Annotated in this window: 50 protein-coding genes (1 of these 50 cut by a window edge); 29 read left to right on the forward strand and 21 right to left on the reverse strand. The window is 67.5% G+C overall.

Annotation, left to right across the window (positions count from 1 at the left end):
* Nucleotides 1-201 (reverse strand): leucine zipper domain-containing protein (locus H289_RS32355; RefSeq protein WP_196810024.1); only part of this gene is annotated, 201 nt, incomplete at its 3' end.
* A gap of 172 nt (nt 202-373) precedes the next feature.
* On the opposite strand from H289_RS32355, the gene H289_RS0110250 reads away from it, so the two are divergent.
* Nucleotides 374-811: a VOC family protein gene (locus H289_RS0110250; RefSeq protein ID WP_020100695.1), complete on the forward strand. Its 438-nt coding sequence runs from the start codon at nt 374-376 to the stop codon at nt 809-811.
* On the opposite strand, the gene H289_RS0110255 is transcribed toward H289_RS0110250, so the two are convergent.
* The 3 genes from H289_RS0110255 to gabT form a co-directional block, all read right to left on the reverse strand.
* On the reverse strand, nt 798-3365 hold the full coding sequence (locus H289_RS0110255; protein ID WP_020100696.1) for an NAD-glutamate dehydrogenase domain-containing protein: 2568 nt from the start codon (nt 3363-3365) through the stop codon (nt 798-800). The genes H289_RS0110250 and H289_RS0110255 overlap by 14 nt on opposite strands.
* A 77-nt stretch (nt 3366-3442) precedes the next feature.
* Complete coding sequence (locus H289_RS0110260; protein WP_020100697.1) at nt 3443-4897, reverse strand: NAD-dependent succinate-semialdehyde dehydrogenase; 1455 nt, start codon at nt 4895-4897, stop codon at nt 3443-3445.
* The gene (gene gabT / locus H289_RS0110265; RefSeq protein ID WP_020100698.1) at nt 4894-6234 is read right to left on the reverse strand and encodes a 4-aminobutyrate--2-oxoglutarate transaminase; all 1341 of its coding nucleotides are present in this window, start codon (nt 6232-6234) and stop codon (nt 4894-4896) included. The genes H289_RS0110260 and gabT overlap by 4 nt, the downstream gene beginning before the upstream one ends.
* A 385-nt stretch (nt 6235-6619) precedes the next feature.
* Here gabT and H289_RS0110275 point away from each other — a divergent pair, with 385 nt between their 5' ends.
* Both H289_RS0110275 and H289_RS0110280 read left to right on the forward strand, forming a co-directional pair.
* On the forward strand, nt 6620-8140 hold the full coding sequence (locus tag H289_RS0110275; RefSeq protein WP_502685700.1) for a biotin carboxylase: 1521 nt from the start codon (nt 6620-6622) through the stop codon (nt 8138-8140).
* A gap of 47 nt (nt 8141-8187) precedes the next feature.
* Nucleotides 8188-9372, forward strand: coding sequence for a serine hydrolase domain-containing protein (locus tag H289_RS0110280; protein WP_020100701.1), 1185 nt, complete (start codon nt 8188-8190; stop codon nt 9370-9372).
* 13 nt (nt 9373-9385) lie between these two features.
* Here H289_RS0110280 and H289_RS0110285 read toward each other — a convergent pair whose 3' ends face one another.
* Complete coding sequence (locus tag H289_RS0110285; RefSeq protein ID WP_020100702.1) at nt 9386-10402, reverse strand: AraC family transcriptional regulator; 1017 nt, start codon at nt 10400-10402, stop codon at nt 9386-9388.
* A 120-nt stretch (nt 10403-10522) separates the two neighbouring features.
* On the opposite strand from H289_RS0110285, the gene H289_RS0110290 reads away from it, so the two are divergent.
* Nucleotides 10523-12544, forward strand: a complete 2022-nt coding sequence (locus H289_RS0110290; RefSeq protein ID WP_029105054.1) for a fatty acid desaturase — start codon at nt 10523-10525, stop codon at nt 12542-12544.
* A gap of 372 nt (nt 12545-12916) precedes the next feature.
* Here H289_RS0110290 and H289_RS0110295 read toward each other — a convergent pair whose 3' ends face one another.
* Genes H289_RS0110295 through H289_RS0110310 form a run of 4 tightly spaced genes read right to left on the reverse strand, consistent with a single transcriptional unit; the run spans nt 12917 to nt 18735 of the window.
* Nucleotides 12917-14458, reverse strand: a complete 1542-nt coding sequence (locus H289_RS0110295; RefSeq protein ID WP_020100704.1) for an APC family permease — start codon at nt 14456-14458, stop codon at nt 12917-12919.
* Complete coding sequence (locus H289_RS0110300; RefSeq protein ID WP_020100705.1) at nt 14451-15302, reverse strand: universal stress protein; 852 nt, start codon at nt 15300-15302, stop codon at nt 14451-14453. The genes H289_RS0110295 and H289_RS0110300 overlap by 8 nt, the downstream gene beginning before the upstream one ends.
* 3 nt (nt 15303-15305) lie before the next feature.
* A complete protein-coding gene (locus H289_RS0110305; protein ID WP_020100706.1) occupies nt 15306-17249 on the reverse strand; it encodes a primary-amine oxidase in 1944 nt (647 codons plus the stop codon).
* Nucleotides 17250-17304: 55 nt separating this feature from the next.
* On the reverse strand, nt 17305-18735 hold the full coding sequence (locus H289_RS0110310; RefSeq protein ID WP_020100707.1) for a gamma-aminobutyraldehyde dehydrogenase: 1431 nt from the start codon (nt 18733-18735) through the stop codon (nt 17305-17307).
* 139 nt (nt 18736-18874) lie between these two features.
* On the opposite strand from H289_RS0110310, the gene H289_RS0110315 reads away from it, so the two are divergent.
* Complete coding sequence (locus tag H289_RS0110315; RefSeq protein WP_029105055.1) at nt 18875-20404, forward strand: PucR family transcriptional regulator; 1530 nt, start codon at nt 18875-18877, stop codon at nt 20402-20404.
* Between the two features lie 9 nt (nt 20405-20413).
* Here H289_RS0110315 and H289_RS0110320 read toward each other — a convergent pair whose 3' ends face one another.
* Nucleotides 20414-23275, reverse strand: a complete 2862-nt coding sequence (locus H289_RS0110320) for an MMPL/RND family transporter (RefSeq protein ID WP_155944100.1) — start codon at nt 23273-23275, stop codon at nt 20414-20416.
* Complete coding sequence (locus H289_RS0110325; RefSeq protein ID WP_020100710.1) at nt 23254-23685, reverse strand: MmpS family transport accessory protein; 432 nt, start codon at nt 23683-23685, stop codon at nt 23254-23256. Before H289_RS0110325 ends, H289_RS0110320 begins: the two co-directional genes overlap by 22 nt.
* A 298-nt stretch (nt 23686-23983) precedes the next feature.
* Between H289_RS0110325 and H289_RS34065 the strand changes: the two genes are divergently transcribed.
* Genes H289_RS34065 through H289_RS0110335 form a run of 3 tightly spaced genes read left to right on the forward strand, consistent with a single transcriptional unit; the run spans nt 23984 to nt 25649 of the window.
* On the forward strand, nt 23984-24139 hold the full coding sequence (locus tag H289_RS34065; RefSeq protein ID WP_090562312.1) for a DUF8730 family Cys-rich protein: 156 nt from the start codon (nt 23984-23986) through the stop codon (nt 24137-24139).
* A 4-nt stretch (nt 24140-24143) separates the two neighbouring features.
* A complete protein-coding gene (locus H289_RS0110330; RefSeq protein WP_020100711.1) occupies nt 24144-25325 on the forward strand; it encodes an NAD(P)/FAD-dependent oxidoreductase in 1182 nt (393 codons plus the stop codon).
* 54 nt (nt 25326-25379) lie between these two features.
* Complete coding sequence (locus H289_RS0110335; RefSeq protein ID WP_020100712.1) at nt 25380-25649, forward strand: metal-sensitive transcriptional regulator; 270 nt, start codon at nt 25380-25382, stop codon at nt 25647-25649.
* 6 nt (nt 25650-25655) lie between these two features.
* Here H289_RS0110335 and H289_RS0110340 read toward each other — a convergent pair whose 3' ends face one another.
* Nucleotides 25656-26348: a cupin domain-containing protein gene (locus H289_RS0110340; protein ID WP_036420445.1), complete on the reverse strand. Its 693-nt coding sequence runs from the start codon at nt 26346-26348 to the stop codon at nt 25656-25658.
* Nucleotides 26349-26520: 172 nt separating this feature from the next.
* Between H289_RS0110340 and H289_RS0110345 the strand changes: the two genes are divergently transcribed.
* The gene (locus H289_RS0110345) at nt 26521-26727 is read left to right on the forward strand and encodes a hypothetical protein (protein ID WP_020100714.1); all 207 of its coding nucleotides are present in this window, start codon (nt 26521-26523) and stop codon (nt 26725-26727) included.
* Nucleotides 26728-26800: 73 nt separating this feature from the next.
* Here H289_RS0110345 and H289_RS0110350 read toward each other — a convergent pair whose 3' ends face one another.
* Entirely contained in the window at nt 26801-27637 is an 837-nt protein-coding gene (locus tag H289_RS0110350) for an alpha/beta hydrolase (protein WP_020100715.1), read from the reverse strand.
* 112 nt (nt 27638-27749) lie between these two features.
* On the opposite strand from H289_RS0110350, the gene H289_RS0110355 reads away from it, so the two are divergent.
* The 7 genes from H289_RS0110355 (at nt 27750) to H289_RS0110385 (ending at nt 35840) form a co-directional block, all read left to right on the forward strand.
* Nucleotides 27750-28316 carry a TetR/AcrR family transcriptional regulator gene (locus H289_RS0110355; protein ID WP_020100716.1) on the forward strand — a complete coding sequence of 189 codons (567 nt, stop codon included), beginning with the start codon at nt 27750-27752 and terminating at the stop codon, nt 28314-28316.
* A gap of 53 nt (nt 28317-28369) precedes the next feature.
* Nucleotides 28370-29728 carry a Pup--protein ligase gene (gene pafA, locus H289_RS0110360; RefSeq protein ID WP_029105057.1) on the forward strand — a complete coding sequence of 453 codons (1359 nt, stop codon included), beginning with the start codon at nt 28370-28372 and terminating at the stop codon, nt 29726-29728.
* A 69-nt stretch (nt 29729-29797) separates the two neighbouring features.
* Nucleotides 29798-30793, forward strand: a complete 996-nt coding sequence (locus H289_RS0110365) for a helix-turn-helix transcriptional regulator (protein WP_020100718.1) — start codon at nt 29798-29800, stop codon at nt 30791-30793.
* The gene (locus tag H289_RS0110370; RefSeq protein WP_020100719.1) at nt 30790-31770 is read left to right on the forward strand and encodes a helix-turn-helix transcriptional regulator; all 981 of its coding nucleotides are present in this window, start codon (nt 30790-30792) and stop codon (nt 31768-31770) included. The genes H289_RS0110365 and H289_RS0110370 overlap by 4 nt, the downstream gene beginning before the upstream one ends.
* Before the next feature lie 31 nt (nt 31771-31801).
* Complete coding sequence (gene tatA / locus H289_RS0110375) at nt 31802-32059, forward strand: Sec-independent protein translocase subunit TatA (RefSeq protein WP_020100720.1); 258 nt, start codon at nt 31802-31804, stop codon at nt 32057-32059.
* Nucleotides 32060-32119: 60 nt separating this feature from the next.
* The gene (tatC, locus tag H289_RS0110380) at nt 32120-33067 is read left to right on the forward strand and encodes a twin-arginine translocase subunit TatC (protein ID WP_029105058.1); all 948 of its coding nucleotides are present in this window, start codon (nt 32120-32122) and stop codon (nt 33065-33067) included.
* Nucleotides 33051-35840: a DEAD/DEAH box helicase gene (locus tag H289_RS0110385; protein WP_020100722.1), complete on the forward strand. Its 2790-nt coding sequence runs from the start codon at nt 33051-33053 to the stop codon at nt 35838-35840. Before tatC ends, H289_RS0110385 begins: the two co-directional genes overlap by 17 nt.
* Nucleotides 35841-35852: 12 nt before the next feature.
* On the opposite strand, the gene H289_RS0110390 is transcribed toward H289_RS0110385, so the two are convergent.
* Nucleotides 35853-36731: an MBL fold metallo-hydrolase gene (locus H289_RS0110390; protein WP_020100723.1), complete on the reverse strand. Its 879-nt coding sequence runs from the start codon at nt 36729-36731 to the stop codon at nt 35853-35855.
* 142 nt (nt 36732-36873) lie between these two features.
* On the opposite strand from H289_RS0110390, the gene H289_RS0110395 reads away from it, so the two are divergent.
* Nucleotides 36874-37617, forward strand: a complete 744-nt coding sequence (locus H289_RS0110395; RefSeq protein WP_020100724.1) for a DUF4333 domain-containing protein — start codon at nt 36874-36876, stop codon at nt 37615-37617.
* A gap of 158 nt (nt 37618-37775) precedes the next feature.
* On the opposite strand, the gene H289_RS0110400 is transcribed toward H289_RS0110395, so the two are convergent.
* Entirely contained in the window at nt 37776-38726 is a 951-nt protein-coding gene (locus tag H289_RS0110400) for a 5'-3' exonuclease (RefSeq protein WP_020100725.1), read from the reverse strand.
* Nucleotides 38727-38778: 52 nt separating this feature from the next.
* On the opposite strand from H289_RS0110400, the gene H289_RS0110405 reads away from it, so the two are divergent.
* From H289_RS0110405 to H289_RS0110415, 3 genes are all read left to right on the forward strand, one after another.
* Complete coding sequence (locus H289_RS0110405; RefSeq protein WP_020100726.1) at nt 38779-39930, forward strand: M24 family metallopeptidase; 1152 nt, start codon at nt 38779-38781, stop codon at nt 39928-39930.
* A 43-nt stretch (nt 39931-39973) separates the two neighbouring features.
* Nucleotides 39974-41299, forward strand: a complete 1326-nt coding sequence (locus tag H289_RS0110410) for an ABC1 kinase family protein (protein ID WP_020100727.1) — start codon at nt 39974-39976, stop codon at nt 41297-41299.
* Nucleotides 41300-41440: 141 nt separating this feature from the next.
* Nucleotides 41441-42844, forward strand: coding sequence for an HNH endonuclease signature motif containing protein (locus tag H289_RS0110415; protein WP_020100728.1), 1404 nt, complete (start codon nt 41441-41443; stop codon nt 42842-42844).
* Between the two features lie 100 nt (nt 42845-42944).
* On the opposite strand, the gene H289_RS0110420 is transcribed toward H289_RS0110415, so the two are convergent.
* Together H289_RS0110420 and H289_RS0110425 are read right to left on the reverse strand one after the other, a co-directional pair.
* Complete coding sequence (locus H289_RS0110420; RefSeq protein ID WP_029105061.1) at nt 42945-43844, reverse strand: LLM class F420-dependent oxidoreductase; 900 nt, start codon at nt 43842-43844, stop codon at nt 42945-42947.
* A gap of 42 nt (nt 43845-43886) precedes the next feature.
* On the reverse strand, nt 43887-44642 hold the full coding sequence (locus tag H289_RS0110425) for an IclR family transcriptional regulator (protein WP_036420446.1): 756 nt from the start codon (nt 44640-44642) through the stop codon (nt 43887-43889).
* Between the two features lie 148 nt (nt 44643-44790).
* Here H289_RS0110425 and H289_RS0110430 point away from each other — a divergent pair, with 148 nt between their 5' ends.
* The 4 genes from H289_RS0110430 (at nt 44791) to H289_RS0110445 (ending at nt 48151) form a co-directional block, all read left to right on the forward strand.
* Entirely contained in the window at nt 44791-45549 is a 759-nt protein-coding gene (locus tag H289_RS0110430; RefSeq protein WP_020100731.1) for a CoA transferase subunit A, read from the forward strand.
* Entirely contained in the window at nt 45546-46190 is a 645-nt protein-coding gene (locus tag H289_RS0110435) for a 3-oxoacid CoA-transferase subunit B (protein ID WP_020100732.1), read from the forward strand. The genes H289_RS0110430 and H289_RS0110435 overlap by 4 nt, the downstream gene beginning before the upstream one ends.
* 82 nt (nt 46191-46272) lie before the next feature.
* The gene (locus tag H289_RS0110440) at nt 46273-47505 is read left to right on the forward strand and encodes a cytochrome P450 (RefSeq protein ID WP_020100733.1); all 1233 of its coding nucleotides are present in this window, start codon (nt 46273-46275) and stop codon (nt 47503-47505) included.
* A 97-nt stretch (nt 47506-47602) separates the two neighbouring features.
* Complete coding sequence (locus tag H289_RS0110445) at nt 47603-48151, forward strand: NADPH-dependent FMN reductase (protein ID WP_020100734.1); 549 nt, start codon at nt 47603-47605, stop codon at nt 48149-48151.
* Nucleotides 48152-48153: 2 nt separating this feature from the next.
* On the opposite strand, the gene H289_RS0110450 is transcribed toward H289_RS0110445, so the two are convergent.
* Nucleotides 48154-51072 carry an MMPL/RND family transporter gene (locus H289_RS0110450; RefSeq protein ID WP_020100735.1) on the reverse strand — a complete coding sequence of 973 codons (2919 nt, stop codon included), beginning with the start codon at nt 51070-51072 and terminating at the stop codon, nt 48154-48156.
* A 134-nt stretch (nt 51073-51206) separates the two neighbouring features.
* On the opposite strand from H289_RS0110450, the gene H289_RS0110455 reads away from it, so the two are divergent.
* Both H289_RS0110455 and H289_RS0110460 read left to right on the forward strand, forming a co-directional pair.
* Nucleotides 51207-52430 (forward strand): sensor histidine kinase, encoded by a 1224-nt coding sequence (locus tag H289_RS0110455; protein ID WP_020100736.1) that lies wholly within the window; start codon nt 51207-51209, stop codon nt 52428-52430.
* Entirely contained in the window at nt 52423-53100 is a 678-nt protein-coding gene (locus tag H289_RS0110460) for a response regulator (protein ID WP_020100737.1), read from the forward strand. Before H289_RS0110455 ends, H289_RS0110460 begins: the two co-directional genes overlap by 8 nt.
* Nucleotides 53101-53103: 3 nt before the next feature.
* Here the strand turns inward: H289_RS0110460 and H289_RS0110465 are convergent, their stop codons facing one another.
* Nucleotides 53104-53955 (reverse strand): SDR family oxidoreductase, encoded by an 852-nt coding sequence (locus H289_RS0110465; protein WP_029105063.1) that lies wholly within the window; start codon nt 53953-53955, stop codon nt 53104-53106.
* A 151-nt stretch (nt 53956-54106) separates the two neighbouring features.
* On the opposite strand from H289_RS0110465, the gene H289_RS0110470 reads away from it, so the two are divergent.
* From H289_RS0110470 to H289_RS0110480, 3 genes are read left to right on the forward strand one after another with little or no spacing between them, the layout of a single operon-like run.
* Entirely contained in the window at nt 54107-54442 is a 336-nt protein-coding gene (locus tag H289_RS0110470) for a hypothetical protein (protein ID WP_020100739.1), read from the forward strand.
* A 23-nt stretch (nt 54443-54465) separates the two neighbouring features.
* Nucleotides 54466-54630 carry a hypothetical protein gene (locus H289_RS32945; protein ID WP_090562895.1) on the forward strand — a complete coding sequence of 55 codons (165 nt, stop codon included), beginning with the start codon at nt 54466-54468 and terminating at the stop codon, nt 54628-54630.
* Nucleotides 54627-56132: an alpha,alpha-trehalose-phosphate synthase (UDP-forming) gene (locus tag H289_RS0110480; RefSeq protein ID WP_020100741.1), complete on the forward strand. Its 1506-nt coding sequence runs from the start codon at nt 54627-54629 to the stop codon at nt 56130-56132. Before H289_RS32945 ends, H289_RS0110480 begins: the two co-directional genes overlap by 4 nt.
* 64 nt (nt 56133-56196) lie before the next feature.
* Here the strand turns inward: H289_RS0110480 and H289_RS0110485 are convergent, their stop codons facing one another.
* Nucleotides 56197-56685 (reverse strand): hypothetical protein, encoded by a 489-nt coding sequence (locus H289_RS0110485; RefSeq protein ID WP_020100742.1) that lies wholly within the window; start codon nt 56683-56685, stop codon nt 56197-56199.
* Nucleotides 56685-57365: the 3' portion of an Rv1363c family protein gene (locus tag H289_RS0110490; RefSeq protein ID WP_020100743.1), read on the reverse strand. It continues 48 nt past the right edge of the window; 681 of the gene's 729 nt are visible here — the last part of the coding sequence; its start codon lies off the right edge, out of view; the stop codon is at nt 56685-56687. Before H289_RS0110490 ends, H289_RS0110485 begins: the two co-directional genes overlap by 1 nt.

Here is a 57365-nt window from a genome sequence, read left to right on the forward strand (position 1 = left end):
GGGGCTGTGGTGCGGTCGTGAGCTGCGATCGCTCATGCCGGCAGCGCCGAGTTCGCGGTAGCGGCCGGCCCAGCGAGCCGCCGTGCTCACCGCGACCTGGAATCGCTCGGCAGCTCGCCGCAGCGGCCAACCGTCCTCCACGACGCAGCGAGCCAGGCGCAGACGCCCGGTATCGGACAAAGGAGCATTACGGTGGGACATGAAGACCTCCGAGATGAGTTGGTGCGTTCCTCGACAGCTCGCACTTCACTCGGAGGTCTTCTTCATGTCACCACGCCACGCCGTACCTAACGTCCGTGGTCAGTACAGCTAGTCGGCAGGGACCGGCGCGGGCATCGTTTGGTGCCGGCCCCTGCTGGGTAGCATCCGAGCTATGGCCATCAAACTCGAGAACGTCGGCATCGCCGTGCGCGATCTCGACGCGACCATCGCGTTCTTCACCGACCTCGGGCTCACGGTGGTCGGCCGTGCCACGGTCAGTGGCGAATGGACCGAAACCGCGGTGGGTCTCGACGGCAACCACGCCAACATCGCAATGCTCGAGACACCGGACGGTCACGGCCGCATCGAGCTCTTCGAGTACATCCATCCCGAGGCGAACGAGTCTGAACCCACCCGCCCCAACGATATTGGGATGCACCGCGTCGCGTTCTCGGTCGACGACATCGATGCGGCCCTCGAGATCGCCGCCCGCCACGGGTGTCACCCACTGCGTGGCGTGGCGACCTACGAGGACATCTACAAACTGACGTACGTCCGCGGTCCCAGCGGCATCATCGTGATGTTCGCCGAGGAGCTCAAGAAGAGCTGACGGCCATCAACCGGCTGACCGCGGCGCTCACCCGGTCGCGGTTGCCCGCGCCGTTACGCACCACCCACGACGTCAGGTGCTCGAGCAGTTCCCGGATCTCCAGCAGCGCCTGGATGCGCTGGGTCTCATCGGACTTACCGGTCAGCACCTCGGACCACAGGTTGTCGAGATCGAGGATGTCGCGCACCGTCGCGTACGCCATCGCCACGTCGGCCGTACTCACCGACAGCCGCTCCTGCATACGGTAGATGGTGCCGGGCCCGACGCGGTTGATCAGCTCACCGGCGACCGAGGTCGCGACGATCTCGCGCCGCAGCGGGTGGTTCGCGATCTCGGCCCGGGCGTGCTCGGCGATGCCGGCCGGGAAGTACTGCGCCAGGCGGCCGACGAACATCTCGTGATCCGGTACGTCGGAGGCCAACAGCTCCTGCGACACCAGATTCTTGGATTGTGCCAGCAGCACGGCGATTTCGGGACGGGTGAGTCCGAGTCCGACGAGACGGCGGCGATCCAGTTCCTGCTTCGACGGCAGTCCCTCGACATCGGGATCGACGCCGGCCACGTCCTGCAGGTTGCTGATGAGCCGGACGTGCCGCTCCAACAGCGAGCCTGCTTCAGCGGCCGCCATGCTGATCGCGAGAATCTGGTCGGCGTTGTCGGCCAGCACCCGCGCGGCGACATCGTCGGTGGCGTCGGCGAGCAGCTTATTGCGTTGTGCGGTGGCGATATTGCCGGAGTCCAGTGCGATCTTGAGGTTGACCTCGAGGTCGGAGGTGGCGACGCCGGCGGCGTTGTCGATGAAGTCGGCGTTGACACGGCCGCCGTTCAGCGCGAACGCGATACGGGCCTGCTGAGTCAGGCCGAGGTTGCCGCCCTCGCCGATCACCTTGCAGCGCAACTGCGATGCGGTGACGCGGACCCGGTCGTTCGCCTTGTCCTGTGCGTCGGCATCGGTCTCGTCGTCGGCGCGGACGTAGGTGCCGACGCCGCCGTTCCACAGCAGATCGACCGGTGCCCGCAGCACTGCGCTGATCAGCTCGTCGGGCGTGCATTCGGTGGCCTGGACGCCGAGGCTCGCCCTGGCCTGCTCCGACAGCGGGATCGACTTGGCGGTGCGCGGCCACACGCCACCGCCGGCGGAGATCAGCGCCGGGTCATAGTCCTGCCAGCTGGAGCGGGGGAGGCGGAAGAGACGCTCGCGCTCGACGTACGAGGTCTCGGGGTCCGGATTCGGGTCGAGAAAGATGTGCCGGTGGTCGAATGCCGCGACCAGTTTGATGTTGTGGGACAACAGCATTCCGTTGCCGAACACGTCACCCGACATGTCGCCGATGCCGGCGACCGTGAACGGGTCGACGTCGATGTCATGACCGGCCTCGGCGAAGTGCCGCCGCACCGACAGCCAGGCGCCGCGGGCAGTGATGCCCATGGCCTTGTGGTCGTATCCGGCCGACCCGCCCGAGGCGAAGGCGTCGCCCAGCCAGAAGTCGTACTCGGCGGCAATGGAATTGGCCAGGTCGGAGAAGGTGGCCGTGCCCTTGTCGGCGGCGACCACGAGGTAGGCGTCATCGCCGTCGGGGCACACCGTGCGGTCGGGGTGACGGACGGTGCCGTCGACGATGTTGTCGGTGACATCGAGCAGGCCGCGGATGAACGTGCGGTAACCGTCAGCGGGATCGACAGTGGCAGAACGCAGGACGAAGGCACCCTTGGCGCCGGTCGGCACGATCGGGGCGTTCTTCACGGCCTGTGTCTTCATCAGACCCAGCACCTCGGTGCGGAAGTCCTCGGCACGGTTGGACCAGCGCAGGCCGCCGCGGGCGATGGCGCCGCTGCGCAGGTGCACGCCCTCGACGGTGTCGGAGTGCACGAAGATCTCGCGATAAGGCACGACGGGTCCGGTGATCGACAGGCGTGACGAGTCGATCTTGAACGACACGTAGTCCTTGGGCTGACCATCGGCGCCGACCTGGAACCAGTTGGTGCGCAACGTCGCGGTGACGAAGGCGTGCAGCGCCCGGCGGATCCGGTCGTCGTCCAGTGAGGTGGCGGCTTCCACGAGGCCTGCGACGTCGCGATCCGCCTGCTCGATGTCGGCGTCGGTGCCCGGGTTGAACCGGGCATCGAACAGGGTCAGCAGCGCGTTCACGAAATCGGGCGCGGCCACGAGGGATTCGACGATGTAGTCCTCGGAGAACCCCAGCCCCGTCTGCCGGAGGAACCGGCACGCGGCGCGGATAAGCACCGCCCGGCGCCAATCGATGCCTGCCGCGGCGATGAGCATCGCATACCGGTCGACGTTCCAGCGGCCCGCGATGGCGGCCTCGCAGGCCTGCGCGACCAGGTCACGTGTCGCGTCGGAGAGCGAGAGGTCGCCGAACTCGTAGCAGTGCCCGGCGTCATCGGAATGGTGGTAGGAGGCGACGCGCAGGCCGAAGGACTCGAACATCGCGCAGACGTCGGCGAGCAGCGGCGGCTGTGCGGGCCACTGGATTTGGGCGTGGTTGTTCAGCCCGTCGGCGTCGAAAGACACCCGGGCAGCGGAATTCTGCATGGGGAGGACTACTCCGGTCTATTTACTTGGATGTCTGTGTGGTTGCAGGGGGTAGAAGGAAAGGTGTTGCGGCGCAACTACTGAAGGGCGATGTACTTGGTCTCGAGGTACTCCTCGATGCCCTCGCTGCCGGCTTCCCGACCGATGCCGGATTCCTTGATGCCGCCGAACGGCGCGGCCACGTCGGAGATGACGCCGCGGTTGACGCCCACCATTCCGGCCTCGACTGCTTCGGCGACGCGCAGCGCCCGGTCCAGGCCCTGCGTGTAGACGTAGGCGGCCAGGCCGTACTCGGTGTCGTTGGCGGCATCGATGCCGGCCTGCTCGCCGTCGAATCCGATGATCGCGGCGACCGGTCCGAAGATCTCCTCGCGCAGGAGGCGGGCGTCGGTCGACACGTCGGCGAGCACGGTCGGCGGGTAGAAGAAGCCTTCGCCTTCAACGGGTTTGCCGCCAGTGGCCACCGTGGCGCCCTTGTTGACGGCGTCCTGCACCAGTTCGTCGACGGTCGCCCGCTGCTTGGCGGTGATCAGCGGACCGACCTGGCTGCCGGCCTGGTCGCCCGGGCCGGTGGCCAGTGCGGCCATGCGGGCGGCGAGCTTCTCGGTGAACTCGGCGCGCACGGCGTTGTCGACGTGAATGCGGTTGGCGGCGGTACAGGCCTCACCCATGTTGCGCATCTTGGCGGCCATCGCGCCGTCGACCGCGGCGTCCAGATCGGCGTCGTCGAACACCACGAACGGGGCGTTGCCGCCGAGTTCCATCGAGGTACGCAACACCCGATCTGCGGACTGCGCCAACAGCTTCCGGCCGACACCGGTGGAACCGGTGAAGGTCAGCTTGCGCAGGCGCGGGTCGGCCAGCAGCGGGCCGGTCAGGCCGGCGGCATCGGTGGTCGGCAGGATCGACAGCACGCCGGCGGGCAGGCCCGCGTCGGCGAACACCTGGCCCAGCAGCAGCATGGTCAGCGGGGTTTCGGCTGCGGGCTTGACGATCATGGTGCAACCTGCCGCCAGCGCCGGGCCGATCTTGCGGGTGCCCATGGCCAGCGGGAAGTTCCACGGCGTGATCGCCAGGGTCGGCCCGACGGGCTGCTTGGTGACCAGGATGCGGCCGGTGCCGGTGGGGGACTGCGTGTAGCGGCCGTTGATCCGGACCGCCTCTTCGGCGAACCAGCGCAGGAACTCGCCGCCGTAGTTCACCTCGCCCTGGCTCTCCGCCAAGGGCTTGCCCATCTCGAGGGTCATGGTCAAGGCGAAGTCGTCGCGGCGTTCCATGACCAGTTCCCAGGCGCGGCGCAGGATTTCGGCGCGTTCGCGGGCCGGGGTGGCGGCCCACGATGCCTGCGCGGCGACCGCGTCGTCGAGGGCGCGGGCGCCGTCGGCGGGCGAGGCGTCGGCGACCTCGATGAGCACGGCGTCCGTGGCCGGGTCGTGCACGGCGAACCGGGCTCCGGTGGACGCGGGGACCTGCAGGCCGCCGAGCCACAGCTCGGTGGGCATGGACTCCAGCAGTGTGGTGCGGTCGATCATCGGGCCGCCGCCATTTCGCGCACGATGTCGCTCAGGACGGCGATGCCCTCGTCGAGCAGTTCGTCGCTGATCACCAGCGGCGGGAGCAGGCGGATGATGTTGCCGTACGAGCCACAGGTCAGCAGGATGACGCCGCGCTTGAACGCCTCTGCCGCAATGGCTTTCGTGAGCACCGGATCGGGATCGCTGGTGCCGGGTTTGACGATCTCGATGGCCAGCATGCCGCCGCGGCCACGGACGTCGCCGATGACCCCGGTGTCGGTGAGGGCCTGCAGCTTCGGCAGGACCGACGCTTCGATGGCGCGGGCGCGGGCCGGCAGGTCCATGTCGGCCATGGCGTCGAGCGTGGCGAGTGCCGCGGCGCAGGCAACCGGGTTACCGCCGTAGGTACCGCCCAGGCCGCCGGGGTGCACGGCGTCCAGCAGGTCGGCACGGCCGGTGATGGCGGCCAGCGGCATGCCGCCGGCGATGCCCTTGGCCATGGTGATGATGTCGGGGACGATGCCCTCGTGGTCGGAGGCGAACCACGAACCGGTGCGGGCGAAGCCCGTCTGCACCTCGTCGGCGATGAACACGACGCCGTTGGCCTTGCACCAATCAACAATGGTGGCAAGGAATCCCGGCGCGGGCACGATGAAGCCGCCCTCGCCCTGGATGGGCTCGATGATGACGGCGGCGAGCGACGCGGCGCCGATCTGGGTCTCGATGCGGCTGATGGCGGCCTTGGCGGCGGCCTCGCCGGTCAGGCCATCGCGGTACGGGTACGACGCAGGCATCCGGTAGATCTCGGGCGCGAACGGACCGAACTGCGTCTTGTAGGGCATGGCCTTGGCGGTCAGCGCCATCGTCATGTTGGTGCGGCCGTGGTAGGCGTGGTCGAAGGCGACGACGGCCTGCCGGCCGGTGGCCAGGCGCGCGACCTTGACGGCGTTCTCGACGGCCTCGGAGCCCGAGTTGAAGAATGCGGTGCGCTTCTCATGATCGCCGGGGGTCATGGCGTTGAGCCGCTCGGCGAGTTCCACGTAGCCCTCGTACGGGGTGATCATGAAACAGGTGTGGGTGAAGCGGGCTGCCTGCTGCGCCACCGCCGCGGCGACACCGGGATGCGATGCGCCGACGCTGGTGACGGCGATGCCCGAACCCAGGTCGATGAGCGAGTTGCCGTCGATGTCGACGATGACGCCGCCGTCGGCGTCCGCGGCGTAGACCGGAGCCGAGGAGCTGACGCCGCCGGCCACGGCGGCCTGGCGGCGCGCCGACACCTCGGCCGATCGCGGACCGGGCAGCGCGGTGACGATGTTGCGCTTCTGCGCCAGTCGATAGGTGATGTCGGTCATCGGTTGCTCCTGGTGATCGAACGGCTTGTGTACTGCTGATTCTGTGCCGTCCAGAGCCCGATGACCATGTCCATGTTGTCGATTTGGTTGGAGGAGTGCACGCCATTTTGTCGTGTGTGCGGCGGTCGCTCCGAAACCACACTGTGAACACCGCCAACATCACAACGAGGGGTGAACTGTGACCGAACCAACTCGCCGCACCACAGCCCGCGGCACCCGTGCCGCGAAGGCCACGACATCGGCGAAGGCGCCGGCCAAGAGCCCCGCCAGGACCCCGACGAAGGCTGCGGCCAAGACTCCGGCGAAGGCGCCGGCCAAGCGCGTGGCCGCGCAGGCCAGGGCAGTCCCCGTCGTGCCGTCGCCCGCGCCGGCGCCCGAGGTGAGCGTGGGGACGGACGCCGCGTTCGCGTCGTCGCCGGCCCCGACACCGCATCTGCGGAACTTGCGCAACATGTCCGAGGTCCGGCACTTCTTCCGCACCAACGACGTGCCCATCTACTTCGTCGGCGCCACCCCGTTCAACCTGCTGGGCCTGGACCGGTGGGTGCGCAGGTTCTCGTTCGTCACCTATTACGACGGCTGGGACGGCTCGCACCCGCACGTGTTCAGCCCCAGGCACAAGCCCTACCGCGAGTTCGAGAGCGGTGAGGAGATCAACAACTGGCTGCTGCGCAATCCCGAGGTGCGGGCGCACATGCAGCGCGGCCTGGCGCCGGGTGTCCGGCCGAAGGTGGCCATGGTGTTCTTCGACGCCGAGACCGAGGCGATCTGCGCCGAACTCGGCTACGACCTGATCCTGCCGCCGGCCGCGCTGCGCGAGCACCTGGACTCCAAGCTCGTCACGACCCGGCTGGGCAACGAGGCCGGTGCGCCGAGCGTCCCCAACGTACTGACCAACGTCGACAGCTACGAGCAGCTCACCGCGGCCGCCGAAAAGGCCGCCCTCGGCAGTGAACTCGTGATCCAGACGCCGTATGGCGACTCGGGCAAGACCACGTTCTTCATCTCGTCGGAGGCCGACTGGCGCAAGCACGCCCAGCACATCGTCGGGCAGGACATCAAGGTGATGCGCCGCATCAACAACCGGCCCGTTGCCGTCGAGGCGGTGCTGACCCGGTGCGGCACCGTCGTCGGCCCGTTCATGAGCGAGCTGACAGGCTATGCCGAGCTGACGCCGTACCGCGGCGGATGGTGCGGCAACGAGATGTACGCAGATGTCCTGACCCCCGAACGCCGCGCCGCGGCAACACAATTGGTGCGACGGCTCGGAGACCGGCTGGCGGCCGAGGGTTACCGCGGCTACTTCGAGGTCGACGTCCTCGTCGACACCGATGACGGCGAGGTGTACCTGGGTGAGCTCAATCCCCGCATCAGCGGCGCCACGTCGATCACCAATGTGACGGCCGGTGCCTACGCCGACGTCCCGCTGTTCCTGTTCCACCTGCTGGAGTACATGGACGTCGACTTCGACCTCGATGTCGACGAGATCAACGAACGCTGGGAGCAGCTGGCGTCCGCTGACGTCTGGAGTCAGATGGTCATCAAGGAGACCAGCGACACCGTCGAGCAGTTGGTCGGCACGCCGGCGACCGGGCACTACGCCCTGGATGCCGACGGCGCGTTGGTGTTCCGGCGGGCCGCGCTCGACTGGCATCAGCTGCAGGACGAGTCCGAGGCCTTCTTCCTGCGGATCTATCCCGCCGGTGACTACCGGTGGAAGGGGGCTGATCTGGGCGTGCTGGTGACCAAAGGCCGGTTGCAGTGGGATGCCGCGCAGGGCGGCACGGCGCTGACCATCCGAGCCCGGCACCTGATCGATTCGATCCGTGCGCTGTACCGCGGCGTTCCGCTGGCGCAGTCCGCGGCGTCGCCGGCCGTCGTGGGCGGGAGTGTGAAGTCTCTATGATGAGGTCATCGCGCCGGCTCACTCGGCGTCGTGCGACAGGAGCGGCCGTGCTTGGTTCAGACCCGGGCCGCACGCCGTCCGTCATTTCACTGGCGAACTGGCAGTCCGCGCCACACTTGCACTGGTCGTTCCAGCACGTCGCTGAATTCCTGCCCACCGCAACCATTTCCCGCGGTGCGGGTCCGGTGGCGCCGCTGCCGTCGGCCCATTCCGACGTCTCGGCTACTGGGGTGATGCTGCCCGACGGCACGCCCTCGACGGTCGGGCAGGTCATGGCGGCGACCGCCACCGACGGCTGGATCGTGACGCATCGCGGCCGGGTTTTCGCCGAGCAGTACTACGGCGGCATGCAGCCCGAAACGGCGCACCTGCTGATGTCGGTGAGCAAGACCCTGATCGCCGCGGTGGCCGGTGCGCTGGCCGGTTCCGGAGCACTCAACGTCGACGCCCTGGCGTCCGATTACGTTCCGGCGCTGGCCAACTCGGGCTACTACGGCGCGACGGTCCGGCACCTGCTGGACATGCGCTCGGGCATCGCGTTCTCCGAGGATTACCTGGACCCGGCCGCCGAGGTGCGGGTACTGGAGCAGGCCATCGGCTGGTCGCCGCGGACCCATCCCGACGTCCCGGCCACGATGTACGACTTCCTGCTCACGCTGCGGCAGAAGAGGCCGCACGGCGGGCCGTTCGAATACCGTTCGTGCGAAACCGATGTGCTCGGCTGGGTCTGCGAGGCCGCGGCCGGCGCCCGGATGCCGGAGTTGATGTCGCAGTTGGTGTGGAGCCGGCTCGGCGCCGCCCACGATGCCAACATCGGCATCGACTCGATGGGCAGCGGCATGTTCGACGGCGGCATCAGCGCGTGCCTGAGCGACCTGGTGCGCTTCGGTTCGCTGTATCTGAACGACGGGGTGTCGCTGCTCGGCGAGCAGGTGCTGCCCGCGGCGTGGATCGCCGATACCGTTGTGGGAGGCGCAGATTCGCGTGAAGCGTTCGCCTACAGCCCCGGCGACAACCGGATGCCCGGCGGTATGTACCGCAACCAGGTCTGGTTCCCGTACCCGGGCAACGACGTGCTGCTGTGTCTGGGCATCCACGGCCAGATGATCTACGTCAACCGGCCGGCGGGTGTGGTGGCCGCCAAGCTGTCGAGCTGGCCGCTGCCGCAACACGCGCACATGCTGTTCTCCACGCTGCGCGCGTTCGACGCGGTGGCGGCCGCTCTGGTGTGAGCCTGGCGCCGAGCTACGACCGCGGCCTGCGGAAGTAGCTCGGCGCGGTGCCTTCCCAGCGCTTGAAAGCGTGGGTGAAGTTGGCTGTTTCGGCGTACCCCAGGTGCCGGGAGATCTCTTCCACGGACAGGTCTTGCTGGAGCAGCTCGACGGCCAGGTGACGGCGGACCTCGTCGAGCAATGCGCGGTAGGACGTGCCTTCGGCGGCGAGCCGACGGCGCAGGGTGCGCTGATCGATGTGCAGTTCGTCGGCGATGGTCGGCATCGCCGGCAGCTCACCGGGGTTGTGCAGTAGCCGGCTGCGGACCTGGCCCGCCACGCCGACGCGAGACAGCCTGCGTTCGAGCAAGTCCCGGCACTGCTGTTCGATCTTGCGCGCCGTGTTGGCGTCGGCGAGCGGCGACGGCATCTCCAGCACTTCATGGGTGACGGCGAGGCGGTTGGTGCGCCGGCCGGAACGTACGCCGGACGCGGGAAGCCGCCACAGCTCGGCGAGCTTTGCGGCGCGCTCGGCGTCGAGCGTCGTCTCTGCCCACGACGGTGTGAGTGCCAGGTTCGCGCCCTGCGTCGCGGCGACGAATCCGGCCAGGTCCCGCTCGACGATGAATGACCTGACATCCGTGGGTAATTCACTGTCATCGGCGACGAGGTACCCGTACTCGTCGTCGGTCTCCACCGAGAAGCGGAGGTGGGTGGGGGAGAGTGCAAGATAGGGCAGGATCAGTTCCACGCCCTGCCGCAGATTGGGGCTCGCCAGGATCAGGAAACCGAGCAGGCCGGCCCGACCCAGGGTGGAGTGCACTCCCACCTCGATGCCGACGCCCGGGCTGTCGCCAAGCCCGGCAATGAGATTGCGGATGACGTCGAATTCCTGGTGCGCCCAGATCTCCGCGTTCTCGTCGTCCAGGTCGGCTTCGGTCAGCCCGCTGCCCGCCAGACATTCGGCGGCCGTCATCCCATGCGCGATGGCGCCCTGCACCATGATGCGGACGCCTTCGGTGCCCCGCGGCACCGCCCAGACCGGGGTCATACCCACTGTCCGAAAATACCAAATCGGCGTCCCGTTGAAACATTCAATCGCATCGGCCCTGTCCGTAGCGTTTTTCGGCAGACGCAACCAACGCGGGTTGCCTGACAGACGGAGTGTCGAATGGCGTCAGTGGAAGTGGCCGATCGGGCGGACAGCCAAGCCGCCGTGCGAGCGGCCTTGCCGGATCCCGGTGAGCAGGTACCGAAGTTGGCGTGGCCGACCGTGGCGCTGTTTCTGGCGGGACTGGTGGCATTCGTCGCGTCAACAGTCGCTTATCTGGACGGTGCTGCTCCGATGTGGGTGCCCATCGTGGTCAACGCGGTGGTGACCTTCACGATGTTCACCGTCGTCCACGACGCCGTGCACTATGCGATCAGTTCCACCCGTTGGGTCAACGGCTTGTTCGGACGGTTGGCGGTGCTGTTCGTCCAGCCCCTGATCTCGTTTCCGTCGTTCGGGTTCATTCACATTGAGCACCATCGGCATTCGAACGACGACGAGAACGATCCGGACACCTTCGCCTCGCATGGACCGGCGTGGCAACTGCCGTTCCGCTGGGCTGTTCTCGACGTGTCCTACGGCAACTATCTGATCCGCAAGATCCGCAGCCGCCCCAAGGCCGAGGTCGCCGAAACCCTGGCGTGCGTGGCCCTTTCGGTGACGGGGTTGATCGCCGCCATCATGTCGGGCCACTTCTGGACGCTCGCCGTCGTCTTCATCATCCCGCAGCGCATCGCAGTGGTGGTCTTGGCGTGGTGGTTCGACTGGATGCCGCACCACGGTCTGGAGGACACCCAGCGCAGTGACCGCTACCGGGCGACCAGAACCCGCGTCGGCATGGAGTGGCTCTACACGCCCTTGATGCTGTCGCAGAACTACCATCTGGTGCACCACCTGCACCCGTCGGTGCCGTTCTATCGGTACACCAAGACCTGGCGCCGCAACGAGGAGGCATACCTGGACCGAAACGCCGCGATTTCCACGGTGTTCGGACAGTCGCTCGAGTCCGGCGAGTTCCGGGAATGGAAGCAACTCAACGGCAAGCTCGGTCGGCTGCTGCCGGTGCGGATGCCGGTGCGCTCGAGTTCGCCGCACGCGGTGTTCCACCGGATTCCGGTGGCTGCCGTCGATCCGATCACCGCCGACAGCACATTGGTGACTTTCGCCGTTCCAGAGGCACTTCAGGATCAGTTCCGATTCGAACCAGGCCAGCACGTCTCGGTGCGCACGGATCTGGGTGGCGAGGGCGTGCGCCGCAGCTACTCCATCTGCGCGCCGGCCACGCGGGCTCAGCTGCGGATCGCGGTGAAACACATTCCGGGAGGGACGTTCTCGGGTTTTGTCGCCGATCAGCTCAAGGCCGGCGACGTCCTGGAGGTGATGACCCCGGCCGGCAGCTTCAGTTCGGCGCTGCATCCGTTGCACCGCAAGCACTACGTCGGTCTGGTGGCCGGCAGCGGCATCACCCCGGTGCTGTCGATTCTTGCCACCGTCATGGAGCTCGAAACCGAGAGCCGCTTCACCCTCGTCTACGGCAACCGAACCAAAGAGACCACGATGTTCCGCACCGAACTCGACCGTCTCGAATCCCGGTACGCCGACCGCCTCGAAATCCGGCACGTGTTGTCGGCCGAGCCGCGACACACCCCTGAGTTGTCCGGCCACATCGATACGGAGCGACTGACCGGCTGGCTCACGGCGGATCTTCGTCCGGATACCGTCGACGAGTGGTTCCTGTGCGGCCCTGCCGCGATGTCCACCGGCGCGCGCGAGACGTTGATCGAGGGTGGCGTCGATCCCGAGCGGATCCATCTGGAGTTGTTCACCGGGTTCGACCGCGGCGACGCGCCCGCCCGCGATTATCAGGCCGCCGCCGTCACCGTCCAATTGTCCGGGAAGCGGCAGACTTTCGGCCTCGCGGCCGGCGACACGATCCTGGAAGGTGCATTGCAAGCCGGGAGCAACGCGCCCTACTCGTGCATGGGCGGTGCGTGCGGTACCTGCCGGGCCAAATTGCTCGAGGGCACAGTCGACATGGAGCAGAACTTCGCCCTCGGGCGGGGTGATCTCGATGCCGGCTACATCCTCACCTGCCAGTCGCATCCGACCAGCCCGGCGGTGTCGATCGACTACGACGCCTGACGGCGCAACGAGGTCCCTGAGGTCAATCATGCGGCGATCTGCGGGTGGTCATTGACGTCAGGGACGTCCAGCCGCCGAATCAGGTACCTCGCTTCGGTCAGGATGGCTTGCAGTGCATCGTGATTGAAGTGAGGTACTTGTCTGGTGCACCCGGGTATTCACCCTGCAGCCAGGCACACCGCTACTCGGCTTTTTGCGCCCAGGTTGCAGGGTGAACGCGGGAATGCCTGGTTTGGGCGTTGATCCTGTGCCTGCGCACACCGCTACTCGGTCTTTTGCGCCCAGGTTGCAGGGTGAACGGGCACAAGCGAACTGCCTCACAAAGAACGCGCCCCGCCACGCCGAAGCGTGACGGGGCGCGTCGACCCCCGTTCAGGGCAGCGGGGGAGTATCCATCGTCAGCGTCTCGCCGCGGAAGTACGCCGGCTGTGACGCGCGCATCACGAGCATCAGCACCGCGCCGAAGAGCAGGATGCCGAAGCCCAGGTAGAACACCAGCCCGATGCCGCCGATCTCCGCGCCACTGCCGCTGGCTGTCGGATCCATGCTGACGAGCACCGATTTGACGAATACCGACAGCAGCATGATGCCGCCGAGTAGCGGGAACACCAGCTTGTAGATGACGTTGTGCGCGTTGAGGAACAGTTCCTTGCGGAAGAACCAGACGCAGGCGAACGCCGTGATGCCGTAGTACCAGCAGATCATGATGCCAAGGGCGGCAATGGTATCCAGCAGTGTGCGCTCGGACAGCAGCGTCACGATGGTGTAGAACGCGGCGGTGACGACACCCGCGACCACGGTGCTGAACACCGGCGACAGCGTGCGGGGGCTGACGTTGGCGAACCGCTTGGGGAAGGCGCCGTAGGTGCCCATCGCGAGCATGGTGCGGGCGGCCGGCAGCACGGTGGTCTGCAGGCTGGCGATCGACGAGGCGAATACCGCCAGCAGGAGCAGCGGGCCGCCCCAACTGCCGAGTACCGGGTAGGCCAGCGCGCCGAAGACGTTGGCCGCGTTGTCCTTGTTGCCCAGCCCGAGGCCGGTGTCTCCGATCCCGGCGTACATCATCACAGCGACCGCCACCAGGAGGTACGTGAGCAGAATCGACAGGACGCAGAGCAGGCCGGCGCGGCCGGGAACCTTGGTGGGGTCCTTGCATTCCTCACCGAGGGTGAGGCAGGTGTCCCAACCCCAGAACGCGAAGATGGAGCCGATGAGCCCGATCACGAAGGCGCTCATGGTCAATCCGGTGAACGGGTCGAACCAATCGATGTCGAAGCTCAGGTGCCCTTCGGCCCCGCCCGATCGCACGATCGCAACGATCGAGAATGTGACGAGGACGATCATCTGGAAGCCGACCAGGACGTACTGCACCTTCTCGCTGGTCGTGATGCCGCGACACGAGATGTAGGTGGCGATGGCCAGCAGCGCGACGGTGGATCCGATGTTGACCCAGACGTTGTCGGCCGAGAGCGTCGCGAGCTTCTCGTTGTGGAGCACGCTGCCCAGGAATTCATAGCCGAACTGGACGCCGATCGAGGCGAGATTGGACAGCACGATGATGGTGGCGATCACCATGCCCCAGCCGCACATCCAGCCGACGTACGGGCCAAAAGCCTTGGTGGACCAGGTGAACGACGCGCCGCAGTCGGGTGCCCGCGAGTTCAGTTCACGGTACGCGTAGGCGGTCAGGAACATGGGGATGAAGCCGGCGATCAGGATGGCCGGCATCTTCAGCCCGACCGCCGCGACGATCAGGCCGATACTGGCGGTGAGCGTGTAGCCCGGTGCCACGGTCGAGATACCGAGGATGGCCCCGGTGAAGGTGCCGATTCTGCCTGCGGCGAGGCCCTTGGCGACGAGGCCTTCTTCCCGCTCTACGCGAGCGAGGTCGGAATCGGCCAGTTGTTCAGTCATTATCAGCCCCTTCATCTTTCGGAACCACGATCATGGGGACCTGCAGGACGCGCAGCATTTTCGCCGCGGTCGATCCCAGGAAGAGCCGGCGGGGCTGTGCGAGCCGGCTGGACCCGACCATGATCACGTCGCCGTCATGCCAGCCGAGTTTGTTGACGGCGTCTTCGACGCCTGCGCCGGTGGCCACGCGCGAGCTGACCGGAATGCCTTCCGGCAGGAAAGCTTTCGCTTGGTCGAGGGCCTTCTGCGCGTGCTGCTGTGCCAGTTCCAGATCGTCGGCGTCGTCGACGGCGACCAGCGACACCAGGCGCAGCGGCGTCCCGGTGTCCCGGCAGAGCCGCAGCGCGCTGTCCAGGAGCAGCTTGGCCCCGGGCCGGGTGCCGACGGCGCAGGTGACTTCCCGGATCCGGTCGTTGTGCTTCAGCCGGGCGCCGCGGGGTGCGATCACCACGGGAATCGGCGACGCGTGGACCAGGTCGTTGACCACCGAGCCGAGCGACAGCGAGCCGGCGATGCCGCCGCCGGCGCCACCGACCACCAGGGCCTCGGCACCGGCAGCCTCGGCCGCCGCGATCAGGCCAGCGGTGCTGGACTCGTCGAAGCTCAGGTGCGTCGTCACCTTGAGGTCGCTGGGGACCCCGGCCGCGGCTGCGGCGAGCCAGCTTTCGGCTTCGCGCTGCAGGATGCCGCCGGGCGTGGTGGCGAGCGCCGACCGGTCGCTGGGCAGCACCATGCACAGATCGATCTCGGCGCCGAGGGTGCGGGCGATCTGCTCGCCGACGGCGACGGCGTCGTCACCGCCGGGAGTTGCGAGATATGCGACGGCGATTCGTGGATTGCTCACGGGCTAGCCTTCTTCACAGTTGGAGGACGTGTGGCAGGCCTTCGGCGGCGTCGGTGCCACGTCGATCGAGGGATTGCGATCGAAGAAGCCGACGGGCTTGAGCCAGAAGTTGACGGTGTCGACGGGCATGATCGGCCAGTCTTCCGGCCGGGTGATGTGGTGGATGCCGAAGACGTACCACAGCACCACGTCGGTGTTCTCGATCGAGCGGTTCGCCTCGGTCCACATCGGCAGGCCGGTGTCTTCCTTGCTCTGCGTGACGAATTCGCCTGCGGGCCAGCGCTCATCGGGGGAGTTGGGGGTGACCCACACGGTGTGCTCGATGGCCCGGCAGCGTGCCAGGACCGGGGAGTTCGGATCGAACATGGCGGGGAAGGCGCCGCCGGGCACCAGCTTGTAGGCGGGCGCGGTGCCGATGCCGTTGCGGACGTTGTCGTTGACGACCTTCCACGCCCGCTGGGTCTGGAAATTCATGTCCTGCTTGCCCTCGGCCTCGGTGCGCAGCGGGGTGTTGCGCTGGCGCAGCGACAGTCCGTAGGGGTTGTCCGGTCCCATCGGCTCGATCTCGGTCTCGCTGGCGTACACCGTGTTCTCGGTGCCGTCGACGTCGAGATCGAGGCGGGCGACGAGGAAGTGCTGGTGGTACGGCGCGTAGGTGCGGTTGTCGACCAGCGTGCCGTGCGGGTGGGCCTGGCCCTCCGGGAAGTTGCTCACCACCATGATTCCCGTTGCGCGGACCTCACATTCGATGTTGCCGTCCTGGTAGAAGCGCCAGTAGGTGAGGTACTCGTAGTTGGCGACGGTCACGTGGAACGACACCGTGAGCCGGCGCATGCGGCGCACCTCGGCGCCGGCGTGGTGGTCGACGTGCTTCCACAGCACGGCGTTGTCTTCTTCGTGGATGCAGATGGCGTTCTTGATGGTGTACGGCTCGCCCTTGCTGTTGTGCAGCACGGCGTCCAGGTACCGGATCTCACCAAGACAGTCGCAGCCGAGCTCCAGCGAGGTGGTCATGAAGCCGATGCCCCACTCGCCGATGTCGAAAGCCGTTCGGCGGTAATGGTCGGTGCAGTGGTCGCGGTAGGGGACCATCATCTCGGCGAACGACATCCGGTTGGCCACCGACCGCACATTGCCGTTGTCGTTGTAGCTCACCGCGTGCAGCGTCATGCCCTCGCGGTAGTTGAACCCGACGCGCAGCGACCAGTTCTGCCACTTCAGCAGATTTCCCTCGAGCGTGAACGAAACGCCCTCGGGCTGAGTGATGTTCAGCGGCTGCAGCGGCTCCCGGGTGCTGGCCTTGCGGATGCGCTCGGGAATGTGCTGCGGCACATACTCACCCATCATCTCCGGCCGATCGACGGTGAAGGTGTCCTCGATCTCCAGCAGTTCCATGGTGTTCATGTCGATGACACAGTGGAATCCGTTGACGGGGCCGGCGTAGGGGTTGGCGCCCTCGGCGGCCCGTACCCAGGTGTCGGTCCAGCCCAGGCGGCGGTCCTTGTACTTCTCCGGCATCACGACGTCGCCGTAGGTCCAGGTGTCCATGAACACCAGGTTCATGTCGGTGATGCCGCGTTTGGCCAGGGCCGCAATGACTTCCGGGTTCTTGCGCAGAACCTCGTCGGCCTCTTCCCACTCGTCCACGGTGAAGTTCGGCTGCACGCCCGGGATGTGGTCCCACGACAGCACCAACTCGTCCGTCAACGACACGACGCTCTTGTAGGTGCGGTTGTTCGAGGTGTCGAGCAGTGTCGCCAGCGCGCGCCGGTCCGGCGCGGTGCCGGTGGCGTCGAACGCGGCCACCTCGACCTTGGCCGGTTCGATCATCTCGACGGAGGTGTACCGCCAGCCGTCTCCGACGCCGTGCGCGGCCGCGAGAAGCTCGGCGACCTTGGTGAATTCGGCTGCGGTCAGCGGGTCGAGGGGGTGGAAGGTGTCGGGCATCGGTGAAACTCCTGTCGGCAAGGGTCGAGTCGGTGGGGCGAAAAGGGAGGACGGATCAGTCGTGCGAGCTCATGACGTGCTTGATCCGGGTGTAGTCCTCGACGCCGTAGATCGACAGGTCCTTGCCGTAGCCCGACTGCTTGAAGCCGCCGTGGGGCATCTCGGCGGTCAGCATGATGTGGCAGTTGATCCAGACACACCCGAAATCGAGTGCGCGGGTGAACTTCTCGGCCCTGGCGTGATCCTTGGTCCACACGCTGGACGCCAGCGCGAAACGCACGCCGTTGGCGAGTGCGATGGCCTCTTCGTCGGTCGAGAAGGGCTGCACGGTGATGACGGGGGCGAAGGTCTCCTCCTGGACGATCGCGTCGTCCTGGTGGACGCCGCTGATGATCGTCGGCTCGAGGTAGAAGCCCTTGTCGCCGAGGCGCTTTCCGCCGGTGACGACGGTGGCGTGCGGCGGCAGATTGTCCAGCTTCTTGATCACGGTGTTGAAGTGGTTGATGTTGTTCAGCGGTCCGTAGAACGCGTCCGGGTCGTCGGGCAGGCCGGGGCGCAGGTTCTGCGCCGCCGCGGCGAGTGCGGTGACGAACTCGTCGTGGATGGACTCGTGCACGATCACGCGCGTGGCCGCCGTACAGTCCTGGCCGGCGTTGAAACAGCCGCCCTCGGCGATGCCGGCCGCGGCCTTGGCGATGTCGACGTCGGGGAAGACCACCACGGGTGCCTTGCCGCCGAGTTCCAGGTGGCTGCGCTTGAGCTGCTTGGCTGCGGACTCCGCCACGGCGATGCCGGCGCGGACCGAACCGGTGATCGAAACCAGTCCCGGCACAGGGTGTTCCACCAGGGCGGCGCCGGTCTCGGCGGTGCCCAGGATGACGTTGAGCACGCCGTCGGGCAGGATGCCCTTGCTCAGCCGCGCGAGGACCAGGGTGCTCTCGGGGGTGGTGTCGCTGGGCTTGAGGACGACGGTGTTGCCGGTGGCCAGGGCGGGGCCGATCTTCCAGATCGCCATCAGGAACGGGAAGTTCCACGGTGCCACCTGGCCGACGACACCGATCGGTTCGCGGCGGACGTACGACGTGTAGCCCTCCAGGTACTCACCGGCGGACAGGCCGTGCACCATCCGGGCGGCACCGGCGAAGAAGCGGAGCTGGTTCGCGCCGGCGATGGCCTCTTCGGCGTGCACGATGGCCTTGGGCTGGCCGGTGTTGCGGCACTGGGCCTCGACGATCTCGTCGGCATGTGCCTCGATGGCGTCGGCGAGCTTGAGCAGCGCGGCCTGCCGGTCGCCCGGGGTGCTGCGGCCCCAGGTCTGGAAGGCACGTTCGGCGGCCGTGACCGCAGCGTCCACATCGGCGCGGTTCGATACCGGCGAGCGTCCGACGACGGCTTCGTCGACCGGGCTGATCAGGTCGATCGTTTCCGATGATGACGACGCGACGAATTGCCCGTCAATGTAGTTCTGCAGTGTTTCGATCGACATCGCGCCGTCCTCGGGTGAAGTTGGTCAGACAACTGGCTGCACAAGTGTGCGCCAGGACACACACCTGAGCATCGGACATTCTCGGGATTTTCAGTGCGGTTTTTCGACATTCTGTACATTCATGCCGGTGACGGTTCCGGTGCGATGGGTGCTGGACCAGGCCGATCTGCGAATCCGGCTGCGCGGCGGTGCCGGCGGCGTCGGTAGCGAGATCAGTCTGGTCCTGACCACCGAGTTGGCTGACCCGGCCAAATGGCTGTCCGGTGGGGAGCTGGTGCTGACCACCGGCATCGGTCTGCCGGCGGGGTCTGCGGACCGGCGGCACTATCTCCAGCGCCTACACGAAAGTGGTGTCGCCGGCGTGGGATTCGGCATCGGGCTCACCTTCGACGAGGTGCCCGAGGAACTGGTCGCCGCCGCGGAGGAGCTGGGGCTGCCGCTGCTGGAGATTCCGTTGCGGACGCCGTTCGCGGCCGTCGTGCAGCGCGTCAGCTCACGCATCGCGGCACTGCAGTACGACGCGGTGCTGCGGGCGTCCCGGGCGCAGCCACGGATCACCCGGGCCGTCGTCAGTGGCGGCCCGCAAGAGGTTGCGGCCGAACTGGGGCGGGCGCTGCGGGCCAGCGTCGTGGTGCTGGATCCGTCCGGCACGGTGATCGCGTCCCACCCGCGAAATCTCAACGTCACCACCGTCAACCTGGTGCGCGACGCCATCGAGCCCGGGGCCGCGTCGGCCGTCGCGGTGCTGGCCGAAGGCGTCACCGTCGCGCAGCAGTCCATCCGCGTCGGTGGCCGCTCGCACGGGGTGCTCGGCGTGGTCAGTGAAACGGCACTGAGCCCGGTCGATCAGGTGCTGTTGGGCCACGCGAACTCGTTGCTCGCGCTGGATTTCGAGAAACCGGTGCGGTTGAAGGAAGCGCAGCAGCGACTCAACGAACAGTCGCTGGGCCTCATCCTCACCGGCGAGGCCAACCTGGAGCCGGCCTGGGCGCAGCTGTCTCAGGCCGCCGACCACCGGGGCCGCATCAGAGTGCTGGTCGTCCAGGCGGATTCGGACACGGATGCCGACGCGGCCAACCTGCTCAGGAAGGTGAGCGCGGCGATCCACGATCAGCTGGATCAGGCAGGTCAGTCCGCATTCGTCCATGGCGCCGACAAATGGCTGGCGGTGCTGTTGCCGGGAGCGGAGGCCGACGAGATCGCTGCCGCGCTGGTGGCGCGGATCGATGCGTCGCTGCGGCGGACCATCCGCCTGGGGCTCAGCGGAATTCAGCCGCTGACCAAACTGGCCGAGGCCGTCGACAACGCCCGGCTGGCGGCGTCCGTCGCGGAATGCGGCCGGCCTCCGCTCGAATTCTCCGCGCTGGCCGGCAGCGCGCTGCTGGCATTCGGGGAGAGCCGGGACGTGCTGGTTGCGCTCGGGGCGGCGGTGCTGACCCCGGTTCTCGACCACGACGCGGAGTTCGGCACGGGGCTGCTGACCTCGCTGCGCGCTTTCCTGGAAGCCAACGGCCACTGGGAGTCCGCTGCCGCGGCCGTCGGCGTGCACCGACACACCATGCGCAAGCGCATCGAGACCGCCGAGGCGCTGCTCGGAGTCGACCTGGCCGTCGCCCGGGTCCGCGCCGAACTGCTGCTGGCGATCTTGGCGCGGACGCCGGGCGACTGAGGCGACTGATCAGCCCACCGGCACAGGGGAGTGCTGTTCGGTTGCGACCACCGCCGTGCGGCGGGGTCGCAGCGGCCACCAGAACCACCGGCCGAGGAGGGCCGCGACCGACGGCGTCATCAATGACCGAACGATCAAGGTGTCGAACAACAATCCGAGTCCGATGGTCGTACCGGCCTGGCCGATGGAGCTCAGATCGCTGGCCGCCATCGACATCATGGTGAAGGCGAACACCAAACCGGCTGTGGTGACGACACTGCCGGTCTCGCCCATCGAGCGGATGATGCCGGTTTTCAGTCCCGCGCCGATTTCCTCCTGGAACCGGGAGACCAGCAGCAGGTTGTAGTCGGAGCCCACCGCCAGCAGGATGATCAGCCCGAAAACCGGTGCGATCCAGTTCAACTCGAGGCCAAGCAGGTTCTGCCACACCAGCACCGAGAGCCCGAACGCCGCACCCAGCGACAGCAGCACGGTGCCGACGATCACCAGCGATGCGACCAGCGCCCGCGTGATCAGCAACATGACGACGAAGATCAGGGTCAGCGCGGCGGTGCCGACGATCAGCAGGTCGTATTGCGAGCCGGACTGGATGTCGCGATAGATCGCGGCGGTGCCGGCGAGGTAGAACTTGGCGTCGGTGAGGGCCGATCCCTTCACCGATTGATGCGCGGTCTCGAGTGTCGGCAGGACCGCGGCGATACCGTCCGGGGTGGCCGGGTCCTCGGCGTGCGTGATGATGAAGCGCGCGGCCTTGCCGTCAGGGGACAGGAACAGCTTGAGACCGCGCTGAAAGTCCGCATTGGCAAAGGCTTCTGGGGGCAGATAGAAGTAGTCGCCGCTACGGGATGCGTCGAAGGCCTGGCCCATGGCGCCTGCGGTATCGGTCATGGCGGACATCTGGGTGATCAGCCCGGAGAAGCTGCTGTGCAGGGTGAGCAGCGTGCCGCGCATGGACTCGACCGTCGCGATCATGGGCGGGAACTGCGCCTTCATCTGGGGAAGCAGCGCCACGGTGCTGTCCATGTCGGTGCCCATTGCGGCCATGTCCGAACTGAAGGTGTCGACGTTGTCGATGGCGTCGAAGACGGATCTTGTTGCCGCGCAGACCGGAATGTCGGTGCAGTGCTGCTCCCAGTAGAAGTAGTTGCGCAGCGGCCGGGCGAAGTCATCGAAGTCCGCCAGATGATCGCGCAGTTCGCCCATGGTGGTGTGCATCTGGTGTACGTCCGTCGCCAGGTGCTGCGTGGCGCCACTCATCTGGTCCACCAGCGCCTGCAACCGCTTCATCGGTCCGATCAGGCCACCGAGGTCGTCACTCATCTTCAGGATGTCACCCATCCGGTCCTTCATGATCTGGAGGTTCTGCTGGATCGGAATGGACTGGGCGCTGACCTGGAAGGGGATGGAGGTGTGTTCGGTCGGCCCGCCGAACGGCCGAGTGATGCTCTGCACCATCGCGATTCCGGGCAACTTGAAGATGTCCTTGGCCAGCTTGTCCAGGATGATCATGTCGGCGCTGTTGCGCATGTCGTAATCGGTCTCGACCATCAGGATGTCGGGGTTCATCGTGGCAGCGCTGAAGTGACGCTCGGCGGCGTCGTATCCGACGTTCGACGGCAGGTCGCGTGGGATGTAGAAGCGGTCGTCGAAGCTCAGTTTCATGGTGGGCATGAACATGATTCCGACGAGGGCGACGAGGAGGGACGCCACGAAGATCGGCGCCGGCCACCGGACCGTTGCGGTGCCGATGCGCCGCCAGCCCGTGGTCTTGGTCTTCCGCTTCGGCTCGAGCAGGCCGCGGCGGGTGGCGACCGCCACCACGGCCGGCGCGGCGGTCAATGCGCCCGCGACGACCACGACGAGCCCCAGCGCGGACGGGATACCCAGCGCCTTGAAGTACGACAGGCGTGCCAGGTGCAGGCACAGCGTCGCGCCCGCGATGGTCAGGCCGGAGCCCAGGATGATGTGGGCGGTGCCGCGAAACATGGTGTAGTAGGCCGCTTCCGGGGCCTGTCCGGCCTGGCGGGCCTCGTGGTAGCGGCCCACCAGGAATATCGCGTAGTCGGTTCCCGCGGCGATGGCCAGCGAGGACAGCATGGCAACCACGAACGTCGAGAAGCTCAGCAGGCCGTGATCGCCGAGTAGCGCGACCAGGCCCCTGGCGGTGCCCATCTCGAACCCGACCATCACCAGGACCAGCGCGACAGTGCTCGCGGAGCGATAGGCCACGGCCAGCATGATGATGATGACGACACCCGTCACACCCATCATCGTGAGCATGCTCTTGTCGGCGGCCTCGTTCATGTCGGTGGTCAGCGGCGCCGGCCCGGTGACGTAGACCTTCAGGCCCGGGGGAGGCGTCTGCCGCTCGACGATTTCCCGCACGCGGTCGACCGATTCATTACCCAGCGTGCTGCCCTGGTCGCCGGCGAGATTCAGCTGGACGTAGGCCGCCTTGCCGTCGCGGCTCTGCACGCCCGCCGAGGTCAGCGGGTCGCCCCAGACGTCCTGGACGTGCTGCACGTGCTCGGGGTCGGCCCGCAGCGCCCGCACCAGGCCGTCGTAATAGCGGTGTGCCTCGTCGCCGAGTTTCTCGTCGCCTTCGAGGACGACCATCGCGATGCTGTCGGAATCCGACTCACGGTACGTCGCACCGATCTTCTTGGCGGCGATCAACGCCGGGGCGTCCTGCGGCGACATCGTGACCGCGTGCTCTCGGGCCACCGATTCGATCTGCGGCACAAGCACATTCAGGGCCACTGTCAGCAGCAGCCACCCGACGATGATCGGCCAGGCGAACCGCCGGATGAACCGCATGTACACCGGGCGGGTGTCGTAGGTCTTGCCGCTCATGCGTTCTTGACCAGACATGAGGTCTGGGCATCACGTCCGGTGGCGGACTGCTCCTGGCGGGCCTCGCCGTCCACGGTGATGCGGCAGCCGAGCCGGTTGCTGTCGCCTTGCGCCACCACGCTCGCGATCGTGGCCGGCGCGGTCGTGCTGATCTCGACGGTCCACGGCAGGCTGCGGAAACTCGCCTGCACCGGCTGGGCGTTCTGGTCGAGGTAGTTGACGCTGCCCGCGGTACCGGTGGGGCCGAAAACCTCATAGACGACGCGCTTGACGTGTGTGGGTGCAAGTGGCTGGGCACTGCTGCCGGTTGCGGTGAAGATCGGTTCGGAGCCGAACGCGCCACGCAGCTGCGTGACGGCCACCGCGCCCAGCGCGACAGCCGCCGCGGTCACGGCGGGCACCCAGATTCTCGCCAGGACTGCCGGCATCGTTGTCTCCCTTCGCCGATGGGCCGGTTGTCGCCGGCCCGGAGCAGCCGATAGACCACGGCTGCGACTGATCTTGTACATACCCAGTGGGGTATTGCGTCGAGGCCGAACGTACCATACCCCCTAGGGTATAAACGATGTCGTGAGATGTGTGACAAGATCACTGGCACATACCCCAGGGGGCATGCTATGAAGGAAGGGTACGAGCCGCGGCGGAGAGTCTGATCGGATCGAATCGCCAAGGAGCGCAACAGCTCACCGGCTCGATCGCCCGTGCGGCCACTGAAGGGAGTGAATCATGTGCCAGGCCAAGCGATGTTCGCAATGCGGCAAGACCACCTGGTCGGGCTGCGGGATGCACGTCGACGCCGTCAAGGCCACGGTACCCGCCGGCCAGTGGTGCGACGGGCACCCCAAATCCGATCGACCGTCCCGCATGAAGTTCTGGAGGTAGGAACGTGAAAGACAAGAAGCTCGTCATCCTCGGCGCCGGCATCGGAGGGTTGTCGGTCGTCAAGGAGCTTGCCGAATCCGGTGTGGCCCTTGACGATCTCGACCTGACCATCGTCGACGAGGACTTCTCGCACTTCCTCGGCTTCACCCTGCCCTGGGTGCTGCGCGGTTGGCGTGCGGAGGGCAGCGTGCCCATCGAGCCCACCGTCTCCGCGCTGCGCGGCGTCAACACCGTCACCGGGACGGTCGCCGACATCGACCATTCGGCGCGCGTCGTGACGCTGGCCGACGGTGACGAGATCGCCTTCGACGCGCTGATCATCGCCACCGGTGCCCGCAACGTCATCGACAAGGTGCCGGGCCTGCGTGAGGCCGTCGACGCCGGGTCCGCCGTGCACTACTACAGCGCCGAGGCCGCCGCTGCCGCGCACGCCGCGTTGCAGCAGTTCTCGGGTGGCAAGCTCGTCTTCCTGGTCACCTCGTTGCCGTACCGCTGTCCCGTCGCGCCCTACGAGGGTGCCCTTCTGGCTGCGGACCTGTTGCGGGACAACGGCCACCGGGACGCCACCGACATTGCGGTCTACACCCCGGAAAAGCAGCCCATGCCGTCGGCGGGCCCGTACGCCGGGCTGGAACTGGTGGAGATGCTGGGCGCCAATGACATTGGATTCCACGGCGAGCATGCCGTCGCGCGCATCGACGCCGAGCGCAAGGTGGTCCACTTCGCCGACGGTGCCGCCGCCGAGTTCGACCTCCTGGTGTTCGTCCCGCCACACGAGCCGGCCGTGACGATCGACGGCGCGGGCTGGATCGCCGTCGATACCGAGATGGCCACCGGGTACCCGGGCATCTTCGCCATCGGTGACGCGGCCGCCGTGACCGCGGAGTCCGGGCGGCCGCTGCCCAAGGCGGCGATCTTCGCCAAGAACGGGGCGAGGGCCGCGGCCCGCAACGCACTGCGCTATCTCGGGCGGGTCGGCGACGGCGCGGCGATGTCGGGCGAGGGCTACTGCTACATCGACGTCGGTGGCCATGTCTCGGCTCAGGGCAAGGGCAACTTCTTTGCGACGCCGCACCCGACGATCCATCTGACCGAGCCGTCCGAACTGCTCCACCACGACAAGCAGACCGAAGAGAACGAGTGGCGGGCGCTGTGGGAGCGCGCCGCCGTCCCGGCCGGGCGCTGATACCCTGAGGGGTATAGCGGCTCAGGCTGCGAACCAACGAAAGGCAGGTGCGACATGGTCGGCGATGAAGAGGCCATGGCCGCCGTTCTGGCCCGGCTGCGCCGCGCGCAGGGTCAGCTCGCCGGCGTCATCTCGATGATCGAGCAGGGCCGGGAGTGCAAGGACATCGTCACGCAGCTTGCGGCGGTGTCGAAGGCGCTCGACCGGGCGGGATTCAAGATCGTCGCCACCGGGCTGCGCGAGTGCCTGGCCGGTAACGCCGAGGAGGGCCGTGAGCCGATGACCGAGGCCGAGTTGGAGAAGCTCTTCCTGTCGCTGGCGTGAGGCGGCTCAGTGGGCCGGCCGCTTGATGATCGTGAGCGACTGGTCGATCTTCTTGAACTTGGTGAAAGTGTCTGCGGGAACGCCGAACACCACGCTGAGAACATCTGGCGGCAGCTTGCTGATGGATGCGCCGATGCCGATGTCGTCTTCGCCCTCCTGCGTGCTGGCGTTGAACACGATCAGCAGGCTCAGATTCTCGGTGCCCTTGTTCTCGAAGTAGTGCAGTGAGCCCTGCGGCGCGAACACCACGTCGCCGACGTTGGCCTCGAACTGCTCGGCGTGCCCCAGCGGGTCGAGCAGGGTCCAGGTCGCCACGCCGGCCGTGATGACATTGATCTCCCAGGCGCTGGGGTGCCAATGCGGTTCGCGGATGCCGCCGGGTTCCAGGGTGACCATCACGACGCTGGCTTCCTGCCCGGTCAGGATCGGCCAATTGCCCTCGTAGGCCTGGCGCAGCGTGCCGCCCTCGAACTGGGTGGGCGCCAGGGCGCCGAGGTGGAACATGTGCGGCTGCGCGGTGTTCAGTTCGGCCGGGATGCGTGGGTTGCCGAACCGGGCGGCGTTGTCGGTCATGGTCGCGTCCTGAGTGTCGTTGCGGGACAACGGGGATGAGAACGCGCGGTCGGCGCTTGCGCCGGCTATCGCCGCAACCCCGACTGCGCCCGCGCCGCCGAGCATCGTCCGTCGATTGATCATCATGCGGACAGGTTCGTCGTCGCCCCGCTCGTTGTCGTCAGCGCTGGCACCCAACTGCGTCTTCCGGCTGGCTGCAATACGGAATGGGTGCCTGCAGTAGCGACTTTTGCCTGGTCAGAGCCGACGATTGAGTCAGTCCGAAAGCGGACGAGCCCTTCGACAGAAAGCGCCGATCATGAAGAACCCCATCAAGTTCATCGCCCCCGCAATGGCCGCGGCCGGCATCGCCGGCGCCCTCCTGCTGGCGCCGATCGCCAGCGCCGACACTGATCCGCTGATCCCCAACGGAACCGATCCGCATTCGTCTTACGTGTTGGGCGAGCACTTCTCCAACCACGACGAGGCCAACCAGAGCTCGGGCTACCTGGATACGTCGTTCTGATCCCGCCCAGTCGGCACGGCTCCGTCCGCCACCCACTGCGGGTGGCGGACGGAGCCGTTTCTGGTCGGGTGGGTCAGAAGCGCCGGACGAAATCCAGTGCGGTGGCGGCGACGTCGCGCCACCCGTTGTCGATGACCAGCGAGTGGCCGCGCCCCGGGATTTCGACGATCTCGGTGACGTTCGGGTTCTTCTGCTGCCGCTTGTAGGACGCGTTGGCGATGGCCCACGGCACGGTGTGGTCCTTCTCGCCCGAGATGATCAGCAGCGGACCACGTTCCGGGTTCTTGGTGTCGACCTTGGCCTCGGTGCCGGGGTGGAAGTTGGCGGTGGCGGCCTGGAACAGGGGCAGGCCCGGGCCGGCGACCGAGTAGTTCTCGTAGAGGCTGTTCGACTCTTCCTCGGAGACCGCGTTGCCGAACCCGAACCGGAACTGCTTGGGGGTCAAGCCGACCGCGCGGCCGCGGTTGAGCGGGTTGCCGAGCACGGGGAAAGCCGAGCGCAGCGCCGCGAGCGGCAACGGCAGCACCCCGCGGAACGGCGCGGGGTCGATCGCGACCGCCACCTTGGCGAGGCCGAGGCCCGCCAGTTTCTGGGTGATCAATCCGCCGAACGAATGGCCGATGATGATGGGCTCGCGATCGAGGGCGCGGATGACGTCGGCGTAGTGCTGCGTGATGTCGCCGACGCCCTTGTGTGCGAAGACCGACGGATCGCGACGGGCGTCGGCCACGGTCGCCGGGTCGTCCGGCCAACCGGGGGCGAGGGTCACGAAGCCCTGCTCCTCGAACAACGTCCGCCAGTTGTCCCAGCTGTTCGGCAGCAGCCACAAGCCGTGGACGAACACGACGGGCTGCCGTCCTGAGCGGTTGGCGCGGTCGATGTCGGCCTGTTCGGTCGGGGTGATGGTCATGGCGTCTCCTTGAAGTAGAAAGAACGGTCGTTCTGCTCGGTGTAACCGTCGACGGCCGGGATGTGTTCCCGAATTCAGAAAGAACGTTCTAGCTCGCGAGTATGCTGGGGTTATGGATACCGCGGAACCGGCTCTGCGCCCACGTGAGCGGCTGCTCCGGGTCGCGGCGGAGCTGTTCTACCGCGAAGGCATCCACGCCGTCGGCGTCGACCGGATACTCGCCGAAGCGGGCGTCACGCGCGCCACGATGTACCGCCACTTCGCAGGCAAGGAAGGCCTCGTCGAGGCGTACCTCGGCCTCGAGGACGAGACCATTCGCGGCTACTTCCGCGACGCCGCGGCCACCGCCGGCCCGGATACCGACATGCTGGAGCTGGTGATCGACGGCATCGCCGAAGACATCGCGAGGTACCACACCCGCGGTTGTCCGTTCATCAACGCCGCCGCCGAGTACCCCGCGCCGGACAGCCCGGTACGGCAACTCATCGCCCGGCACCGCAACTGGTTTCGCGGTGCGCTGCAGGACGCGGCCGGCGGCCGTGCCAACCCTGAGCAGATCGCGGCATCGCTCGTGCTGCTGCGGGACGCCGCGCTGGTCGGCGGATACCTCGACGGAATCGACTCGACCAAGACCGCCTTCGTCAGGGCCGCCCGGCAGGCCGCCGGTATCTCTGCGTGATGCCCGGCCTGTTGCCCACCTAATACCCATTCCCAACCCGTAAGCTCGATTATGTGCAGCGACGGATCATGGGAATCGAGACCGAGTTTGGCGTGACCTGCACTTTTCATGGTCATCGCCGGCTCAGCCCTGACGAGGTAGCGCGGTATCTGTTCCGGCGAGTGGTGTCGTGGGGCCGCAGTTCCAACGTGTTCTTGCGAAACGGTGCGCGGCTGTACCTCGATGTGGGCAGCCACCCCGAGTACGCGACCGCCGAATGCGACAACCTCGCGCAGCTCGTCACGCACGACCGCGCCGGCGAGCGCGTGCTCGAAGACCTGCTGGTCGACGCCGAGCAGCGGCTCGCCGACGAGGGCATCGGCGGCGACATCTACCTGTTCAAGAACAACACCGACTCGGCGGGCAACTCCTACGGCTGCCACGAGAACTACTTGATCGTGCGGGCCGGCGAGTTCTCCCGGATTTCGGACGTGCTGTTGCCGTTCCTGGTCACCCGCCAGTTGATCTGCGGCGCGGGCAAGGTGCTGCAGACCCCGAAGGCCGCGACGTTCTGTCTGAGCCAGCGCGCCGAGCACATCTGGGAGGGTGTCTCCAGCGCGACCACGAGATCACGCCCCATCATCAACACCCGCGACGAGCCGCACGCCGACGCCGAGAAGTACCGCCGGCTGCACGTCATCGTCGGCGACTCCAACATGTGCGAGTCCACCACCATGCTCAAGGTGGGCAGCGCCTCGCTGGTGCTGGAGATGATCGAGGCGGGCGTGCCGTTCCGGGACTTCTCGCTGGACAACCCGATTCGGGCCATCCGCGAGGTCAGCCACGACCTGACCGGCCGGCGTGCCGTGCGGCTGGCCGGCGGGCGGCAGGCCTCGGCCCTGGACATCCAGCGTGAATACCACTCGCGTGCCGTCGATTACCTGCAGACCCGCGAGCCGAACGTGCAGCTCGAGCAGGTCGTCGACCTGTGGGGCCGCCAGCTCGACGCCGTCGAGAGCCAGGACTTCGCGAAGGTCGACACCGAGATCGACTGGGTGATCAAGCGGAAGTTGTTCCAGCGGTACCAGGATCGCTACAGCATGGAGCTGTCCGACCCCAAGATCGCGCAGCTGGACCTGGCCTACCACGACATCAAGCGCGGACGCGGCGTGTTCGATCTGTTGCAGCGCAAGGGATTGGCCGCCCGCATCACCACCGACGAGGAGATCGACGCGGCGGTCAACACCCCGCCGCAAACCACCCGGGCCAAGCTGCGCGGCGAATTCATCACCGCCGCACAGGAAGCCGGGCGCGACTTCACCGTCGACTGGGTGCACCTGAAGCTCAACGACCAGGCGCAGCGCACGGTGCTCTGCAAGGACCCGTTCCGGTCGGTCGACGAGCGGGTGAACCGGCTGATCGCCAGCATGTGACGGGCGCGTCCCGCACAGCGGGCGCGCCGGTAACGGGACGGCGCACAGCAACCACTTAGTCTGTTGGACGTGGCGACGTCCAAGGTTGAGCGGTTGATGAACCTCGTCATTGCGCTCCTGTCCACCCGTAGCTATCTGTCCGCGGAGCAGATCCGGGCCAACGTCACCGGCTACCAGGACCCGCCGACCGATGAGGCGTTCTCCCGGATGTTCGAGCGCGACAAGAACGAGCTGCGCGACCTCGGCATCCCGCTGGAGACCGGGCGCGCCTCGATGATGGACGTCAACGACGGCTACCGCATCAACCGCACCGCCTACGAGCTGCCGCCCGTCGAGCTGACGGGCGACGAACGGGCCGTCGTCGCGATCGCCACCCAGCTGTGGGAATCGCAGGAGATGGTCACCGCCACGCAGAGCGCGCTGCTCAAGCTGCGTGCGGCCGGCGTGGACGTCGACGCGCCCGACGCCGGCGTCGCGATCACCACCGGAACCACGCAGGGGCTGCGCGGTTCCGAGGAGGCCCTGGGAATTCTGTTGTCCGCCATCGACTCCGGCCGTGCCGTGCAGTTCGCGCACCGCCCCAACCGGAGCTCGCCCTACGTCGACCGCACCCTCGAGCCGTGGGGCGTGGTCACCTACCGCGGCCGGTGGTACGTCGTCGGCCACGACCGCGACCGCAACGACGCGCGCACCTTCCGGGTGTCGCGCATCGCCGGCGAGGTGCGCGCCGTCGGACCCGACCACGCCGTCACGCGGCCCGAGGGCGTCAACCTGCGGGACATCGTGCACCGCGCGGTCGCCGAGTGGCCGGCCGGCGAGCAGGCTCGCATCTGGGTCGCCGAGGGGCGGGCGACGGCGTTGCGCCGACAGGCCGTCAGCACGTCACCCAGTACACGCGGCGGGCGCAGCGGCGACGAGATCGTCATCGACATCGGCATGGTCGACCGGCTGGCCCGGGAGGTCGCCGGCTACGGCGCCGATGCCGTGGCCTTGGAGCCGAAATCTTTGCGGGACAACGTGATCGGTCGGTTGCGTGCGCAGGCGGGGGAGAGCCTTCACAAGTGAGCAACGTATCCACCCGCCTCGTGCGGCTGCTGAACATGGTCCCGTATTTCCAGGCCAATCCGCGGGTCAGCCACACCAAGGCCGCCGCTGATCTCGGCGTGACGCGCAAGCAGCTGGAAGCCGACCTCTGGCAGCTGTTCGTCTGCGGACTGCCCGGTGGGGGTCCCGGGGAACTGATCGACCTCGACTTCGAGGGCGACACCATCGAGGTGATCTTCTCGGCGGGGATGGACCGGGCACTGCGACTCACCTCGCCGGAGGCCACCGGTGTGCTGATGGCGCTGCGCGCGCTGGTCGACGTACCCGGTGTGGTGGATCCCGACGTGGCGCGCAGCGTGATCGCCAAGATCGAGGCCGCTGCCGGGACCGCCGGCGCGACGGCCGCGGCGGTACCGGCCCCGGATGTCACCGGCGACGTCGAGAACAAGGCGACGGCGACGGTGCGGGCCGCGGTCCGCGACAAGCGCGCGTTGTCCCTCGAGTACTACTCCGCGTCGCATGACACCGTCTCGCAGCGCATCGTCGACCCGATCCGGGTGGCCCTGATCGGTGACCACAGCTACCTCGAGGCGTGGTGCCGCACCGCCGAGGGGGTGCGGCTGTTCCGCTTCGACCGCGTCGTCGACGCCACCGCGCTGGACGAACCCGCCGCACCGCCGGCGCCCGCGGTGCAGGCCGGCCCGGACACGTCGCTGTTCTCCGCGGAGACCGCGGATCCGACACTCCCGGTGGCGACGCTGCTGATCGACGAGTCCGCGGCGTGGATGTTCGACTACTACCCGCTGGCGGTGCAGCGCGAGATTCCCGACGGCAGCTGGGAAGCCACCATGAGTTACGCGTCGACAGACTGGATGGCCCGGTTCGTCCTCGGTTTCGGTTCGGCGGTCCGGGTCCTGGACCCGCCGGCACTCGCCGACCGGGTGCGGGAGTCCGCGGTAGCGGCGCTGGCGGCATATGAACCCGGCCTTGGCGAGTAGACTCGGCCTCAACTTCTGGAGGTGACCCAAATTGGGCGGTTTGCAACCGTGGCACTGGTTGATCGTCATCGCGGTGTTCGTGCTGCTCTTCGGTGCGAAGAAACTGCCGGACGCCGCGCGTTCGCTTGGTAAGTCGATGCGCATCTTCAAGTCCGAATTGAAGGAAATGCAGTCGGACGGCACGACGGAGCAGCAGCCTGCGCCGCGTCCGATCACTGCTGAGCGCGTCGAGAACCCGGCACCTGCACCGCAGGCCGCGCCGGACGCCGCGGACAAGCACCCGGCCTGACCTTTGCCGTGATCCCGCCGCGGGCCCAGTGCACGCGGCGGTCGGCCTCTTTCAACTCACGTGCCAATATCTGGAATCTTCCGAAAGCTTGACCCGCGCCGTCGACGGTCGCGGGTCAATCCTGACGGCACCATGTCGCTCGTCGATCACCTCGAGGAGCTCCGGACCCGGCTGCTGATCGCCGTCATCGCGGTCCTGTTGACGACCGTCGTCGGCTTTCTCTGGTACGGCCACAGCTTCTTCGGATTCCCCAGCCTCGGTGACTGGCTGCGCGGCCCGTACTGCTCGCTGCCGGCGTCATCGCGGGCATCGATCGCCCCCGACGGCGAGTGCCGGCTGTTGGCCACCGCGCCGTTCGACCAGTTCATGCTGCGTCTGAAGGTCGGCATGGCGGCGGGCATCATCCTGGCCTGCCCGGTCTGGCTCTACCAGATCTGGGCCTTCATCACCCCGGGCCTCTACAAGAAGGAACGGCGCTTCGCGTCGTTGTTCGTCGGCGTCGGCGCGCTGCTGTTCGTGTCCGGTGCGGTCCTGGCCTACGTGGTGCTGTCCACGGCCCTGTCGTTCCTGTTGACCGTCGGCAGCGATGTGCAGATCACCGCACTGTCCGGTGAGCAGTACTTCGGCTTCCTGATCAATCTGCTGATCGTGTTCGGCATCAGCTTCGAGTTCCCGCTGCTGATCATCATGCTGAACCTGGTCGGGGTGCTCACCTACGAGAAACTCAAGGCCTGGCGCCGCGGGCTGATCTTCGGTCTGTTCGTGTTCGCGGCGTTCGTGACGCCCGGCTCGGATCCGTTCTCGATGCTGGCGCTGTCGCTGGCGCTGACCGTGCTGCTGGAGATGTCGATCCAGGTGGCGCGGCTGCACGACCGGCGCAAGGCCCGGCGCGAAGCCGAGACCGTGCCCGACGACGAAGCCGCCCCGATCGGGCCGGTCGAACCCATCGATGCGCCATCTGCCGTGCCCACCCCGACCCGGCTGACCATCGATGACGACGCCACCTGACTCGCAGGACGCGACCCCGATCGAGCCGGGGCCGCAGCTCCGTGACTTCGCCGCCGGCCTGTCGTTCACTCTTGATCCGTTCCAGACCGAGGCCTGCGTGGCGCTCGAGAACGGTCGCGGCGTCCTGGTGTGCGCCCCGACGGGTGCCGGCAAGACCGTGGTCGGCGAGTTCGCGGTGCATCTGGCGCTGGCCGCCGGACGCAAGTGCTTCTACACCACCCCGATCAAGGCGCTGAGCAACCAGAAGCACAACGATCTCGTGGCCCGCTACGGCGCCGAACGCATCGGCCTGCTCACCGGTGACCAGGCGATCAACGGCGATGCCGACATCGTGGTGATGACCACCGAAGTGCTGCGCAACATGCTGTACGCCGATTCTCACGCGTTGCACGGCCTGGCCTTTGTCGTCATGGACGAGGTGCACTTCCTGGCCGACCGCATGCGCGGCGCGGTGTGGGAGGAAGTGATCCTGCACCTGCCCGACGAGGTCCGGCTGGTCAGCCTGTCGGCGACGGTGAGCAACGCCGAGGAGTTCGGCGGCTGGATCCAGACCGTTCGTGGTGACACCACCGTCGTCGTCGATGAACACCGCCCGGTGCCGCTGTGGCAGCACATGCTCGTGGGCAAGCGGCTCTTCGATCTGTTCGACCTGTCCAAGGGCGCGGCCCCCGGCAAGGGGAAGGCCCGCGTCGACCCGGAGTTGTTGCGGCACATCGCGCATCGCCGCGAGGCGGACCGGCTGATGGACTGGCAGCCGCGCGGGCGTGGCCGAGATGGCCATCGTGGTCGGCCCGCCATGTACCGGCCGCCCAGCCGGCCCGACGTCATCGGCACGCTCGACCAGGCCGGGCTCCTGCCGGCCATCACCTTCGTGTTCTCCCGCGCCGGGTGCGACGCTGCGGTCAAGCAGTGCCTGCGGTCCGCGGTGCGGCTGACCAACAAGACCGAGCGCGACCGGATCGCCGAGATCGTCGACCGGCGCTGCGCCGATCTGGCCGAGTCCGATCTGGCGGTGCTGGACTATCACGAGTGGCGCGAAGGCCTGCTGCGCGGCCTGGCGGCCCACCACGCCGGCTTGCTGCCGGTGTTCCGGCACACCGTCGAGGAGCTGTTCACCGCCGGCCTGGTCAAGGCCGTCTTCGCTACGGAGACACTGGCTTTGGGCATCAACATGCCGGCCCGCACCGTGGTGCTGGAACGCCTGGTCAAATACAACGGCGAGCAGCACGCCCCGTTGACGCCGGGGGAGTACACGCAGCTGACCGGTCGCGCCGGGCGCCGCGGCATCGACGTCGAGGGCCACGCCGTCGTGCTGTGGCACGCCACCGACGAGATGGCCGATCCGGCCCAGGTCGCCGGTCTGGCGTCGACCCGAACGTTCCCGCTGCGCAGTTCCTTTGCGCCGTCGTACAACATGACGATCAACCTGGTGCAGCACATGACGCCGGCCGCGGCGCACCGACTGCTCGAGCAGTCGTTCGCGCAGTACCAGGCGGACCGGTCGGTCACCGGGCTGGTGCGCGGCATCAAGCGCGGTGAGCGGATGCTCGCCGAGATCGCAGCCGAGCAGGGTGACGACTGGGAGTCGGTGCTCGAGTACGCGCGGCTGCGGGCCGGCATCACCGAACGCGAGCGGGCGCAGTCCCGAGCCGGTCGCCTGACACGGCGCAAGGGCATCAACGACGCGCTGGCCGCCCTGAAGCGCGGCGACGTCATCGCCATCGGCCTGGGCCGCCGCAGCGGACTGGCCGTGGTGCTGGAGCCGGCGTACGACGCCGACGACCCCCGCCCGCTGGTACTGACCGAACATCGTTGGGCCGGAAGGATTTCCGCGGCCGACTACGCGGGAACGTCGCAGCGTCTGGGCAGCATGTCGCTGCCCAAGCGAGTGGAACACCGGCAGCCGAAGGTGCGCCGGGACCTGGCGTCGGCGCTGCTGTCGGCGGCCGAAGCGCTCGATGTGCCGTCGGTGCGCCGCAGTCGTGGCGCCACCGAGGCGACACCGGACATCGACCCGGAGCTGGCCCGTCTGCGTGAGCAGATGCGCCGTCACCCCGCGCATCAGCTGCCCGACCGCGAAGCCCGGGTGCGTGCCGCCGAGCGCTACCTGCGCATCGAACGCGACAACGACCAGACCCAGCAGAAGGTCGCCGCGGCCACCAACTCCCTGGCCCGCACCTTCGACCGCATCGTGTCGCTGCTCAGCGAGCGCGGCTTCATCGAAGGCGCCGACGGCGAGCCGGCGGTGACCGACGACGGGCGGCTGCTGGCCCGGATCTACAGCGAGAGCGACCTTCTGGTCGCCGAGTGCCTCCGCGGCGGGGTGTGGGACGACCTGAACCCGGCCGAGCTGGCCGCGGTGGTGTCGGCGGTGCTGTTCGAGTCACGCGGCGACGGCCCGACCGTGCCGCCGGGCGCCGAGCAGGCGACCGACGAGGTGCGTCGCGCGCTGGCGAAGACCCGCAGGCTGTGGACCGACATCCGGGGCGACGAGCGCCGGCACCGGCTGCCGTTCAGTCGCGAACCCGATGCCGGCTTTGTCGCCGCCATGTACAGCTGGGCGACCTACGGCGACCTGGCCGCGGCGCTGTTGATGTCCGACAACGGCAACGGAAATGCGCTTCCCGCAGGTGATTTCGTGCGGTGGTGCCGTCAGGTGCTGGACCTGCTGGACCAGGTGCGGCTCGCCGCGCCGGCGCCGCAGCTGCGGGTGACGGCCAAGCGGGCCATCGGGGCCGTGCGTCGCGGCGTCGTCGCCATCGACTCCATGTGATCGCGGGCCGGCTCAGGCCAGGCTGAGATCCAGCCAGTCGTCGACCATGAACCGGTCGCCGCGCGCCACGATGGTGGCGCCGCCGTGGCCGGCATAGTGCGCGGGCACCACGGCCGCCCGCCGCCGGGATGCCTCGGTGAACACCCGCTTGCGGGTGACGGTCGCCTCGGCCGCGTTGACGTCGAACGCGCACGGATCATCCGGCCGCGGAATCTGGATGGGGCAGTGCGTCAGGTCGCCGACGAACACCGCCGGCTTACCGGCATCGAGCCACAGCACCGACGATCCGGGCGTGTGGCCGGGCGCCGGCCGCAGCCACACCGAGTCGCTCAATTGGTAGTCGCCGGGGAACTGCACGGTCTGGTCCGCCACCGGGATGACGCTGTCCTCGAACACCGTTCGCATCTCGTCGGTGGTCTCGGGGTTGTCAGGTGCGAAGAACCGGTAGTCGGCCTCGGGCATCAGGTACCGGGCGTTGGGGAACGTCGGCACCCAGGCGCCGTCGACCAGTTGGGTGTTCCAGCCGACGTGATCGGTGTGCAGGTGCGTGTTGAGGACGACGTCGACGTCGGCCGGGTCGATGCCCGCGGCCCGCATGTTGTCGAGGAACGGCGTGTTGAGGTGATCGAGCGGCAGCATGTGCGGCCGGTGCCGGTCATTGCCCGCGCCGGTGTCGATGACGATGGTCAGCCCGTCCACCTGCAGCACCCAGCTCTGGATCGCGATCCGGAACAGGTCGGTCTCGGGGTTCCAGAACCGGGGGGCCAGCAGCTCGGCCTCGGCGTGCCAGGCCTCCGGCGGCGTCGACGGCCACAGCGTGGTGGGGATCTGAACCTGGGTTTCCGCGACGCGGGTCAAGATGGCGTTGCCGAGCCGGATTTGGTCCGTCATATCGCGAGACTAAGGCCGGCCGGGTCAGGCGATGCCCAGACACGCGCCCCGCGTGCGGGTCATCCAGGAACGGTGACACCGGTAGTGTGGTTGACCAGCAGCTCGGATGACGTCCGAGTAGTAGAGCACCGAGGGAGAGACGATGAGCGGTCCAGAGGGAACTGATCCGTCACAGCAGTGGCAAGGTCAGCAGCCCGCTTGGGGTCAGCCGGCGTCCGGCGCCGAGCAGCCGACCACTGCCGCCCCGGCGTGGGGGCAGCAGCCGGCCTACAACCCGGAGCAGTACCAGCAGCAGTACCCGGCGGTGCAGCCCGGCGCCGCGCAGCCTGGGGCACAGCAGGTTCCGGGCTACCCGCAGCAGCAGTACCCGGGTTACCCGCAGCAGGGCTACCCACAGCAGGGCGCTTACGGTCAGCCGCAGTACGGCCAGCCGGGTCAGTACGGGCAGCCGCAGTACGGCCAGCCGGGCGCCTACGGTCAGCCGCAGTTCGGTGAGGGTGCCGCGGGTCAGCAGTTCGACCAGCAGTTCGGCGCCCCGGCCGCCAAGAAGGCCAGCAGCAAGACCCTGCTGATCATCGGTGGGGTCGTGGCCGCGGTCGTCGTCGCGGTCGTCGGTGTCCTCGGGTTCCTGTGGCCGGGCTTCTTCGTCACCACCAAGCTCGACATCAACGCCGCGCAGTCGGGCGTGCAGAAGATTCTGACCGACGAGACCAACGGCTACGGCGCCAAGAACGTCAAGGACGTCAAGTGCAACAACGGCAGCGACCCTGAGGTCAAGTCCGGGCAGACGTTCGACTGCGACGTGAACATCGACGGCACCAAGCGCACCGTCAAGGTCACCTTCAAGGACGACAAGGGCACCTACGAGGTCGGCCGCCCGAAGTAGCGTCTCCTCAACTCTCACCAGGCCCAGGCCGGAACCTCTACGTCACATGTGACACCGGGGTTCCGGCCTGAGTCGTTTACGCCGTCGAGCGTGCGGCTGGATCGCCCCACCGAGCAGATCTGCGATCTGACGGCACACTCGTCGCATGAACCGGCGGATTACAGCTTGTCGAGCGCCTTCTGCAGCCGCGCGATGGAATTGGTGACGCCGTACTTGCCGGCCAGGTCGGCCACACGCTGCGGGTCGCGGGCAGCCAGCGGAAGATCGTCGGATTCCGTCGACAGGGACACCGGCGCGTCGGTCGCGACGAGGACGACGGGCAGCGCGGCCGTGATGTAGTCCGCCGCGGCCAGCAGTTTCTTGCGTTGCGCCGCAGCCATTTTGGAGGTCGGGTCCTGCGCGGCCGCCTCGATCGCGGCCAGGGAACCGTAGGTCTGCAGCAGGGTCGCCGCAGTCTTCTCACCGATGCCGGCGACGCCCGGCAGACCGTCGGACGCATCGCCGCGCATCAGGGCGAGTTCGGCGTATGCCGCGCCGGCGCGATCCAGCGGGACACCGTAGGTCTCGGCGACCTCGGCGGGTCCGTACAGCACCGCCTTGGCCAGGCCGCGGCCGATATAGAACACCCTGATTCCAGGTCCGTCGTCGCTGGCCAGCTGCAGCAGGTCGCGGTCGCCGCTCACCACGATGGCGGGGTCGGTCTGCTCCCGCGTCGCCAGCGTGCCCAGCACGTCGTCCGCCTCGAAACCCGCTGCGCCGGCGGTGGCGATGCCGAACGCGTCGAGCAGCTCCATGATCATGGCGACCTGGGGCGTCAGATCGTCGGGCACTTCCTCGAGGTCGGGCTCACCGTCCGGATGCTCCTCGAGTACCCGGTGTGCCTTGTAGGACGGGATCAGGTCGACGCGCCACTGCGGCCGCCAGTCCAGGTCCAGGCACACCACCAGGCGGCCGGGACGATGCTGGGTGACCAGGGCCGCGATGTTGTCGATGAAGCCGCGGACCGCGTTGACGGGACGGCCGTCGGGCGCGGTGATCGAGGACGGCACCCCGAAGTACGACCGGAACCACATGCTGGCGCCGTCGAGCAGGAGGATCGGCTGGTTCATGTTCAGGCCCGCCTGTCACGGATGTCGGTCAGCATCGCACTAGCCTATTGCTATGCGGGCGAGCGAAGTGACGGGGAATGTGACAGCTGGTCGATTCAACACCGACGTCTATGCCGCGCGTCTGCGCTCGGCCGCCGCGGCTGCCCAAGCCGCCGGCCTGGCCGGGCTCGTCATCACGCCGGGGTACGACCTCCGGTATCTGGTGGGGTCGCGGGCGCAGACCTTCGAGCGGCTGACGGCGCTCGTGGTGCCAGCAGATGGTTCGACGCCGACGGTCGTGGTGCCGCGGCTGGAGCTGGCGTCGCTGAAGGAGTCGGCGATCCTGGAACTGGGCCTGGCAGTGCAGGATTGGGTCGACGGCGACGACCCCTACGCGCTGGTCGCCGCGGCGCTGCCGGGCAGTGCCGTCGCGGTGACCGACGCGATGCCCGCGCTGCACCTGCTGCCGCTGGCGTCGGTCCTCGGTGCGGTGCCGGTGCTGGCCACCGACGTGCTGCGGCAGTTGCGAATGATCAAGGACGCCAGTGAGATCGACGCCCTGACGAAGGCCGGTGCGGCCATCGACCGCGTCCACGCGCGGGTGCCCGAGTTCCTGGTGCCGGGCCGCACCGAAGCCGACGTCGCCGCGGATATCGCCGAAGCGATTGTCGCCGAAGGGCATTCGGAGGTGGCGTTCATCATCGTCGGCTCCGGACCGAACGGTGCCGACCCGCATCACGAATGCTCCGACCGCGAATTGCAGGTCGGGGACATCGTCGTCGTCGACATCGGCGGACCCGTCGAGCCCGGCTACAACTCGGACTGCACCAGGACCTACAGCATCGGTGAACCCGATCCCGTGGTGGCACAGCAGTATTCGGTGCTGCAACGCGCGCAGGCTGCCGCCGTGGCCGCGGTCCGGCCCGGGATGACCGCCGAGCAGATCGATGCCGCGGCCCGCGACGTCCTGGCCGCCGAAGGACTGGCCGAGGTTTTCGTCCACCGCACCGGCCACGGCATCGGACTGTCGGTCCACGAAGAGCCGTACATCGTGGCGGGCAACGCCCTGACGCTCGAGCCCGGCATGGCGTTCAGCGTCGAGCCCGGTGTGTATTTCGCAGGGCACTGGGGCGCCCGGATCGAGGACATCGTCGTCGTCACCGACGACGGCTGCGTGTCGATGAACAACCAGCCGCACGAACTGGTGGTTGTCCCGGTTTCATAGCGGGCTGTTGTCAAGATCGGCTAAGAAAGACAAGATCGACGCCATGGCTGAAATCCGCCGTGGCCGCACGGGACGTGCCGCCAAACTGGCAACCCTTCCTGCCGGGATCGCGGGCCGCGCCGTCCTGGGCGTCGGCAAGCGTATGGCCGGCAAGTCGAAAGAGGACGTCAACGCCGAGCTCGTCGAGAAGGCCGCCGAACAGCTGTTCCAGGTGCTGGGGGAGCTCAAGGGCGCGGCCATGAAGCTGGGACAAGCGCTTTCGGTCATGGAGGCCGCCATCCCACCGGCGTATGCCGAGCCCTACCGCGAAGCCCTGACCAAGCTCCAGAGCGACGCCCCGCCGCTGCCCGCCGAGAAGGTGCACCGCGTACTCGATGCCCAGCTGGGCACCAAGTGGCGTGAGCGTTTCCAGTCCTTCGACGACACGCCCGTTGCCTCCGCCAGCATCGGTCAGGTGCACAGCGCGGTGTGGAGCGACGGCCGCCGCGTCGCGGTCAAGGTGCAGTACCCGGGAGCCGACGAGGCCGTGCGCGCCGACCTCAAGACGTTGCGCATGCTGACCACACTGTTCAAGCAGGTGGTTCCGGGCGCCGACGTCAAGAGCATCATCGACGAGCTCATCGAGCGCACCGAGGAAGAACTGAACTACCGCATCGAGGCGGACTATCAGCGGGCGTTCGCCAAGGCTTTTGCGGGCGATCCGCAGTTCTACGTCCCGGCGGTCGTCGCGTCGTCACCCAAGGTTGTCATCACCGAATGGATGGAGGGCCGCAAGCTCTCCGAGATCATCGCGGGCGGCACGGAAGACGAGCGCAACAAGTGTGCGCACCTGTTGCTCGAGGTCACCATCAGCGCCCCGTATCGCTGCGGGCTGCTCCACGTGGACACCCACCCCGGCAATTTCATGCTGCTCGACGACGGCCGGTTCGGTGTCATGGACTTCGGTGCCGTTGCGGTTCACGAGGGTGGTCTGCCGCGCGCGACCGGTCCCATTCTGCGGCTCGCGCGCGACGAGAAGTGGGAGGAGATGACGGCGTATCTGCGCGAGGAAGGCTTCATCCCCGCCGGGGCCACCGTCTCTCACGAAGAGATCAACGCCTACCTGCTGCCGTACATCGAGCCGTTGCGTCACGAGAGCTTCCACTTCAGCCGCAGATGGTTGCAGGGCATCGCCGCCACCGCCGCGGACATCCGTAGCGAGCAGTTCGCCGCCACGTTCAAGACCAGCCGCCAGTTGAACCTGCCGCCCAACTATCTGATGATGTTCCGGGTGCTCGGCGGTCTGCTCGGCATTGCCGCGCAGCTGGACGCGACCATCAACTACGCCGAGATCGTCGACAAGTGGGTGCCCGGGTTCCGCGAGGACTGACGAGTTCGGCGCGGCAACGCCGGAGTCGTTGCGGCTGGTGAAACGTCTTGTTGGGCAACAATTTTGACCTCATTGGTCACTTTCGGCACAGGCGTCCCAAACTGCGGAAATTTGTCGGTGGTTCGAACTAGTGTTCGATGTATGGGATTGACCGATCCAGCCGCTGTCGAGGAGGCCTACGCCGCCTACGAAGCTGCGCACGCTCGGCTCGCGTCCCTGGACTACACCGGCCTGGATGTGCGGACATTGTTGGAATTGCAGTCCCGCCGTGAAACCCTGAAGTGCGCGGCCGAGGCGGTGGATCACCGGATTTTGGTTGTGGCGCAGTCTCAGGTCACGGCCCGAGAGCTTGGCGCGAAAAATTGGGCTGAGGTGCTGCGTATCCGGTTACGCGTGGATACCACTGAAGCCAATCGTCGGGTCCGCGACGCCCAGCATTTGGCGCCCCGCACCGGGTTGACCGGGGAGCCGTTGCCGCCGCTGTGGGAGTTTGTCGCCGCGGCCCAGGCCGAGGGCATGATCAACACCGAGCACGTGAAGGTGATCGGCCAGTTCGTCAACAAACTCCCCGGGTGGGTGGACCCCACCACCAATGGACAGTTCGAGCAGTCCCTGGTTGCTGGGGCGCGGCACCAGACCCCCGAGGAACTGCGGGCGGCGGCTGAGGCGCTGCTCTACCTGCTCGATCAGGACGGCCCCCTACCCGATGACGCCGAACGAGCCCGCAAACGCAGCTTCCGCATCGGCAAACAACAACCCGACGGCATGTCCAAAGTGGACGGCTGGCTCGACCCCGAAGCACGCGCCACCCTCGAAGCAGTCCAAGACAAACTCGGCGCCCCCGGCATGTGCAACCCCGCCCACCCCACACCCTGCCAATCCGGCACCCCCACCCAGGCCCAGATCGACAACGACACCCGCAGCACCGACCAACGCAACCACGACGCCCTCGCCGCCATGGGTCGCATCGCCCTCGGAACCGACCTCGGCGACCACAACGGCCTACCCGTTGCCATCGCGGCCACCTGCACTGTGACCGATTTGGAGCAGCGCACCGGGGTCGCGCTCACGCACACCGGCAGCAAGCTCCCCATCAAGGATCTGCTGCAGATGGCCGCCACCAATGGTGCCGATCACTACCTTGCTGTGTTCGACCAGCACGGTGAACAGCTGCTGTACATGGGCCGAGCACGTCGCACCGCCACTGTGGCGCAGCGATTCGCCCTCTTCGCCCGCGACCTGGGCTGCACCAAACCCAACTGCACCGCCTCCGCCTCGCGTTCTCAGGCCCATCACGTCGACACCGACTGGCGCGATGACGGACCCACCGACATCACCAACCTCGCCCTCGCCTGCGGCTGCGACAACCGCCTCGCCGACACCGGCGGCTGGAGCACCACCATGGCCAACGGCCGCGCCCACTGGACCCCACCACCACTACTCGACGTCGGCCAACCCCGAACCAACCAATACTGGCACCCCACGCTCTACCCACCCGAGAGCGGCGATGATCAGGGCGGCGAAAGTGACTGTGCAACAAACTGATTGGCCGACGCAGCAGATCCCTTCGCTGCGGCGCTGTTGATCGCCTTACCGGAGACGGGCTGAAGCCCACCCCGGCAGGCCGGTCCAACCGGCAGGCGGCCTACAGCCCCAGGGCTGCGGCCAACTCTCGCAGACCCGGCCGCGGGTCGGCGGTCGGATGCTCGCCGAGCACCTGCACCACGACGTGGTCCGCGCCGGCGTCGAGGTGCGCCGTCACCTTGGCCGCGGCATCTTCGACGCCGCCCATCCCGACCAGGGCACGGGCCAGTCGCTCGGATCCGCCGCGGACCAGGTCGCTCTCATCGAAGCCCTGGCGCAGCCACGAGTTCCGGTAGTTGGGCAGGCCGCTGTAGACGTTCAGGTGATCGTGGGCGCGGCGCAGCTGTTCGGCGTCATCACCACCGACGACCACGGCCTGCTCGGAGACGATCCACTTGTCCGGCCCGAGGATTTCCCGCGTCGTCGCGGTGGCTGACGGCAAGACGAGGTACGGATGCGCGCCGTCGGCCTGGCTGCCCGAGAGCTCGATCATCTTGGGGCCCAACGCCGCCAGCAGCCGGGGCGGCCGGCCCACCCCGGGTTCGATGACCTCCGGCACGGCAGCCATCCGCTCCAGGTAGCTGCGCATCGTCGCGAGCGGCTTTTCATAGGTGCCGCCCATCCCCCGCTCCACCAGCGGGCCGTGACTGACGCCGAGGCCCAGCACGAACCGTCCCGGGTACAGCGCGGTCAGCGTGCGGGCACCGGCCTCGGCGGCCGACGGCAGGCGCACATGAATGTTGGCGATGCCCGTACCCACCACCAGCCGGTCGGTGGCCGCAAGGAACGCCGCCGACTCGGTGAGGCATTCCTTGCCGACGGTCTCGGGCAGGAACAGCGAGCCGTAACCCATGGCTTCGATGTCGCGGGCCACGGCCTGAGCGTCCGGCATGGCCCAGCTGTCGCTGGCCCACCAGACGCCGATGCGGGACGGAAAGTCGATGCGCGCGCGTTCAGTCACCAGTCCACCATCGCCTACCGCCACCGGCACGGCGACGCGGGGTCACCCCTGCAGCCGGCCCGACAGCTCGTGAGCCTGCTCGAGAAGGAGCCGCCCCAGTTCACGTCGACGTCCCGCGCGGAACCGGGTCTCGACACCAGTGAGGCTCAGTGCCCAGCCGGGCAGGCCGCGCCGGTCGAACACCGCGGCCGCCATGCCCCAGCTGCCTTCCACCAGCAGCGCGGGATTGACGGCGTAGCCGGCGCGCCTGGTCTGCTCGATGCGCTTGCGGATGGCAGCCTCGGAATGTGTTGGTCCCCAATTGGTTTCGGGCTGTTCGCGGGAGAAGTAGTCGTCGACGTCCGCGGCCGGAAGGTGACTGAGGATGGCCAGGCCGGCGCTGGCCACCCCGAGCGGAAACCGGATACCGACCTGCAGGACGTGCGAGCGCAACGGGAAGCTGCCCTCCTCGCTGAGCACGCACACCGTCTGATCGCCGCGGCGGGCGGAGAAGAACGCACTCTCACCGGTCTCGCGCGCCAGCCGCGTCACGACGGCACGCGCCTGATCGGTCACGTCGTGGTGCTGGGCCGCACCGACCCCGAGCAGATACAGCTCGGGACCGAGTGACCAGCGGCCGGTCTTCTGATCCCGGCTGACCAGGTGTTCGTCGGCCAACGCGGTGAGCAGCCGGTGCGCCGTCGGCCGGGCCAATCCGGCCAGCTTTCCGAGCTCGGTGGTGGAGGCGCCGTCGGGTTCGGCCGTAGCCACGGCCCGCAGCATCGCCCCCACGCGGGCGACGACATTCGGACCGGTCATCACCACATCCTAGGCGTTCATTGAATGAACGCACCTGTCGTCGATGCTCATCCTGTGAACACTTTTGACCTGCTTCGAGCAGAGACTTGCCCTGTCAGCGACGTGCCGTGTTGAGTGGGTCACGCGTTTACTGGATGAACGGAGTGTCATGACCTCGAAGGTGTACGCCTCGGCCGCCGCAGCGGTCGCCGACATCGGTGACGGCGCCACGCTGGCTGTCGGCGGATTCGGTTTGTGCGGCATCCCCGACCAACTCATCGATGCCATCGCCGCGTCGAGTGCCACCGATCTCGAGGTGTTCTCGAACAACTGCGGCGTCGACGGCGTCGGCCTCGGCGTGCTGCTGGGCCTCGGCAAGGTCCGCCGGGTCACCGCCTCGTACGTCGGTGAGAACAAGGAGTTCGCCCGCCAGTACCTGTCGGGCGAGCTCGAGGTCGAGCTGACCCCGCAGGGCACGCTGGCCGAGCGGATGCGCGCCGGCGGCGCCGGCATCCCGGCGTTCTACACCCCGGCGGGCGTCGGCACCCCGGTCTCCGACGGCGGTCTGCCGTGGCGCTACGCGGCCGACGGTTCCGTCGCTGTTGCCTCGCCACCCAAGGAGATTCGCGAATTCAACGGCAAGCGCTACGTGCTCGAGGAGTCGATCAACGCCGACTTCGCGTTGGTGCACGCGCTGCGCGCCGACACGGCGGGCAACCTGGTCTTCAACAAGACCGCACGCAACTTCAACCCGCTGGCCGCGATGGCCGGCCGGATCACCATCGTCCAGGTCGAGGAACTGGTGCAGCCCGGCGAGATCGACCCCGACGACGTCCACCTGGCGGGCGTGTTCGTGCAGCGCATCGTGCACACCGGGCCGCAGGACAAGCAGATCGAGAAGCGCACGGTGCGAGAGGATGCGAAATGACCGGCTGGAACCGTGACCAGATGGCCGCACGCGCCGCGGCCGACATGATCGACGGCGAGTACGTCAACCTCGGCATCGGCCTGCCCACCCTGATCCCCGGCTTCCTGACGGGCGACGTGCACGTAACGCTGCACTCGGAGAACGGCATCCTGGGCACCGGCCCCTACCCCACCGAGGATGCGGTGGATCCTGATCTGATCAACGCCGGGAAAGAGACCGTGACGGTGAATCCCGGTGCGGCGTACTTCGATTCGTCGCTGTCGTTCGGCATGATCCGCGGCGGCCACATCGACACCGCGGTGCTCGGCGGCATGGAGGTGTCGCGCACCGGCGACCTGGCCAACTGGATGGTGCCCGGCAAGATGGTCAAAGGCATGGGCGGCGCCATGGATCTGGTGCACGGCGCCTCGCGCGTCATCGTGCTCATGGAGCACACCGACAAGGCCGGCAATCCCAAGATCGTGCCGGTCTGCACGCTGCCGCTGACGGGTCAGGGTGTCGTCGACCGGATCATCACCAACCTGGCCGTCATCGACGTGCCCGGTGACGGCACGCTGATCCTGCGCGAGACCGCCCCCGGCGTGAGCGTCGACGACGTCATCGCGGCGACCGGAGCCGAGCTCACGGTGCAGCTCGACTAGGTAGTCAATTACGCCGTTCGGCTGATGTGTTGTGCCCGGCTCGGCCCGATAGTGACTTCTATCGGAACCGAGGGAGACATCGATGACCATCGCCGCCAGCCACCCTGTCAGCGTCCTGGACGCGAGCCTGCCCGTCATCGATTACGAAGCCGTCGATGATCCGGCGACGGCGCACCGGATGATCAAAGAGGTCCGCCAACGGTCGTCCGTAGCCATCGGGCCGCACGCACCAGAGGTGCTCAGCTACGAACTGGTCCGTACGGTGCTGCGCGACTCGCGCTTTCATCAGCCGGGCGTGCGCGGGCTGGTCCCGCGCGGCGTCACCGGCGGCCCGTTGTGGGACCGCATCGGCAGTGCGCTGCTCAGTCTCGACGGCGACGAGCACACCCGGCTCCGGAAGTTGGTGTGCAAAGCGTTCACCGGCCGGGCCGTCGGCCGGCTGGATTCGCTGATCGACGCCGTCCTGGCCGAGTTGGTCGATTCCGTTGCCGCCGTGGGACATTGCGACATCGTCGCCGACGTCGCCCAGCCGTATCCCATCCCGGTGATCTGCGCGCTGCTCGGTGTACCGCGCAGTGACTGGCGGATGATCTCGGATTGGACCGACGACGTCTTCAAGATGTTCTGGTGGGACGTGGCCGCACATGAATCGGAAATCCTCACGGCCTGGCAGAAATTCGATGACTACATCGATGCGATGATCGCCGAGCGTCGCACCACACTGACCGATGACCTGCTGTCCGCTCTCATCCGCGCCGAGGACGATGGCGACCGGCTCAGCCATGCCGAATTGCTCATGCTGTCCATGGGAATCCTTGCGGCGGGCACCGACACCACCCGCAATCAGCTGGCCGCCGCGGTGGACACTTTCTGCGATCACCCGGACCAATGGGCGCTCCTCGCAACACATCCCGAGCTGGTACCCCAGTCAGTCGATGAGGTCATGCGGTTCTCGCCGATCGTCCTCAACGTGCCGCGCTACGTCACCGAGGACGTGGAACTGGCGGGGTACTTCTTCCCGCGGGACTCGCTCGTCATCGCCAATACCGCTGCGGCGAACCGTGATCCGCAGGTGTACGACAACCCCGATCAATTCGATATCACGCGGCATGATGCACCGCCGATGCTCACGTTCGGCGGTGGTGTGCACTACTGCCTCGGCGCGCATCTCGCCCGGCTGGAACTGGTCAGAGCACTCACGGTGCTGCCGCAACGGATGCCGAACATTCGCCGTACGGGTCCGGCGCCGTGGAAGCCCCTGATGGCGGTCAGCGGGCCCCGGACGCTGCCGGTCGAGTTCGACGCCGGGCATTGATTGGGTGAGTGGTTGCGATTCTTCCGCGCGGGTACCCCGAATTCGGCAGGCTGTCAGGAGCCGGAGTCGGGATCACGACGCAGAAGAGGAGCACTTCATGAGAATCGGCATCATCGTCGGATCGATTCGCGATGGGCGCAGCGGAGCCGGTGTCGGCAGCTGGGTGGCCGAACAGGCGACCCAACGCGACGACGCCCAGTTCGAACTCATCGACCTGAAGACCTTCGACGTGCCGCTGCTCACCGCGGCGACGGTTCCCGCCGCGGCCAAGAAGCAGTACGAGTCGGAGAACGTGCAGCGGTGGAGCGCGGCGATCGATGCCTGCGACGGTTTCATCTTCGTCACCCCTGAGTACAACCACGGTGTCCCGGGTGCATTCAAGAACGCTGTGGACTCCCTCGGTTCTGAATGGTTCGGCAAGACAGTGGGTTTCGTGTCCTACGGCGCCGACGGCGGAGTGCGTGCGGTCGAGCAGTGGCGGCAGATCGTCGCCAACTTCCAGATGCTCGACGTCCGCGCCCAGGTGTCGTTGTCGCTGTTCACCGAGTTCGGCGCCGACGGCTTCACCCCGCTGGAGCGGCGTGCCGGAGAACTGGCAGGGCTGCTGGACCAGCTGATCACGTTGACCGCGAAGGTGACCGGCTGAGCTCAACTCGCGGCGCCCTGCAACACTTCTCGGCCCGGGGCCGTGCCGGCGATCAACGGCAGGTCCCGCCGGGGCCGCGACGGCCGGCGTGTGAACGTCCGGGACAGCACGCCGCGCACCAGCGGCACCGGCGACCACCAGAACCACCGCCCGAGCAGCCCCGCGATGCCGGGCACCACGAACGTCCGCACGATCAGGGTGTCGATGAGCAGGCCGACGCCGATGGTGGTGCCGACCTGTTCGATGCTCAGCACGTCGCTGGACAGCATGGCGAACATGGTGATGCCGAAGACGATTCCGGCCGTGGTAACCACACCGCCGGTACCGCCGAACGTCCGGATCATGCCGGTCTTCAGACCCGCGTCCGGCCGGGTCACCTCTTCGCGCAGCCGCATGGTCAGCAGCAGGTTGTAGTCCGCGCCGACGGCCACCAACGCGATCAACGCGATCGACGGCACCGCCCAGTGCAGGTCTTTGCCCAAGAGGTCCTGCCAGATGAAGCTGCTCACCCCGAGCGCCGACGCGTACGACACCACGACGGTGCCGATCACCACCGCGGCCGCCACCGGGCTGCGCAGCATGATGAGGACGATCAGGAACACGAGCACCAGGGCAACACCGGCCAGCAGCAGGAAGTCATCGGAGACATAGCCCCGAAGCTCTGCGGTGCCGGTGCCGAAACCGGTGACAAAGACGGTGTTTCGGACCAGCGTGCCCTCTTTCGTGGCCTCGCGGACCGCGGCCAGGATCTCGGGCGAGCGTAGCGCCCCGTCGGTGCCGAACACCTTGCCGTCGCCGTAGACGAGCAGCCGCGTCGACCGGCCGTCGGGCGCGAAGTACAGCCCGGCCGCGCGCTGGAAGCGCGGGTCCTGCCACGCGCGCTGCGGCAGATAGAAGCCGCCGGACGCACTGTCCTGGAAATCTGCCCGCACCCCGCGCAGGTAGTCCGTGAGCCCGGAGAACATGCCGCGGGTCTCACCGACAGTCTTGGTCAATTGTGTTGTGACGGCGCCGAGTTGGTCGACCGCGGCCCGCATCGAGCGCACCGATGCCTGCGCGCCGGTCAGCGACTTCGCCATGTCCGTGGTTCCAGCGCCGAACTGCCGGGTGCTGTCGGTCAGGGTGCCGGTGGCCGCCACCACGGAATCCATGGGTTCGACCACCTTGAGCACCAGTGAGCAGATGGCGTCGCCCGCGCAATTCGGGTTGGCGTTCGTGAAGCCGCGCAACGGATCCATGTACTGCGACACCGAGGTGACGTTGTCCCGCAGCTGCTGCATGCCGCCGTGCATGGCGTCGATCCCCGAGCCGAGCTGCCCGAGACCGCGGACGCTGCCGCCCAACCCGTTCTGCAATTGCGTTATCGCCGAGGAGAACTGGTCCAACGTCGCGGACAGCTGGTTGACCGCGCCGAGCCGCTTACTCAGCTGGGCCACCCCGTCGTCGAGCTGGTCGGCGATGGTGCCGGCCTGATCGGTCAGGGCCGCCTGCTCGGGCACCGAACCCGCCGGCCGCGACGCCGACTGCACCATACGAATGCCGGGAATCTCCATGATCTTCCGGGTCACCCTTTCGACCGCGATGACGCCCGCGGGGTTACGCAGGTCGTGGTCGGTCTCGATGGAGACGATCTCGGGCAGCAGCCGGTTGGGCGGGAAGTGCCGGTCCATGGCCTGGTAGCCCCGGTTGGCGTGAGTCGAATCGGGTTGTGCGGCAAGCTCGTCGAAGCCCAACCGGATGCCGGCGACCGGGATGGCGCAGACCATGAGAACCAGCGACGCGGCCACCAGCACGGGTCCGGGCCACCGGGCGACGACGGTCCCGACCCGGCGCCAGCCCCGGCCGGGCACCGTCGCCGCGGCCCGACGGCGCGGCTGCGCCAGACCATGCCGGCCGGCCAGCCCGATGAACGCGGGCAACAACGTCAGCGATGCGAACATCCCGGTGAGAATGCCGATGGCACAAGGTAATCCGGCACTGCGCAGCATGCCAACCTGGGCGAACAGCAGGCACGACAGCGCTGCCGCGATGGTCAGGCCCGACGCGGCGATCACCGGCGCGACACTGCGGTTCGCGATCACCAGCGCGTCCTCGTGGTCGACGCCGGCGCGGCGCTGTTCGTGATAGCGGCCCAGCAGGAAGATGCCGTAATCCGTTGCCGCCCCGAGCACCATCGCGGCCAGCAGCGACACCGAGAAGATCGATACCTCGATGAGGTCCCGCTCCCCCAGGAATGCCACGGCGCCCCGCGCGACCCCGAGTCCCAGCCCGACGGTCAGCAGCGGGATCGATGCCGTGATCACCGACCGGTACACGGCGAACAACAGCACCGCGATCAGCACCACCGTGACGCCCGTGATCATCAGCATCTGCTTGTCGATGGCGGTCAGCTCGTCGGCGATGGTGGCGCCGGGTCCGGTGACATAGGCGTGCAGGCCCGCCGGTGCCGGCGCGGCCGCGACGATCCGCCGCACCGCATCCAGCGCGGCGTTCGCCTTGGCGGCGCCGAGTTCACCGCGAATCCGCAGCATGGTGTAGACGGCCTTGCCGTCGGTGCTCTGCGCGCCGGCTGCCGTCAACGGGTCGGACCACAGGTCCATCACCGAATCCAGGTTTTCGGTATCCGCGCGCAATGTGCGCAGCAGCTGGTCGTAGTAGGCCCGCTCCGGCGCACCGAGCGGGTGCTCACCCTCCAACACCAGGTAGTTGAGGTTGCCGCTCGAGCCGTCGTGGAAATGCCGGTCCATCTGAACGCCGGCGAGGTTCACCGGGGCGTCCGCGGGCAGGAAGCCGCGCGCGTGGTTGTGCGCAGTGCTTTCCACTTGCGGCACAAGCAGATTGCCCGCCGCTGCGGCCAGCACCCACAATCCGATGATCAGGACCGCGAAGCGGCTGCAAAATCTTGCGATGACGTCCCACATGGGTCCGAAACTACGAGCGACCGGGGTCCGGAAACGTCGTGCTGCGGACGAGACCGGGCCTCCTACCGTGGTAGGAGGCCCCGGCCGTCCCGCGAATGATGTGTAAATCCCGGCACCGGCTCTACGCTGGCGGTATGGGCTGGCTCCGTGACTTCGCGCTGCGTCGGCGCGGGCTCGTGGCCTACCAGTACCCGTTCACGGTCCCGATCGTCATGTACACCGGCACTCTGATGGTCGCGGCGACTGCCGCGACGCAGCGGGATTTCACCAAGCCTTGGCTGCTGTTGGTGGCCGTCGGAATGGTGTTCGCGCCGATCGTCGCGTTCATCGTGGGCGGCTACAAGCCGTCGACGGCCGTGAGCGCGGCGTCGGTGCTCGCCGGGGTGGCCCTGCTGTTGCTGTGCTGGCCGCCGGTCTTCCTCGACGCGGCGCCGTTCCTGTTGATGTTCATGCTCGGAGAGGTGTTCGCGCTGGGGCCGATGCGCATCGGCCTCGTGAGTCTGCTCGCCAGCGCGTTGCTGCTGATCGGCGCGTCCCGCACGGGACACCTCAGCACGTTCGTGCCCTACCTGCTGTTCTTCCTGGCCATCGCGGCGATGATCGGCCACATCCTGCAACTGCAACAGCGTCTCGTCATCGAAGAACGCGCCCGCCAGGACGTCCTCGCCGAACAGGCCGCCTCCGACGAACGGCGCCGCATCGCCCGCGAGGTTCACGACGTGATCGCGCACTCCTTGTCGGTGACGATGCTGCACCTGACGGGCGCCCGGCGGGCGTTGCAGGAGGACAACGACGTCGACGAGGCGGTGGACGGGCTGCTCGACGCCGAGCGCCTCGGCCGGCAGGCCATGTCGGATATCCGGCAGACGGTCGGTCTGCTGGGCGCACGCGACGCAGCCCCGCTGCGCCTGGCCCCCGAGCCTGGGTTGTCCGACATCCCCGACCTGGTGACGAGCTTCTCCGATGCGGGATTGCACGTGGAGTCGAGCATCGAGATCGACCCGGCATCGGTCACGCCGGGGATCGGCCTGGCGCTGTACCGAGTGGCGCAGGAATCGCTGGCGAATGTCGCCAAGCACGCCCCCGCGTCGGCGGCGCGGCTGCGACTGTATACGGACAAAGGCACCGCCATCCTGTCTGTCGACAACGAATTGCCACGACCGGTCACCAGCGCAGCGGCAGGCGCCGGTCTACCGGGGATGCGCCAGCGAATCGCCTTGCTGGACGGCCAATTCGACGCCGGACCGGGACCGGACGGCTGGACGGTGCAGGCTCGCGTGCCGGTCACTCCGACGGCAACCCAGCACTGCGCCATGCACCGAATCCTGATGCCACGCAACGAGGTTCGCCATGACTGACGGCACGGTCCCGAAAGACGGTGCCACCGTCGACGTCCTGCTGGTCGACGATCAGGAACTCGTCCGGTCGGGCCTGCGAAGGATCCTGCGGCGCAAGGACGGCTTCTCCATCGTCGGCGAATGCGCCGACGGCGACGAGGTGCCACGCGAGGTGCTCCGGTGCCGTCCCGACGTGGTGGTGATGGACCTGCGGATGAAGCGCGTCAGCGGCGTCGATGCCATCCGGGCCCTGCGCACGGGCGGCGGCCCACCGGCCTTGGCGCTCACCACTTTCGACGACGACGACCTGTTGTCCGCGGCGCTGCGCGCAGGGGCGTCGGGCTTCGTCCTCAAGGACTCACCGGCCGAGGAACTCATCCGGGCGGTGCACGCCGTCGCGCGCGGTGAGGCGTATCTGGACCCCGCCGTCACCGCGCGTGTGCTGAACGGTTACCGGCGCGCGCCCGGCGCACCGTCCGACGACGTGGCCGACCGGCTGACGGCCCGTGAACTCGACGTACTGCAGCTGATCGGATCGGGCGCGACCAACGCCGAGATCGCCGGCCGGCTGGTCATCTCGGAGGTGACGGTGAAGAGCCACATCGGGCGCATCTTCACCAAGCTCGACCTCCGGGACCGCGCCGCCGCGATCGTCTACGCGTACGACCACGGCGTGGTGGCGCCGAAGTAGCGGCTACTCGGCGAACACCCCGCGCATGGCGTCGGCGCCGAACATCGGTTCCATCATGGCCGAGAAGTCCGGGCCGCGGCGCAGCTTCTGACCGCCGTCGACGTTGATCAGCTGGCCGGTGATCCACTGCGACGCGTCACTGAGCAGGAACAGCGCCAGGTTGGCGACGTCCTCGACCTCGCCGGCCCGGGGCAGCGGCGTGCACTGCTTGTAATCCTCACGCAGCGGCTCGAATTCGAAGATGCTGGCCGCCACCAGATCGGTCCGGATCAGGCCGGGACGGATGCTGTTGGCCCGCACCCAGGACGCGCCGAGTTCGTCGGCGGCCAACTGCACCAGATGATCCAGCGCCGACTTGGTGACGCCGTACGGCCCGAACCAGCGGTGGGTGTTGCTCGCCGCGATCGACGAGATGCCGACGAACGAGCCACCGCCACCGCGCACCATTTCCCGCGCGGTGTGCTTGACGACGTACATACTGCCGTTGACGTTGAGGTCGACGGTCTGGCGCCACATCTCCGAATCCAGGTGCGTGACGGGCCCGACGGTCAGCGAGCCACCGGCACAGTGCACGGCACCGGAGAGCTTGCCGTTCCACGCGGCTGCGGCCGCGACGGCGCGGGCGACGTCGTCCTCGTTGGTGACGTCGGCGGTCTGGAAGCGGATGGCACCCGGTCCCCCGGCGGCCGAGATCTCGTCGACGGCGGACTGCAACGTGGCCTCGGTGCGGCCGACGATGAGGGCGTTGCCGCCGGCGGCCACGACACCTTGTGCGATGGCCTTGCCGATGCCGCTGCCACCGCCGGTGATCAACACCGTCCGATCTGTCAGCCAACCCTGGACTGAAAACTGCACCGACGTACTCCTCTGGACAGATCAACGGGGAACACGTCTTGTATACACTTTTCAAAAGTTGTACACAATGCTGGTCGGGCGGCCAATTTCCCCGATCTCGGCACAGCAACCGGGCGTACGCTGAAATTTTCGCCAACGAAAGCGTGACGCCATGAGCATCCAGATTCCTCGACGCCTCCTGGTGGCCGGCGGCGTCGCCTTCGCGACGGTCGCCGCACCCGCCGTATTCGCCCTCAGCGGGCCGGCGTCCACCGCATCACTCGGGGACACCAACTGTCCGCCCGGCATGACGGAAAATCCCGTCAGCGGCTCCTGTTTCGCGGGCGGCAACGACCAGGCACCCGGACCGGTGCAAGCGCCGACGAACCAACTCGGCCAAGTCGACGGCATTCCCTGCACCGGCCACAACACCGGCGAGTGCATCGGCCTCTCCGAGGAACAGGTGCCCCAGGTGCAGCCGCACTCGTCGGTGAGTTCCAGCCCGTAACAACATTCGCCTAAGGTTGTGTAATGCCTGCAAAAACTGATCCCGCCGATATCGGCGATGTGGAGCCCCTGGCCGACAGCACCGCCCGTCAGGCCCGCCGGGTCGTAGCCGCATACGCCAACGATGCCGACGAATGTCGGATGTTCCTGTCCATGCTGGGTATCGGGCCCACGAAGCTCGACGCGTGACGGCCCGCGGAGGCAACGACGCTTCTGCGGCGTCCACCGCGAGTCCCAAATCCTCCAAGGGCGGTAAGGCCGCCACCAAGTCCGTCGGCAACTGCGACTTCGTCGTGGTCGCCAACCGGCTGCCCGTCGACATGGAGCGGCTGCCCGACGGTTCCATCACGTGGAAGCGCAGCCCTGGCGGCCTCGTCACGGCGCTGGAGCCGCTGCTGCGCAAACAGCGTGGCGCCTGGATCGGCTGGCCCGGCGTCGCCGACAGCGACGAAGAGCCGATCGTCCAGGACGAGCTGACCCTCTGCCCGGTCAGCCTGTCGGCCGACGACATCGCCGACTACTACGAGGGCTTCTCCAACGCGACGCTGTGGCCGCTGTACCACGACGTCATCGTCAAGCCCATCTACCACCGGCACTGGTGGGACGCCTATGTCGCGGTCAACCGGCGCTTCGCCGAGGCCACGGCCCGCGTCGCGGCGAAGGGCGCGACGGTCTGGGTGCAGGACTACCAGCTACAGCTGGTCCCCAAGATGCTGCGGGAGCTGCGTCCCGACCTGACCATCGGGTTCTTTCTGCACATCCCGTTCCCGCCCGTCGAGCTGTTCATGCAGATGCCGTGGCGCACCGAGATCATCGAAGGCCTGCTCGGCGCCGACCTGGTGGGCTTCCACCTGCCCGGCGGTGCGCAGAACTTCCTGGTGCTGGCCCGTCGACTGCTCGACTCCAACACCTCACGCCACACCATCGGTGTCCGGTCCCGGCTCGGCGAGGTGAACCACGACGGCCGCATCGTGAAGGTCGGCGCGTTCCCCATCTCGATCGACTCCGCAGCCATGGACGCCCAGGCCCGCAGCCGCACCATCCGGCAACGGGCCCGTCAGATCCGCGACGAGCTGGGCAACCCGCGCAAGATCATGCTGGGTGTGGACCGGCTGGACTACACCAAGGGCATCGACGTACGGCTGCGCGCGTTCTCGGAGCTGCTCGCCGAAGGCCGGGCCAACCGGCACGACACCGTGCTGGTCCAGCTGGCTACGCCGAGCCGCGAACGCGTGGACAGTTACAAGGTCATGCGGGAGGACATCGAGCGCCAGGTCGGGCACATCAACGGCGAGTACAGCGAGGTCGGTCACGCGGTGGTGCACTACATGCACCGGGCGATCGGCCGCGACGAACTCATCGCCTTCTTCGTCGCCGCCGACGTCATGCTGGTGACGCCGCTGCGCGATGGCATGAACCTGGTCGCCAAGGAGTACGTGGCGTGCCGCAGCGATCTCGGCGGCGCTCTCGTGCTCAGCGAATTCACCGGCGCCGCAGAGGAATTGCGGCAGGCCTACCTGACCAACCCGCACCACCTGGACGGAGTCAAGGACGCCATCGCCGACGCCCTCACGCAGTCCCCGGAAGAGGGCCGGCGTCGCATGCGCGCGCTGCGTCGTCAGGTGCTGGCCCACGACGTCGACCGCTGGGCCCGGGCGTTCCTCGACGCCCTCGCCCACACTCGCGACTGACGCCACACGACAAAGATTCAGGCCCCGGAGCAACCGCTCCGGGGCCTGAATCATGTTGGAGTACTCAGAAGATCGGCGTCATCTCGTCGATCAACCACTTGCCGTCGATCTTGCGGTAGTCGACCTTGAGCCGGCTGCCCTCGTAGTTGGGCTGCTTGCGCTCATCCGTGATCACCCGGTTGACGAAAGCCAGGACCGTGCCGGAGTCGCGGTGCGACGAGATCATGCCCGCCCCAACGACATTCACCTGGCTGATCAGCTTGCGCTTCACCGCGTCGTTGAAGATGTTGTTCTTGGCCGTCAGTTCCTCGTACCGCTTGCGGAACGCCGGCGTCATCAACGTCAGAGCCTGCGTCGTGGAACGCTGCACGCTGCTGTACTCGTAGCCGAGGATCTGTGGGATCTGAGACCTGGCCAGGCTGGGCAGCTCGTCGGCCGTCGCCTGTTCGCCGGAAAGCTGCACATGGTTCCAGTACGTCGAGCCGCCGAGCGCCCCGAGCGCCACCACGGCGACCGCCAACAGGGCGCCGAGCGCTGCCAGCAACCGGTTCATCAGTTGCCTCCGTCCGGGTACTTGATGTCGTAGGCCGCCATGTGGCCGCTGTCGTCCTCGCGAATGAAGACACGCTGCCGGTACGGCGTCGACGGCTGGTTCACGCCGTTGAGGTCGGTCAGGGTCACCCGGACCGTCACGAGCACCTTCGCGATGTTGGAGGTGTTGTCGACGCTCTCCAGCGCCGCCGCGGTGATGACCGCCTCTGAATTGGCCTGCGTCTGCTTGAACAGGTACTTCAGGTTCTCGGCGTTGTTGCTCTGGTTCATCATGTCGCGCAGCGGGCCGGGGCCGATGCCGTTCACGAAGCGGTTCACGCTCTCGTCGACCGTGTTCTGCGTGTAACTGAACATGTTGACCACGGTCTGCTTCGCCGTGTCCACGAACCGCTGATCACGGTCCTGGGTCGCCTCGATCTGCCCGTTGCCGTGCCAGAGGAACCAGGTGCCGCCGGCCAGGGCCGCCACGAGCACGGCGACGACGGCCAGACCGATGGTCATGACCAGCGACCGGTGCGGTTGCCGTCGCGGTACCTGGACCGCGGGCCGTGCCTTGGTGGTTACCGAATCGGTTGCCGATGTCTTGCTCGTCGTCGACGGAATCGCCACGTCGAGCACTGTTGAAGCCTCTGCTGAACCGGCGGTGCCGGCGGGCCGTGAGGCCCGCCTGCGCACGCGGGT

Source organism: Mycobacterium sp. 360MFTsu5.1 (assembly GCF_000383495.1).
GTDB lineage: Bacteria > Actinomycetota > Actinomycetes > Mycobacteriales > Mycobacteriaceae > Mycobacterium > Mycobacterium mucogenicum_B.

What these genes read in the sequence shown, in the direction of transcription:
- H289_RS0110250 (WP_020100695.1), top strand. Translation starts at nt 374, where the DNA reads ATGGCCATCAAACTCGAGAACGTCGGCATCGCCGTGCGCGATCTCGAC.
- H289_RS0110255 (WP_020100696.1), bottom strand. Translation starts at nt 3,365, where the DNA reads ATGCAGAATTCCGCTGCCCGGGTGTCTTTCGACGCCGACGGGCTGAAC.
- H289_RS0110260 (WP_020100697.1), bottom strand. Translation starts at nt 4,897, where the DNA reads ATGATCGACCGCACCACACTGCTGGAGTCCATGCCCACCGAGCTGTGG.
- gabT (WP_020100698.1), bottom strand. Translation starts at nt 6,234, where the DNA reads ATGACCGACATCACCTATCGACTGGCGCAGAAGCGCAACATCGTCACC.
- H289_RS0110285 (WP_020100702.1), bottom strand. Translation starts at nt 10,402, where the DNA reads ATGACCCCGGTCTGGGCGGTGCCGCGGGGCACCGAAGGCGTCCGCATC.
- H289_RS0110290 (WP_029105054.1), top strand. Translation starts at nt 10,523, where the DNA reads ATGGCGTCAGTGGAAGTGGCCGATCGGGCGGACAGCCAAGCCGCCGTG.
- H289_RS0110295 (WP_020100704.1), bottom strand. Translation starts at nt 14,458, where the DNA reads ATGACTGAACAACTGGCCGATTCCGACCTCGCTCGCGTAGAGCGGGAA.
- H289_RS0110305 (WP_020100706.1), bottom strand. Translation starts at nt 17,249, where the DNA reads ATGCCCGACACCTTCCACCCCCTCGACCCGCTGACCGCAGCCGAATTC.
- H289_RS0110310 (WP_020100707.1), bottom strand. Translation starts at nt 18,735, where the DNA reads ATGTCGATCGAAACACTGCAGAACTACATTGACGGGCAATTCGTCGCG.
- H289_RS0110320 (WP_155944100.1), bottom strand. Translation starts at nt 23,275, where the DNA reads ATGTCTGGTCAAGAACGCATGAGCGGCAAGACCTACGACACCCGCCCG.
- H289_RS0110325 (WP_020100710.1), bottom strand. Translation starts at nt 23,685, where the DNA reads ATGCCGGCAGTCCTGGCGAGAATCTGGGTGCCCGCCGTGACCGCGGCG.
- H289_RS34065 (WP_090562312.1), top strand. Translation starts at nt 23,984, where the DNA reads ATGTGCCAGGCCAAGCGATGTTCGCAATGCGGCAAGACCACCTGGTCG.
- H289_RS0110335 (WP_020100712.1), top strand. Translation starts at nt 25,380, where the DNA reads ATGGTCGGCGATGAAGAGGCCATGGCCGCCGTTCTGGCCCGGCTGCGC.
- H289_RS0110340 (WP_036420445.1), bottom strand. Translation starts at nt 26,348, where the DNA reads ATGATGATCAATCGACGGACGATGCTCGGCGGCGCGGGCGCAGTCGGG.
- H289_RS0110345 (WP_020100714.1), top strand. Translation starts at nt 26,521, where the DNA reads ATGAAGAACCCCATCAAGTTCATCGCCCCCGCAATGGCCGCGGCCGGC.
- H289_RS0110350 (WP_020100715.1), bottom strand. Translation starts at nt 27,637, where the DNA reads ATGACCATCACCCCGACCGAACAGGCCGACATCGACCGCGCCAACCGC.
- H289_RS0110355 (WP_020100716.1), top strand. Translation starts at nt 27,750, where the DNA reads ATGGATACCGCGGAACCGGCTCTGCGCCCACGTGAGCGGCTGCTCCGG.
- H289_RS0110385 (WP_020100722.1), top strand. Translation starts at nt 33,051, where the DNA reads ATGACGACGCCACCTGACTCGCAGGACGCGACCCCGATCGAGCCGGGG.
- H289_RS0110390 (WP_020100723.1), bottom strand. Translation starts at nt 36,731, where the DNA reads ATGACGGACCAAATCCGGCTCGGCAACGCCATCTTGACCCGCGTCGCG.
- H289_RS0110395 (WP_020100724.1), top strand. Translation starts at nt 36,874, where the DNA reads ATGAGCGGTCCAGAGGGAACTGATCCGTCACAGCAGTGGCAAGGTCAG.
- H289_RS0110400 (WP_020100725.1), bottom strand. Translation starts at nt 38,726, where the DNA reads ATGAACCAGCCGATCCTCCTGCTCGACGGCGCCAGCATGTGGTTCCGG.
- H289_RS0110405 (WP_020100726.1), top strand. Translation starts at nt 38,779, where the DNA reads ATGCGGGCGAGCGAAGTGACGGGGAATGTGACAGCTGGTCGATTCAAC.
- H289_RS0110410 (WP_020100727.1), top strand. Translation starts at nt 39,974, where the DNA reads ATGGCTGAAATCCGCCGTGGCCGCACGGGACGTGCCGCCAAACTGGCA.
- H289_RS0110415 (WP_020100728.1), top strand. Translation starts at nt 41,441, where the DNA reads ATGGGATTGACCGATCCAGCCGCTGTCGAGGAGGCCTACGCCGCCTAC.
- H289_RS0110425 (WP_036420446.1), bottom strand. Translation starts at nt 44,642, where the DNA reads ATGACCGGTCCGAATGTCGTCGCCCGCGTGGGGGCGATGCTGCGGGCC.
- H289_RS0110430 (WP_020100731.1), top strand. Translation starts at nt 44,791, where the DNA reads ATGACCTCGAAGGTGTACGCCTCGGCCGCCGCAGCGGTCGCCGACATC.
- H289_RS0110435 (WP_020100732.1), top strand. Translation starts at nt 45,546, where the DNA reads ATGACCGGCTGGAACCGTGACCAGATGGCCGCACGCGCCGCGGCCGAC.
- H289_RS0110440 (WP_020100733.1), top strand. Translation starts at nt 46,273, where the DNA reads ATGACCATCGCCGCCAGCCACCCTGTCAGCGTCCTGGACGCGAGCCTG.
- H289_RS0110445 (WP_020100734.1), top strand. Translation starts at nt 47,603, where the DNA reads ATGAGAATCGGCATCATCGTCGGATCGATTCGCGATGGGCGCAGCGGA.
- H289_RS0110450 (WP_020100735.1), bottom strand. Translation starts at nt 51,072, where the DNA reads ATGTGGGACGTCATCGCAAGATTTTGCAGCCGCTTCGCGGTCCTGATC.
- H289_RS0110455 (WP_020100736.1), top strand. Translation starts at nt 51,207, where the DNA reads ATGGGCTGGCTCCGTGACTTCGCGCTGCGTCGGCGCGGGCTCGTGGCC.
- H289_RS0110460 (WP_020100737.1), top strand. Translation starts at nt 52,423, where the DNA reads ATGACTGACGGCACGGTCCCGAAAGACGGTGCCACCGTCGACGTCCTG.
- H289_RS0110470 (WP_020100739.1), top strand. Translation starts at nt 54,107, where the DNA reads ATGAGCATCCAGATTCCTCGACGCCTCCTGGTGGCCGGCGGCGTCGCC.
- H289_RS32945 (WP_090562895.1), top strand. Translation starts at nt 54,466, where the DNA reads ATGCCTGCAAAAACTGATCCCGCCGATATCGGCGATGTGGAGCCCCTG.
- H289_RS0110485 (WP_020100742.1), bottom strand. Translation starts at nt 56,685, where the DNA reads ATGAACCGGTTGCTGGCAGCGCTCGGCGCCCTGTTGGCGGTCGCCGTG.